Annotated in this window: 47 protein-coding genes and 2 pseudogenes (1 of these 49 running past the window's edge); 21 read left to right on the top strand and 28 right to left on the bottom strand. The window is 68.4% G+C overall.

Annotated elements, in window-relative coordinates:
- Window positions 1–450 carry the 3' portion of a glycosyltransferase family 2 protein gene (locus tag ACZ5Y0_RS32760; protein ID WP_469132294.1) on the top strand. Its footprint begins 666 nt before the window's first position, so 450 of the gene's 1,116 nt are visible here — the last part of the coding sequence; its start codon lies off the left edge, out of view; its stop codon occupies window positions 448–450.
- Between the two features lie 147 nt (window positions 451–597).
- Complete coding sequence (locus ACZ5Y0_RS32755; protein ID WP_469132293.1) at window positions 598–900, top strand: hypothetical protein; 303 nt, start codon at window positions 598–600, stop codon at window positions 898–900.
- A 104-nt stretch (window positions 901–1,004) separates the two neighbouring features.
- On the opposite strand, the gene ACZ5Y0_RS32750 is transcribed toward ACZ5Y0_RS32755, so the two are convergent.
- From ACZ5Y0_RS32750 to ACZ5Y0_RS32730, 5 genes are all read right to left on the bottom strand, one after another.
- Window positions 1,005–1,807, bottom strand: a protein-coding gene (locus ACZ5Y0_RS32750) for an IS5 family transposase (RefSeq protein ID WP_469132292.1) whose coding sequence is annotated in 2 segments (ribosomal slippage) — window positions 1,005–1,468 and window positions 1,468–1,807 — 804 coding nt in all. Because the reading frame shifts where the segments join, the coding sequence is not laid out codon by codon here.
- Window positions 1,808–2,713: 906 nt separating this feature from the next.
- Window positions 2,714–3,151 carry a GNAT family N-acetyltransferase gene (locus tag ACZ5Y0_RS32745; protein WP_469132291.1) on the bottom strand — a complete coding sequence of 146 codons (438 nt, stop codon included), beginning with the start codon at window positions 3,149–3,151 and terminating at the stop codon, window positions 2,714–2,716.
- Between the two features lie 188 nt (window positions 3,152–3,339).
- A complete protein-coding gene (locus tag ACZ5Y0_RS32740) occupies window positions 3,340–4,791 on the bottom strand; it encodes an aldehyde dehydrogenase (RefSeq protein ID WP_469132290.1) in 1,452 nt (483 codons plus the stop codon).
- A 257-nt stretch (window positions 4,792–5,048) separates the two neighbouring features.
- Window positions 5,049–5,930: an SDR family NAD(P)-dependent oxidoreductase gene (locus tag ACZ5Y0_RS32735; RefSeq protein WP_469132289.1), complete on the bottom strand. Its 882-nt coding sequence runs from the start codon at window positions 5,928–5,930 to the stop codon at window positions 5,049–5,051.
- A 238-nt stretch (window positions 5,931–6,168) separates the two neighbouring features.
- Window positions 6,169–7,005 carry an oxidoreductase gene (locus ACZ5Y0_RS32730; RefSeq protein ID WP_469132288.1) on the bottom strand — a complete coding sequence of 279 codons (837 nt, stop codon included), beginning with the start codon at window positions 7,003–7,005 and terminating at the stop codon, window positions 6,169–6,171.
- A gap of 168 nt (window positions 7,006–7,173) precedes the next feature.
- On the opposite strand from ACZ5Y0_RS32730, the gene ACZ5Y0_RS32725 reads away from it, so the two are divergent.
- Complete coding sequence (locus ACZ5Y0_RS32725) at window positions 7,174–7,719, top strand: TetR/AcrR family transcriptional regulator (RefSeq protein ID WP_150157810.1); 546 nt, start codon at window positions 7,174–7,176, stop codon at window positions 7,717–7,719.
- Window positions 7,720–8,386: 667 nt separating this feature from the next.
- Here ACZ5Y0_RS32725 and ACZ5Y0_RS32720 read toward each other — a convergent pair.
- From ACZ5Y0_RS32720 to ACZ5Y0_RS32700, 5 genes are all read right to left on the bottom strand, one after another.
- Window positions 8,387–8,509 carry a hypothetical protein gene (locus tag ACZ5Y0_RS32720; protein WP_469132287.1) on the bottom strand — a complete coding sequence of 41 codons (123 nt, stop codon included), beginning with the start codon at window positions 8,507–8,509 and terminating at the stop codon, window positions 8,387–8,389.
- Window positions 8,510–8,736: 227 nt separating this feature from the next.
- The gene (locus tag ACZ5Y0_RS32715) at window positions 8,737–12,474 is read right to left on the bottom strand and encodes a hypothetical protein (RefSeq protein ID WP_469132286.1); all 3,738 of its coding nucleotides are present in this window, start codon (window positions 12,472–12,474) and stop codon (window positions 8,737–8,739) included.
- A 239-nt stretch (window positions 12,475–12,713) separates the two neighbouring features.
- A complete protein-coding gene (locus ACZ5Y0_RS32710; protein WP_469131987.1) occupies window positions 12,714–13,163 on the bottom strand; it encodes a peptidase inhibitor family I36 protein in 450 nt (149 codons plus the stop codon).
- 552 nt (window positions 13,164–13,715) lie between these two features.
- Complete coding sequence (locus ACZ5Y0_RS32705; RefSeq protein WP_469132285.1) at window positions 13,716–14,006, bottom strand: hypothetical protein; 291 nt, start codon at window positions 14,004–14,006, stop codon at window positions 13,716–13,718.
- A gap of 819 nt (window positions 14,007–14,825) precedes the next feature.
- Window positions 14,826–15,728, bottom strand: coding sequence for a serine/threonine-protein kinase (locus ACZ5Y0_RS32700; protein WP_469132296.1), 903 nt, complete (start codon window positions 15,726–15,728; stop codon window positions 14,826–14,828).
- A 998-nt stretch (window positions 15,729–16,726) separates the two neighbouring features.
- Here ACZ5Y0_RS32700 and ACZ5Y0_RS32695 point away from each other — a divergent pair.
- Both ACZ5Y0_RS32695 and ACZ5Y0_RS32690 read left to right on the top strand, forming a co-directional pair.
- Window positions 16,727–17,830, top strand: coding sequence for a globin domain-containing protein (locus ACZ5Y0_RS32695; RefSeq protein ID WP_469132284.1), 1,104 nt, complete (start codon window positions 16,727–16,729; stop codon window positions 17,828–17,830).
- Window positions 17,827–18,495 carry a pyridoxamine 5'-phosphate oxidase family protein gene (locus tag ACZ5Y0_RS32690; protein WP_469132283.1) on the top strand — a complete coding sequence of 223 codons (669 nt, stop codon included), beginning with the start codon at window positions 17,827–17,829 and terminating at the stop codon, window positions 18,493–18,495. The genes ACZ5Y0_RS32695 and ACZ5Y0_RS32690 overlap by 4 nt, the downstream gene beginning before the upstream one ends.
- 471 nt (window positions 18,496–18,966) lie before the next feature.
- Here the strand turns inward: ACZ5Y0_RS32690 and ACZ5Y0_RS32685 are convergent.
- The 3 genes and pseudogenes from ACZ5Y0_RS32685 to ACZ5Y0_RS32675 all read right to left on the bottom strand — a co-directional run.
- A pseudogene (locus ACZ5Y0_RS32685) lies at window positions 18,967–19,311 on the bottom strand (RNase J family beta-CASP ribonuclease); the annotation flags it as partial.
- A gap of 582 nt (window positions 19,312–19,893) precedes the next feature.
- Window positions 19,894–21,354, bottom strand: coding sequence for an MFS transporter (locus ACZ5Y0_RS32680; RefSeq protein ID WP_469132282.1), 1,461 nt, complete (start codon window positions 21,352–21,354; stop codon window positions 19,894–19,896).
- Window positions 21,355–21,689: 335 nt separating this feature from the next.
- A complete protein-coding gene (locus tag ACZ5Y0_RS32675; RefSeq protein ID WP_469132281.1) occupies window positions 21,690–23,141 on the bottom strand; it encodes an aldehyde dehydrogenase family protein in 1,452 nt (483 codons plus the stop codon).
- Between the two features lie 342 nt (window positions 23,142–23,483).
- Here ACZ5Y0_RS32675 and ACZ5Y0_RS32670 point away from each other — a divergent pair, with 342 nt between their 5' ends.
- Window positions 23,484–23,987 carry a cupin domain-containing protein gene (locus tag ACZ5Y0_RS32670; RefSeq protein ID WP_469132280.1) on the top strand — a complete coding sequence of 168 codons (504 nt, stop codon included), beginning with the start codon at window positions 23,484–23,486 and terminating at the stop codon, window positions 23,985–23,987.
- Window positions 23,988–24,179: 192 nt separating this feature from the next.
- Window positions 24,180–25,043 carry an alpha/beta fold hydrolase gene (locus ACZ5Y0_RS32665; RefSeq protein ID WP_469132279.1) on the top strand — a complete coding sequence of 288 codons (864 nt, stop codon included), beginning with the start codon at window positions 24,180–24,182 and terminating at the stop codon, window positions 25,041–25,043.
- 164 nt (window positions 25,044–25,207) lie between these two features.
- Here the strand turns inward: ACZ5Y0_RS32665 and ACZ5Y0_RS32660 are convergent, their stop codons facing one another.
- From ACZ5Y0_RS32660 to ACZ5Y0_RS32625, 8 genes are all read right to left on the bottom strand, one after another.
- On the bottom strand, window positions 25,208–25,582 hold the full coding sequence (locus ACZ5Y0_RS32660) for a fic family toxin-antitoxin system, toxin component (RefSeq protein ID WP_469132278.1): 375 nt from the start codon (window positions 25,580–25,582) through the stop codon (window positions 25,208–25,210).
- Complete coding sequence (locus ACZ5Y0_RS32655; RefSeq protein WP_469132277.1) at window positions 25,579–25,857, bottom strand: hypothetical protein; 279 nt, start codon at window positions 25,855–25,857, stop codon at window positions 25,579–25,581. The genes ACZ5Y0_RS32660 and ACZ5Y0_RS32655 overlap by 4 nt, the downstream gene beginning before the upstream one ends.
- Before the next feature lie 377 nt (window positions 25,858–26,234).
- Window positions 26,235–26,699, bottom strand: a complete 465-nt coding sequence (locus ACZ5Y0_RS32650; protein WP_469132276.1) for a MarR family winged helix-turn-helix transcriptional regulator — start codon at window positions 26,697–26,699, stop codon at window positions 26,235–26,237.
- A gap of 706 nt (window positions 26,700–27,405) precedes the next feature.
- Entirely contained in the window at window positions 27,406–30,480 is a 3,075-nt protein-coding gene (locus tag ACZ5Y0_RS32645) for a S8 family peptidase (protein WP_469132275.1), read from the bottom strand.
- A gap of 527 nt (window positions 30,481–31,007) precedes the next feature.
- Window positions 31,008–31,745 (bottom strand): alpha/beta fold hydrolase, encoded by a 738-nt coding sequence (locus tag ACZ5Y0_RS32640; RefSeq protein WP_469132274.1) that lies wholly within the window; start codon window positions 31,743–31,745, stop codon window positions 31,008–31,010.
- 589 nt (window positions 31,746–32,334) lie between these two features.
- Window positions 32,335–33,606, bottom strand: a complete 1,272-nt coding sequence (locus ACZ5Y0_RS32635) for an MFS transporter (RefSeq protein ID WP_469132273.1) — start codon at window positions 33,604–33,606, stop codon at window positions 32,335–32,337.
- Between the two features lie 204 nt (window positions 33,607–33,810).
- A complete protein-coding gene (locus ACZ5Y0_RS32630) occupies window positions 33,811–35,292 on the bottom strand; it encodes an NAD-dependent succinate-semialdehyde dehydrogenase (protein WP_469132272.1) in 1,482 nt (493 codons plus the stop codon).
- Window positions 35,293–35,456: 164 nt separating this feature from the next.
- On the bottom strand, window positions 35,457–36,257 hold the full coding sequence (locus ACZ5Y0_RS32625) for an IclR family transcriptional regulator (RefSeq protein WP_469132271.1): 801 nt from the start codon (window positions 36,255–36,257) through the stop codon (window positions 35,457–35,459).
- Window positions 36,258–36,470: 213 nt separating this feature from the next.
- Here ACZ5Y0_RS32625 and fae point away from each other — a divergent pair, with 213 nt between their 5' ends.
- The 9 genes and pseudogenes from fae to ACZ5Y0_RS32580 all read left to right on the top strand — a co-directional run.
- Window positions 36,471–37,010 (top strand): formaldehyde-activating enzyme, encoded by a 540-nt coding sequence (fae, locus tag ACZ5Y0_RS32620; RefSeq protein ID WP_469132270.1) that lies wholly within the window; start codon window positions 36,471–36,473, stop codon window positions 37,008–37,010.
- Window positions 37,007–38,119 carry a mandelate racemase/muconate lactonizing enzyme family protein gene (locus ACZ5Y0_RS32615; RefSeq protein ID WP_469132269.1) on the top strand — a complete coding sequence of 371 codons (1,113 nt, stop codon included), beginning with the start codon at window positions 37,007–37,009 and terminating at the stop codon, window positions 38,117–38,119. The genes fae and ACZ5Y0_RS32615 overlap by 4 nt, the downstream gene beginning before the upstream one ends.
- On the top strand, window positions 38,116–39,636 hold the full coding sequence (locus tag ACZ5Y0_RS32610; RefSeq protein WP_469132268.1) for an aldehyde dehydrogenase: 1,521 nt from the start codon (window positions 38,116–38,118) through the stop codon (window positions 39,634–39,636). Before ACZ5Y0_RS32615 ends, ACZ5Y0_RS32610 begins: the two co-directional genes overlap by 4 nt.
- A gap of 50 nt (window positions 39,637–39,686) precedes the next feature.
- Window positions 39,687–40,625 carry an NAD(P)-dependent oxidoreductase gene (locus ACZ5Y0_RS32605; protein WP_469132267.1) on the top strand — a complete coding sequence of 313 codons (939 nt, stop codon included), beginning with the start codon at window positions 39,687–39,689 and terminating at the stop codon, window positions 40,623–40,625.
- A 34-nt stretch (window positions 40,626–40,659) separates the two neighbouring features.
- On the top strand, window positions 40,660–41,820 hold the full coding sequence (locus ACZ5Y0_RS32600; protein ID WP_469132266.1) for an iron-containing alcohol dehydrogenase family protein: 1,161 nt from the start codon (window positions 40,660–40,662) through the stop codon (window positions 41,818–41,820).
- Between the two features lie 380 nt (window positions 41,821–42,200).
- A complete protein-coding gene (locus ACZ5Y0_RS32595; protein WP_469132265.1) occupies window positions 42,201–42,350 on the top strand; it encodes a hypothetical protein in 150 nt (49 codons plus the stop codon).
- A gap of 580 nt (window positions 42,351–42,930) precedes the next feature.
- On the top strand, window positions 42,931–43,647 hold the full coding sequence (locus tag ACZ5Y0_RS32590) for an SDR family NAD(P)-dependent oxidoreductase (RefSeq protein WP_469132264.1): 717 nt from the start codon (window positions 42,931–42,933) through the stop codon (window positions 43,645–43,647).
- Window positions 43,648–43,730: 83 nt separating this feature from the next.
- Window positions 43,731–44,603 carry an oxidoreductase gene (locus tag ACZ5Y0_RS32585; RefSeq protein WP_469132295.1) on the top strand — a complete coding sequence of 291 codons (873 nt, stop codon included), beginning with the start codon at window positions 43,731–43,733 and terminating at the stop codon, window positions 44,601–44,603.
- Window positions 44,604–45,168: 565 nt separating this feature from the next.
- A pseudogene (locus ACZ5Y0_RS32580) lies at window positions 45,169–45,303 on the top strand (MmyB family transcriptional regulator); the annotation flags it as partial.
- Between the two features lie 207 nt (window positions 45,304–45,510).
- Here ACZ5Y0_RS32580 and ACZ5Y0_RS32575 read toward each other — a convergent pair.
- The 6 genes from ACZ5Y0_RS32575 to ACZ5Y0_RS32550 form a co-directional block, all read right to left on the bottom strand.
- Complete coding sequence (locus ACZ5Y0_RS32575) at window positions 45,511–46,410, bottom strand: alpha/beta hydrolase (protein ID WP_469132263.1); 900 nt, start codon at window positions 46,408–46,410, stop codon at window positions 45,511–45,513.
- Window positions 46,411–46,531: 121 nt separating this feature from the next.
- On the bottom strand, window positions 46,532–47,350 hold the full coding sequence (locus tag ACZ5Y0_RS32570; protein ID WP_469132262.1) for an enoyl-CoA hydratase/isomerase family protein: 819 nt from the start codon (window positions 47,348–47,350) through the stop codon (window positions 46,532–46,534).
- 376 nt (window positions 47,351–47,726) lie between these two features.
- Window positions 47,727–49,004 carry an MFS transporter gene (locus ACZ5Y0_RS32565; RefSeq protein ID WP_469132261.1) on the bottom strand — a complete coding sequence of 426 codons (1,278 nt, stop codon included), beginning with the start codon at window positions 49,002–49,004 and terminating at the stop codon, window positions 47,727–47,729.
- A 270-nt stretch (window positions 49,005–49,274) separates the two neighbouring features.
- Window positions 49,275–49,760 carry a lipocalin-like domain-containing protein gene (locus ACZ5Y0_RS32560; protein ID WP_469132260.1) on the bottom strand — a complete coding sequence of 162 codons (486 nt, stop codon included), beginning with the start codon at window positions 49,758–49,760 and terminating at the stop codon, window positions 49,275–49,277.
- A gap of 63 nt (window positions 49,761–49,823) precedes the next feature.
- Entirely contained in the window at window positions 49,824–51,401 is a 1,578-nt protein-coding gene (locus ACZ5Y0_RS32555; protein ID WP_469132259.1) for an aldehyde dehydrogenase (NADP(+)), read from the bottom strand.
- Window positions 51,398–52,027: a cysteine hydrolase family protein gene (locus ACZ5Y0_RS32550; RefSeq protein ID WP_469132258.1), complete on the bottom strand. Its 630-nt coding sequence runs from the start codon at window positions 52,025–52,027 to the stop codon at window positions 51,398–51,400. The genes ACZ5Y0_RS32555 and ACZ5Y0_RS32550 overlap by 4 nt, the downstream gene beginning before the upstream one ends.
- A gap of 177 nt (window positions 52,028–52,204) precedes the next feature.
- Between ACZ5Y0_RS32550 and ACZ5Y0_RS32545 the strand changes: the two genes are divergently transcribed.
- The 4 genes from ACZ5Y0_RS32545 (at window position 52,205) to ACZ5Y0_RS32530 (ending at window position 55,363) form a co-directional block, all read left to right on the top strand.
- Window positions 52,205–52,795 (top strand): TetR/AcrR family transcriptional regulator, encoded by a 591-nt coding sequence (locus ACZ5Y0_RS32545; protein ID WP_469132257.1) that lies wholly within the window; start codon window positions 52,205–52,207, stop codon window positions 52,793–52,795.
- Window positions 52,796–53,245: 450 nt separating this feature from the next.
- A complete protein-coding gene (locus ACZ5Y0_RS32540; protein ID WP_469132256.1) occupies window positions 53,246–53,740 on the top strand; it encodes an SsgA family sporulation/cell division regulator in 495 nt (164 codons plus the stop codon).
- Window positions 53,741–53,915: 175 nt separating this feature from the next.
- A complete protein-coding gene (locus ACZ5Y0_RS32535) occupies window positions 53,916–54,476 on the top strand; it encodes an NADPH-dependent FMN reductase (RefSeq protein WP_469132255.1) in 561 nt (186 codons plus the stop codon).
- A 743-nt stretch (window positions 54,477–55,219) separates the two neighbouring features.
- Window positions 55,220–55,363 carry a hypothetical protein gene (locus ACZ5Y0_RS32530; protein WP_469132254.1) on the top strand — a complete coding sequence of 48 codons (144 nt, stop codon included), beginning with the start codon at window positions 55,220–55,222 and terminating at the stop codon, window positions 55,361–55,363.
- 200 nt (window positions 55,364–55,563) lie between these two features.
- On the opposite strand, the gene secY is transcribed toward ACZ5Y0_RS32530, so the two are convergent.
- On the bottom strand, window positions 55,564–56,871 hold the full coding sequence (gene secY / locus ACZ5Y0_RS32525) for a preprotein translocase subunit SecY (protein WP_469132253.1): 1,308 nt from the start codon (window positions 56,869–56,871) through the stop codon (window positions 55,564–55,566).
- Between the two features lie 274 nt (window positions 56,872–57,145).
- Here secY and ACZ5Y0_RS32520 point away from each other — a divergent pair, with 274 nt between their 5' ends.
- Window positions 57,146–57,505 carry a hypothetical protein gene (locus tag ACZ5Y0_RS32520; protein WP_469132252.1) on the top strand — a complete coding sequence of 120 codons (360 nt, stop codon included), beginning with the start codon at window positions 57,146–57,148 and terminating at the stop codon, window positions 57,503–57,505.
- Window positions 57,506–57,671: the final 166 nt, after the last annotated feature.

Genomic DNA, 57,671 nt, shown 5'->3' with positions numbered 1-57,671 from the left:
CCCCGCGCCATGCTCGCCGCTGACCGGATCGGCGTCCTGAAGTGGAACTGCGTCCAGATCCGCCGGCGTCACACCCAACATCCCGCAGGCGCGCCGGGCGGCACCCACTTCGACGTCTTCGCCCGGTATGAGGAGACCTTCGCCGCGCTGGTGGAGCGCAGCGCCCTGGACGTCGTGGCTCCCTTCCTCTTCTCCCGCATGATCCGCCACTACCTCTTCCTTCTCCATCTTGAGGGATGCCTCTCCCGTACCGAACGCCCACGGTTCTTCGAACGTGCCAGCGAGCACTATCGCCGGTTCCTCCCTGACGGCTACGAGCGCCCCGACGGCCGCGAGGGTGTCAGGTTCCAACTCGTCGCGAGCGGGATGTACAGCGCCTTCGAGGCCGCCAAACTCCCTCAGCTCGCGCGCGGACTCGTCTCCCGGGGTGCCGCCGTCCGGGGAACCTGACCCGACCGGGCGCTATGACTTCTTCCCCGTGGGCGCCCGCTCCGCCGCCTCGGCCTTCGGTGAGCTCCCGATGTACCGGCTCACCGCGGAGACCCACACCAACAACGGGCCGTCCCAGCGTCGGTAGACGCCTTCGGGAGTGTGCTCATGGATCGATTCGTGGGTCAGGCCCGCCTCGAATGGTGGGCCAATCACGCGACGTGCCTTGAGAAGTACGACATCGACATCACCGTCGCTGTCGACGCGGTCGGAACGTGGCGGGCAACCGGTCGGCATGCCAATGCCCTGGACACGCCCCAGCGCGAGGGTTGGGACTTCCTCATGGAGATGGACCCCTACTTCTCCATTGTGTTTCCCGGCGAGGACAACGGCGGGATCCTGGTGAGAGTCTTCGAGGCAGAGGATGGAACTCTCACGCTCACGGAGGCGCCGGACGGGACGGCTCGGTGAACATCACCTTCAACCTCCCCTGCGTTCTGCGTTCAGCACCGAAGGGCGGGAATCGACTTTGCCGCCCTGCCACCGCCTCCGGCATGTCGCCCCTCACCGATCTTTCAGAATGAAGGTCGGAGACGGCGAAGGCATATGAGGCTGCAGGCCAGTTCGAGCAGGCCCTGGTGCAGATCCGCGCGTCGTTCAATGCGGCGCCGCTTGAACTGGTGCAGCCAGGCGAAGGCGCGCTCGACGACCCAGCGCACCTTTCCCAGTCCGGAGCCGTGGGCGACCCCGCGTCGGGCGATCATCGGCTTGATGCCGCGCTTCCACAGCAGACGGCGGTACTTGTCGAGGTCGTAGCCACGATCGGCATACAGACGCCGGGGCTTGCGGCGCGGGCGTCCTTGCAGGCCCCAAATCGCTGGGACGGCGTCCAGCAGCGGCAGCAACTGGGTGACGTCATGTCGGTTCCCGCTGGTGAGCGTGACAGCGAGCGGAGTGCCCTGGTGGTCGACGATCAGATGGTGTTTGGAGCCGGGACGGGCACGGTCGACGGGTGAGGGACCGACGTGATCCCCCCTTTCAGGGCCCGGACATGCGACCCGTCCACGGCGCAGTCGCCCAAGCCCAGAAGGTCAGCGTGGCGCAGTTCGGCCAGCAGGGCGGCATGCAGACGCGGCCAGACGCCGGCCTCGGTCCAGTCCCGCTGCCGGCGCCAGGCGGTCACCCCGGAGCAGCCCACGGTCTCGGCCGGAACATCGCGCCAAGCGACACCAGTCCGCTGCACGTACATGACGCCTGCCAGGGCCGCCCGGTTCGCAACCCGACGCCGACCCGGGTGGCGACGGCGCCGTTCGGGAGCGGACGGCAACAGCGAAGCCACCCGCTCCCACAGCTCATCCGGAACAAGATCAGCACGCACCCGGGACACCCTGTGCCGATCAAGATGACCGAGCGCAAGACCTACAGCTCACTCAGTCTGAAACGATCAGTAAGTCCTCGTCCGGGATGCCCGCCAGCGCGCGGAAGACCAGGGACCGGAAGAGCGGGTCCGTCTCACCCTTGCGCAGCACTTCGAGGTGGTGCTCCGTAGGCGAGAGCCTCGCTGCCGGCTCAGGGGGCGCGGCTGCGGTCCCTGCGGCGCGACTTCCGGCGGCGCCGCGGAGCGCGCCGGATGTGCACGGCGCCTGGGCGTCGTCCTCCCGTCCGGAGGAAGAGGTCTGGCGCCTGCTGGCTGTGTGAGCTCCTGCCGCGATGCCCTGTCCGCCGACGGCGCCCCCTGGCAGTGGTCGTTGCGCGACCCCGGCGCCTGGTGGGCCGAGCGCGGCTGGCACACGGCGGCCCCCTGCGGGAGGCGGGCGACATGGGCGGCTGGTTGCTCACGGGCACGCGGCGCGAAAATCATCCTGCTGGGGAAACAGAGGAACCTCTGAGCGGCACGAAGAGAGCTGGCTGCTGATGACGGTGGCAGGCCGCGATGACGGTGCGATGTGCCGTCTTCGTCGCAGTGAGCCAGCTGGGGATGTACCGACCCATGCTCTCTTCGGATTTGTTCGGACAGGCTTATCCCTGCGAACCCGCATGCCGGACACGTGGTGGGTACGTGTAGAAGCCGGCGGCTGGGCAGTGGCGCTGCCGCCAGGCTGGCAATCACCGCCGTCCTCTCGCTTTCGGATCAGCGAAGGTGGGCGCCGCAGCCGACTCGAGGACGCGACCACGGTGCCCGCGCCGCTCAGTCCGTAGCGCAGCAGGAAGATGCGCCCCCGTGCCAACCGCCGCTGCGGGCCGTGACTGGTGCTTAACCCGGGTGCAGGGTGGGGCACACGCTTCAGACGGGCTCTGCGGTGGGCCAGGCACGTTCGTCGGGCACTTCGAGGGACGCCGGTGGTGCGCTGACGGCGGAGACGGTCTTACTCCAGCGCGGCCGGTACTGGTCCTTGTAAGCGTGCTGACCCGGGACAGTGCGGCCCAGATCGAGGCACTCGTATCCGGCCGTGGCCAGATCCTGTGCGAGGTGGCGCAGGAGGGCGTGGCCGGGAGCGAGGTCTTTGTAAAAAGGGTCTATGGCCGGCACCACGGAGTAGGCCCGGCGGTGTCGCGTCAGGCAGAGCTGGGCGGCGACGATCTCGTCGTCCACGGCCAGGGTGGCGATGAACGCCATGTTGGCGCCGCAGCGCTCAAGCACGGCCGGCCAGTGGAGTGCGCCGGGGGCATGGGGCGAGCCGGCAGGCGGCGCGTGGCCGGCCCAGCGGCGCGCGGTCCCCAAGGGCCGTACACGGCTTCCAGCCGCAGCCTGAGCCGCAGTTCGCCATAGGCCTTCACGCAGGGGCGCTTCTGCCGCGTGGACATGGTGGTTCTCTGCTGGGACGCGGGGCCCTCCGCAGGACTGCCGCTCGCGGAAAGCCCCGGTGCCGGGACCGCCGGCCGGGATTCGTGACCTCGGCCGGCGATCGGTCAGCGGGTGCGGGTGATGGTCTTGTGCTCGACGTAGCCGGTCAGACCGACCTTGCCGTACTCACGGCCGATGCCGCTGGCCTTGTAGCCGCCGAACGGACCGTCGAAGCTGTTGCCGGCGCCGTTGATGATGACGCCACCGGTGCGCAGCCGCCGGGCGACCGCCAGGGCGCGCTCGGTGTCGGTGCCCCAGACACCGCCGGACAGGCCGTACTCGGAGTCGTTGGCGATGCGGACCGCGTCGTCCTCGTCCTCGTAGGCGATGACCACGAGGACCGGGCCGAAGATCTCCTCCTGGGCGATGCGCATGGAGTTGTCGACGTCGGCGAAGACGGTGGGGGTGACGTAGTTGCCCTTCTCCAGGCCATCGGGGATCTGCGGGCCGCCGGTGACCAGGCGGGCACCCTCCTCGATCCCGATGTTGATGTAGTCGATGACGCGCTGTTGCTGGTCGCGGCGGATCATCGGGCCGATGAAGGTGTCCGGGGCGGCCGGATCGCCGACCTTGAGGGACTCGACCATCGTCTTGACGGCCTCGACGACCTCCTCGTACCGGCTGCGCGGCGCGAGGACACGGGTCTGCAGGATGCACGCCTCGCCGTTGTTGCCGAGCGAGCCGAAGCGCAGGCCCTGCATCACGGTGTCGAGGTCGGCGTCCTCCAGGATGACGGCGGCGGACTTGCCGCCCAGCTCCAGGCCGACGCGCTTGAGGTGGTCACCGGCGATGGAGCCGATGCGGCGGCCGGCGGCGGTGGAGCCGGTGAAGGAGATCTTGTCGATGCCGGGGTGGGATACGAGGTACTCGCTGGTCTCGCGGTCGGCGGGCAGGACGGACAGGACGCCTTCCGGCAGGCCGGCCTCGTGCCACAGGTCGGCGAGGAGCGCCATGCTCAAGGAGTTCTCCGGCGAGACCTTCAGCACGACGGTGTTGCCGGCCAGCAGGGCCGGGACCAGCTTCGCCGTGGCGGCGGAGAACGGCGAGTTCCACGGGATGACCGCGGCCACGACGCCGATCGCCTCGCGGCGCACGATGGTGTCGAAGGTGACCGACTCGTCAGAGGGCTCGATGATCTCCTCCCAGCCGAACTCCTCGGCGGCCTTGAGGTACGCCTTCACCTGGCGGGTCAGGAAGGGCTGACCTGCCTTGGTAAACCAGCCGGCCGAGCCGTTCTCGACGGAGATGGCGTGGGCGACCTCGTCGGCGCGGGCGGCGCGCAGCCCGTCGTAGCGGCGCACGACAGCCTGGCGCTCCTCAGGGGTGGTGTGCGGCCAGGGACCCCGATCGAAGGCCTTGCGGGCGGCGGTGACGGCCGCGTCGACGTCGGCGGGCGCAGCCTGGGCGGCGCTGCCCAGCACGGACTGGTCGTGCGGGGAGTGGACGTCGAGCCGCAGGGAGGGGTCGCTGGGGGCGACCCAGGCGCCGCCGATGTAGAGCTTGTCGCGAACAGTCATGGTTCCGGGTTCTTTCGTGCGGGTGATTGGCGGGACTGGGGTGTCCCTGGGGCACGCCGATGGGAGGGCGCGTGGAGGGTGGTGCCGCTTCGGCGGACAGGGTGTCCGCCGGTGCGGCCGTCGTCTGCGGCGCCACCGGGTCCGTGGTGGCGTGCTCGGGACACGCCGGCCGGTGATGTGCAGAAGTGGGTGGGCCGGACAGCGGTGCGGCCGGGCCGTGTGGGACTGTTGCCGGCCCCGGGTGGGGCGGTCCCGGCTCAGCTCTCGGCGGGGCGGACCATCCGTGCGACGGCGGTGTCGGCGAAGTCGCCGAGCCCGTCGAGGTCGGTGGAGACGCTGACCTCGCGCCACGCGGCGTCCTCGGCCGCGCGGGCCTCGGTGATCTGCGGGGCGAGCCAGGCGGCGTCGGAGCCGAGCAGGAGCCGCACCGGCGGTGCCGGCTCCTCGGTGAGGCGCAGGATCACGGCGGCCATCTTGGCGGGGTCGCCGCGCATCACATCCGGGTTGGCGCTGTAGGTGCGGGCAAAGGCGCCGACGGTCTCCTCGTACTCCTCGTGAATGGCGGGCATCGGCATCGGGGCGGCGGCCCAGGGGGTGCGAATGCCTCCGGGTTCGGCGAGCGTGACACGGATGCCGAGGGGAGCGACCTCGCGGGCGAGGATCTCCGTGAAGCCGCCCAGGGCCCATTTGGACGACTGGTAGGCGCCGAGGCCGGGCTGGTTGCGGCGGCCGCCGATGGTGGAGACGTTGACGATGCTGCCGAAACGGCGCTGGCGCATCACCGGCAGCACCGCCCGCACGGTGTTGACCACGCCGAAGAAGTTCACCTCGATGTTGCGGCGAAACTCGTCCTCCGGCATGTCCTCGATCGAGCCGACGCCGCGGGTGCCGGCGCTGTTCACCAGCACGTCGACGGTGTCGAACTCGGCGACCGCGTACGTGACCGTGTCGCGGGCGGCCGCCGGGTCGGTCACGTCCAGCGCCCGCACGCGCAGCCGGTTACGGTGCCCGTCCGGGACGGTCAGGGCGTCGGCATCCAGATCCGTCGCCACCACGTTGTGGCCGGCGGCGAGAGCCGCCTCGACGACACGGCCGCCGAGCCCGCCTGCGGCCCCGGCTATCAGAAAGGTCTTGGTCATTGCTCGCTGTTCCTGCTACTGGGCGGGGTCCGGTGGACGGGCCCGGTGGACACTGCGCGAAGGCCGCCGGCGGCGGCCGACAGTCGGAGGGCCTGGACCGCGGCCTCGATCGAGCCGATGGTGGAATAGCCGCGCCAGTGGATCGGGGGGCACCTCGTTCGATCAGGCGGGGGGCCCGTTCGTCCGGGTGAACGCCCGTGGGATCGGGCGGACGGCCCGCGTTCGGGGCGGCCGGGGTTCAGGCGGAGAAGTCGGTGGAACGGCTTACCTCGGCCCACTCGTTGGCCTCGGTGAGACGGTCTTCCTCTGAGCGGATGGCGATGCCGAGCGCGTCGCTGCCCAGCAGCAAGCGGCGTGGCGGCTGCGGAGCCTCGACGGCGCCGACGATGGCGCGGGCCATGCGGGCGGGGTCGCCGGGCTCGTTGCCGGCGTACTCGGCGAAACGGCCGAGCCAGGCGCCCACCGTCTCCTCGTAGTCGGGAGCGACGGGACCGGACGGCTCGGCGGCACCCGCGGCCCAACCGGTGCGGACGCCACCCGGCTCGACGATGGTGACCTTCACGCCGAAGGGGGCGACCTCGCTCGCCAGGACCTCGGAGAAGCCCTCGACGGCGAACTTGGCGGTCTGGTAGGCACTCAGACCCGGGGTGCCGCCGACGCGGCCGCCGATGGAGGAGATCTGCACGAAGTGGCCCGACCGCTGGCCGCGCAGCACCGGCAGCGCGGCACGGGTGACGTTGACCACGCCGTAGAGGTTGGCATCGATTTGGGCGCGGAACTCGTTCTCGGGAAAGTCCTCGATCGAGCCGCTGGTGGCGTAGCCGGCGTTGTTGACGACCACGTCGATCGAGCCAAAGCGATCGACCGCGGCGGCTACGACCTCGCGCGCATCGGACGGGGAGGTGACGTCCAGCGCCACGGCCGACAGGCGCTCGGGGTACTCCGCCCGCAGCGAGGCGAGCGCCTCCGGCTTGCGCGAGGTGACCACGACCTGGTCCCCGGCCTCCAGAGCCGCGAGCACCAGGGCCTTGCCCAGCCCTTGTGAACCGCCGGTGATCAGCCAAGTGCGTGACATCGTGCGTTCCTCGTTTCGTCGACCCTTGCACCGCCCAACAGGACAGCAACACCAATGTAGACGTGACAACTAGAAATGCAGCGTGAATGTTGCACTTCTGGTGGGTGTTGCTTCTCACAAGTCTCTGATGATGGTGTTAATGGAGCACAGGGATAGAGTCTGAGGCCCATGAGAGCCGACGCCGCACGCAACCTGAACGCCGTCCTCCACGCGGGGGCCCGGCTCCTCGCAAAGGATCCGGGCACCTCCATGGCGGCCATCGCCGCGGCCGCCGGGGTGGACCGCACCACCGTGCACCGACGCTTCGCCAACCGTGAGGCCCTGCTCAGCGCCGTCTTTCAGGCCAAGCTCGACTCCGCCGAACGCGTTCTGGACGAGGCCCGGCTCACCGAGGCCCCCGTCCCGGTCGCCCTGCACCGCTACCTGGAGGGAATCATCCCCGTCAGCCGCGTGTGGCCCGTCGACACGCGGCGCATGATGCGGAAGGACCCTGAGGCGAACGCCCGCCGGACGGAGCAGAGCAGCCGCCTGGACGCGTTCGTCCAGCGAGCCATCGACGAGGGGTACCTGCGCGTCGACGTCGGCGCGGCCTGGGCGCGTGCGGTCCTGGACGAAATGGTCGACACCGCGGCACACCGGTTCCCCGAGCTGGAGCCGCCGCAGGCGGCCGACCTCGTCGCCCGCACCTTCCTGGAGGGCGTCGGCGCGGCCTGACGCTCCCACCGGCGGTCCTGCGGCCTCACCCTGCGCCCAGATCCGGCTGACCTTCCGCATTTCCGGCACCCGTTGGCAGGCCACCCGTAGCCCCGCCAACCCAAAGGCGCGGGTGTCGCCGAAGAACCTCGACAACGACACCGAGATCGAGGACTCGCTGCCGGTGAAGAGCCCCAAGGCCGTGAGGTGACCGCCGGCGCCTTCGTCCAGGACCTCCTGGGCCTGCCGTAGGCAGCCCGGGGCACCACTCGCCTGGGACTGGACACCTACTACAACACCGTTTTGGCCCTGCGCCAGCACACCATCGCCTTCGCATTCTTGGGAGGCGGGAAGGACGAGGAGCGCATCCTGGCCCTGAAGGCAGTCTGTGGAATCCGGACCTCGCCGGCCTGGAGAAGAATGCGGCCGAAACCGCCTCCCGGCCACGCCAAGGCCAAGGCGGACCTGGCGTCCTGCAAGAAGCTCCGGGACAGGGGCAGCGTCGCCGACCCGGACCGGCTCCGCTCTGACCACGAGCAGAAGCAGCGCGAGTGGCGCCGCAGCGGTTCCCCCTGGCCGCGGTCGCGGGCGCCGTGGGCTTCGGATTGGTGAGCCGCTCAACTCGCGTCCCCTCGGGGAGACCGAGCGGACGGCCATCCACTGGCCGATGCCGTTGCGAACCGACCCGTCACCGTTCCAGTTGGTCCACCAGTGCGAAGGCCTCCGCGGTCCTGGGGTGGGTCCTGCCCAACTGGGTGCGCAGGTTCTGTGCGCCCCGGCGGGCGAACTCGACCGCGGACGAGTCGTTCAACGCGTGCAGTGCACGAGCCTTGAACAGGAGCGCGTACCCGATGTACAGGTGTCCGGGGTCGTAGACAGCCTCCCCCCTTACCCCCCAACGCCCACAAGAAAGTCGATCAAGGTCGAGGTAGAACACGGTTGCCAGCCGGCCGCAGCGCTCGGCAGGACCGGGCGCTGCGGCTGCTCGGCAGTCGTGAGCAGGTCAGACCCGGTCCGTGTCCGACCGGGCCGCGTCAATCACTCGGTGACCGGATTGAAATCCCATACGTCCGCGCTGTAATCAGGGCGGTCTCTGACGGTCACACGTCCGTGCAACTCGGCACCCGTGAGGTACAGAGGTTCGTCATATTCACCAGGGCCGGTGTGGTTGCCCAGCAGGAAACCGTACTGGGCGGGCTGCAGGCACCACAGATAGCTGTCGGCGTTGGCGACGAACTCGGTCATCGTGACCTGGCTGCCGTTGAAGGGCTCTTCCGTGTCGCCGGTCGACGTGACGTACCGCCCGCCGTTGGCCAGATAGAAGCACTCGTCCGAGCCGGTTCGACCCGCGGGGATCGTGGTGAACCGCTCCTCGGGCGCATCGTCGTCCTCGTCCAGGATCACCTCGCCGGTGGCGTCGTCCCCGGTATTGAGAATCCACGGCAGACCGTCCTTCGACCTCAGCAGAACTTCGTTGCGAGTGCCCACCTCACCGGCGTCTTGGAGGAACCAGCGCTGGTTGGGCGCTTGACCGACCTCGTCGTGGGCGAAGAGCGTGCCATTCCTGATGTCGGCCGTGAGGTACTGCTTGGTCTTAAAGTTCTCCAGGCTCCAGGTACCGTCACCCTGATAGTGCGGCTTCCAGAGCTGATCGAGCGCCGGGCTCTTCCAGAGCACTATCTTTCCGTCGGGCTTACCGCCCTCTTGTCCCAGATAATGGTTGTAGAAGTCCGGGTCCTTGGACAGCAGGTTCACATAGCCGGGGTGTTCGGAAGACTCCTTCAGATCGAACTTCAAATTCGAGGCGGGATTCTTGTAATCGAACGGCACGTCACCGATCACATTGCTGCCGTCGATGGGCAATCCCGCCACGTTGACGGTGTGGGCACTCATCACGACGACGTTGTTCCGCGGAAGCGTCGGCACATTCGACGGCGGCGGGGCAACGTCCGGCAGATCAGTAAGGTAGTGCCAGACGGGATAGTGGTCCGAGTCGGTGTAGTCGTCGAGCCGCGCCGTTCCGAAAATGTTGAGACCAATGGCGACCGCATAATCGAGGATGTGGGGAGTGCCCGATCCAGAGGTGGGATGTGTCGGAGTCGACGGGAAACGGGTGAAGTAGCCGTTCCCAATGAGATGAGCCGCCAGATCGTACGGTTCCCGGTTGTAGTCGCCCGCGGCGATCCAGGGCTGTGACTGATCGTGATTGGGGCCCGTGTGTTCCATTGCGTATCTGATGTTGTTCAGCAATTCGGGTGCGTCTTGGCCTTGGTTGTCCGCACGCGCGTGTATGGTGAAGTAACCGACGCCGCCGACGGTGATACCAAGTGCAGGCCGGGAATAACTTATGCCGAGCACCGGATCATAGTCCGCCGGCTCGATGACGTGCAGGTCCTGCGGAGCGACCCGAGTTCTGCTGGCGATGGCGAGGTTGACTCGACCGTCATTGGTTGTTCCGCTGTTCGTATGCAGCCAGTAAATATATCCTGTCGTCCGAGATCCACTGCTCGTGCTGGTGCTGGTGCTGGCACCGGTTCCGGTGCCCAGGAGTCGGTACTCCCGGATCGGGGGGTACGTGCCGTCCGGGTGTCGCCAGACGCTCTGAGGGTGGTCCTCTATGAATTCGAGGCGGGAACCCGTCGGTGGAGTGCCGGCTTCTTGAATGAGTACGATGCGGGCGCCTACAGGTGGCGTATCCTCCATCAGGTAACGCAGATCGTCGTACTTATTGTGCCGCCCTCCGTCCGACAGCGCGCCCTGCATGTTCCAGTTGGCGATCGCGTGCGCCCTTCCGGCGCGGGGGTCGAGTTCGCCGCCGGTGTTGCTCAGGAACAAGGACGGGCGCTTTCCCAGGGCGAGGGGCACCACGCCATGTCCCTGGTAATCCAGCGTCTCCCGGCCGGTCCAGTCCGGGATCGACTGCCCGTCATGGCTCAGTGGCTCGAATTTGTCCGGGGCACCGGTTGTGGAGCCGAACTGGAAGGCGGTACCGGACTGCGCGCCGTACGGCGTGTACGGCTCGAAAGGCCCACCCGGGGTGGTCTGCTTGATGAGGGTGTTGTTGTAGAAGACGTTCTGCGGGCCGGAGGAGCCGGACCACTTGACCGCCTTGGGGCCGGCCGCCCACCAGATGGGGTACCACGTACCCTCGTCGATCTCGCCGCCTTCACCGCCGCAGTTCGTCTGGCAGTTGGCCGAGCGGTGTTCGTATGGGACCTTGACCGTGTTCTGTTCGAACAGGTTGTTGTGTTCCCAGCCTCCGTGCAGGTTCAGGTCGGAGTCGAGGTTGTTGCGGAAGGCGACGTTGCCGCTGGCCGACCACTGGAAGGTGAAGTGGCGCAGGTTGCGGCTGAGGTTGTAGGCCCACAGAGAGTTCCACACACGGCTGCCGCGCAGGTAGCCGTTGCCCCCCTTGCCCTTGTTCCAGGCCCCGTCGAAGCTGTTGCGTTCGATCTGCAGATTGAGGGCGTTCTCGGTGACGATGGGGTGAGAGCCGGTCATGGTGGCCTTGAGCCCGCGCGCCCAGCTGTTGGCGGCCCACTTGTAGACGATGCCGTGCATCGCGTACTCGGGGGCCATGTTGCCGTAATTGTGTACGGCCTGTTCGGCAGTCAGCTGATACGTGCCGCCGCCCAGCTTGGGCAGGCCGTTCATGTCCTGGGTGAAGGCGAAGTTCTCGAACCCGACACCTTCGACGATCTGCAAGGGGGTTACCTTGCTGGCGTACGGCTTTTCACCCAGCGACTCCGAGCCGTCCGAGGTGGAGTCGACCGGCAGGTCCCACTCCAGCGGGCGGTCCAGTGTGACGGTCTTCGCATCGGCGTTGACGCCGGTGACGCGGAACATCTGCTGGCGCATGTGGAGGTCGTCCATCACGCCTTTGTCGGCGACGCCCTGCTGCTCGAAGAACTTGACGCTGTTGGCCGCACCCACCCAGACGTAACCGCCCGAGGTGAACTTCGACATGGTGGCCGTCGATACCAGCTGCACCACGGTGTCGCCCCGACGGGCCGCGTACCCCGCGTCGTAGGACTTGGCGGCCACCTTGACACCAGAGGCCCAGTGCTGGTTGACGGAGCCTTCGAAGATGTCCTTGCGGTTGGCCGCAGCGGCCGCCCAGTCGTCCTTGTACCGATCGGCGACGTCCCGGGTCTGTACCCGGAACATGCCGCGCCCCGGCCACATCCAGCCACCCGTGCCGACGTCGCTGCCGCTGCCGGCCGTCATGCTGTCCTGGTCCCAGCGCCCGTTGACCACCGTGTCGTAGCGGGTGTTGAGATCCGGTCGGAACACCAACTTGGTGCCGCCGTCGGCGGACCCCTGCCCGCGCACGATCAGGAAACTGGCGTCGACGTAGATCTGCCGGGACAGATCGATACGTCCGGACGGCAAGGAGATGAGCGAGAGCCGGTCGTAGCTGGCCGACGGCGAGCACTGGCTCTTGATGTCGTTGATCGCGTTCTGCAGTCCGGTGGTGTCGTCGGACCCGTCATCCGCGGTCACCCCGTACTTAAAGGAGAGTTGTTCCGGAGTGATGCGACAGGAGGCGTCGTCGGTCACCTCACCGCCGCCGGGCAGCGGCGCGCCGCCCCGGTATCCCACGCGTGACCAGTCCGGGAGGCCAGGGGCCGAGGCAGTACGATTTGCGCTACTGAGATCCGGTCCCTCAGCTCCTGGCCCCTCCGTCGGCCCGTCCTCGGCCGCCGCGACGGGTGCCGTCAAGAGAGACGTCGGCGCCGCTGCTGCGGCCTCCGGCAATGACAGTGCGAGCAGCATGCCAGACAGAAGAATGGCTGCTGGTCGAAACCGTTTCACGTGACTTCTTTCTTGTCATCGCGTCGCTCGGCTCCTGGGAGCGACACGAAAATGAGAACTGCCCCCGCTCCTTGGCGGATACCGGGGCATGTGCCGGCCCGGGGCGGTTGCACGACCTCATTCAGGCGCGTGAGGCCTCACTCGCGATTGCCTTCGCCCAGGAGCACGGACTTGGAGGATCAGGTGATCCCAGCGACTTCCTAGCAGTTGTAGAACCTGAGGGAAGAGACCCTGTCATTCAGGTATGCCTGAGGGGTTCCGTAGGAGTAGTCGTGCTTGAGGCCCCAGTTCCAGGACGGAGCGGTGTCGATGAGCGAGGGGTGCAGATCCCCATTGGGGTCGTCGTAGAACTCGATCCCGCACTGGGAGTTGTTCAGCCAGGACGACGTCTGATTATCGGCCGCTTGACCGTTCAGAAAGTGCTTGCCTATCAGGTAGACCATCTGCGAGGGGCTGCCAGTCGGAGGAGGGGTGAGGATGACCTTTGAGCCCGCTCCACCACCATCCTGATAGAGGCAAAGCGCCCATGCCGGGCAGTCAGCGTAAGGAGCGTTCGCCGCCGTGGCGGACGGCGCCGAGAAGAGCAGCGACGTCCCGGCAACCGCAGTGGCGGCCGCGGCAGTCAGGAGCCTAAGTGCTTTGTGATTCATGGGACTGAGCTTTCTGAGTGACTTCAGCATGGAGCAGGCAGGTCGACGACACACCATCTCGGCCGTTCGACCCAGCTCGCGCACAACACGTTCACCTCGACCCGCTTGTTCGGAGCCGAGGCTACGGACTGCACAAAGTGACAACTGGGTAACGGAGTTCATCAACCTGCTTCGAGTCCTCTTTGACTTCGAGCGTGGATGACCAGATGAACCCGAGGCAGCGCCATGTCAGTTGTGGCCAGCTGAACCGAGTCAACCAGAATGTCCTTGATTGGTCAAATGATCCACGCTCCACGACGGGAAAGCGGGTGCCACGGTCAATGTCCTGTCGGCTGACGGCACTTGGGCGCCGTGCTCGCCGGATACCCGCTGCTCTACCCGGGTTCGTATCCCGTGCCAGGGCAGCGCCGGCGAGCGTCCTCGGACGCCTCGAGCCAGGTGCTCGGTCGGCTACCTCTTGCGACTCAACCTGGCGTTCGAACATCTTCCGACGGTCAGAAGTGCTCCGTCGCCGAGGTCGAACTCGTGGTGTTCTCAAAAATCAGGTCGGTGTCAACGGGGCAGCCCTTGTGAGGTCCCCGCGGTACCGGACGTGTCGCAGGTCGAGCCGGATGTGCTGGTCGAGCGTTCGGGAGTGCAGAAGGCGACGTCCGGCAGCCAGCCGCGTCGCAGGAGGGACCGGACCCCTTCGGCGGAGTCGAGGCCGGATACGCGAAGCAACGGGTAGTTGTTGGTCATCCAGTCCCGGGATGCGGCGAAGTCCCGCAGATCGGCGTCCTTGTGGAGGTTGAGGTTGTCCCAGACGAGCAGCATCGGGCCACCGAGCCGGCTGTTGTGCGGCATCAGGAGGTCGCGGCAGTCGAGCCAGGAGACACTCTTGCGGCCGTGGCGCCTACCGTCGTCCCTGCGTGGTCAGTAGACCAGCCGGGGCCAGTGGCCGGGCTTGCGATAGGTCAACGTGGCGACGGAGAACGCTGTCGGTTGCCCATGGGCTCCGCGACCTGGCCAGTGACGTGCCCACTGTCCGGTCGGCAAGGCCGTCAAGTGGCGGTGGTACTCCTGCACGGGTGGCCCGACTCAGTCCTGCCTGGGCGGGGGTGGCGTGGATGAGGGCGTCCAGGAAGTCGCGCGGGGCTCGGACGGCCCGGCCTTCGGCATGGATCGACCAGTTCGGATCATCATCGCGGGCGGTGTCGAAGTCTCCGTTCTCGTCCAGGAGCGCCAGGGCTTCCGCGACGGTCTCGATGGCGGCCGGGTAGTCGGTCACCGGGCTGGCGAAGGTGCCTGGGGCGGGGGCCGGCAGGACCGGTGAGCGGTACGTGGGGTCTTCGGTGACCAGGGGGCCCAGGACTGTGACGGCCAGGGCCCAGGTCGGGTGGCATACGGCACGGTCGGCGCGTCTCCGTGCGGCAGGTCTCCAGGGAGCCCTTCTGTGCGTTGTTGAGCAGGACGAGTTTGCCGTTGTCGGTGCCGATCGATGACTCCTCCAGGAAGTTGACGACCTTGCAGTGGAGATCACCGCCGCCGTACGCCGCGTACTCGCTCTCCACGGGGCGTGGCGGGTTGTCGGCGAGCATGAGCTGGTACCCGTCTGTCAGATCGATGCCTTTGTAGGACACGGGTTTCGGGTCCTTCCTCTGTTGTCCCGCACCCGCGCCTCCGTCACCGCCCGTGGGGCCGCTGCTGGTGGTGGGGGCGCCGGTTCCCTTGTTCTCCTCCTTGCCGCCTCCGTCCGAGAGCAGGGAGCCGATGACTCCCAGCATGACCAGCGTGCCCACGATCGGCGCGGCCACGATCAGCCCCCGTCCGCCTGGGCTTCCGGCGCGCCTCCGGACCAGATGGCTGGTGGGTGACGGGCGGCGGCGTGTGGTTCGCCGGGTAGCCGGGCGTCGCGGTGTGGTGACCTGGCACAGGGGGGCTCAGGTGCCCGGGGTGCGGCACCGGCGACGGAGCACCCGGCGCGGACGGCATGGCCAACCCGGTCGGCGCGTACGGGTCCACCGTGCCGGGCGGCGGAGTCGACGGTGAGACCTCGGTCGGCGTCGGAGCGACGGTGGGCATCGGCCGCGGGGTCCTGGCCGGTTCGGGCAGTCGGAGCCGCTCGGTGATCGAGTCGGCGACCGTCTGCGGCAGCCAGTTCTCACCCTGGTGCAGTGCGGTGGGCGACAGTTCGTGGCACAGCTCGATGATCTCGGTCAGACTCGGCCGGTCGGCGGGGTTGCGGCTCAGGCAGCGGGTCACCATGGGCAGCAGCTCAGCCGGCAGCCGGGACAGGTCGGGGTCCTCATGCACGGTCCGGTAGAGCACCGCGTGCGAGGAGCCTTCGCCGTATGCGGGGGAACCGATCGCGGCGAAAGCCGCGATCTGCCCCAGAGCGAAGACATCGGTGGCGGGGGTGACCGTACCGGCCGACGCCTGCTCAGGCGCCATGAAGGCCGGGGTGCCGACGCTGACGCCGGTGCCGGTCAGCGCAGTCGTGTCGGCCGCGCGGACGATTCCGAAACCGATCACGCGAGGACCGTCGGAGGCCAGAAGTACGTTGGCGGGCTTCAGATCCCGGTGCACGATCCCCGCGCCGTGAATCACGCGGCTCGCTGGGCGTCCGTGAGGGCACGCAGCACCACCGCTGCCTGGCCCTCCGCAAGGTCCGGCACACGACCCTGCGGCTCATCGGCGAGCACTACCGACGCCCCGTGGGAACCCGCCGCTCCTGGCAAGGCCGCGACGTCGGCATCACCGGCATCACCATCGACGGCCATGGACTTCGGTGACGCGGCGTTCTCCGGCGGCAGAGTGTTCCTTCAGCGGCGCGACGGGTTCCCCCCTCCTGAAGGGCTTCTCGCCGCCGACGACCCCCACGAACTACCGAGCATTGGACGGCCGAGGCGGGTGGCGGGCGCCGCCATGCTCGGAGGCCGGCCGGTCTGCTCGGTCAGGGCGTCGATGGCGGCTCGAACTACGGTACGAGCCGGTAGGCGGCGATGGGCAGTCACCGAGCGGTTCCGTTCGTGGTGAGGAACTGACGGATCGCGTCTCGGCGCCGGACCAGATCGGCGCGCAGAAGCGGCGCGAGGAGACGTCGGTCGCGGAGACGCCGGTCGCGGAGCCCGCGATCAAGAACACGGTCGCCCTCTCCCGATCCGGACCAGCCCTGCGCCCTGGGCGGTGACTTCAGAAGAGCCCACCAGCGCGGTCCAAGATCACTGGGCACCAAGAGGCTGCATGCCGACACAAGACATGTGCGCAGTTCTGGGGTGCCTGTCCGGCCGCGCGACGCGGCGTGCACAATGTTGCGTCCCCCGATCATTTCGCAGTTCTCATGAGCTGCCGGAGCTCAAGAGCCCCCTCACGATTGCGAAGCTCTTCTTGACTGCACATTCGTTCGACTTGGCCGCTACGGCGTCTGGCGCGGCCGTTTCCACCCACACGTCGCCTTGTCGCCTTCCCGCCTTCCGTCGCCTTCCGTCGGACGGTGATGCGAGATGATGCCGACACCGCCCACGGCCAGACAAATCATGCTGGTTCGCTCCAGCTTGTCGGTAGTCGCACCACAGGCCACGGAGATGACGGTGTACTTCTACGCTGTTCTCTTCGCCCGCTATCCCGAGGTGCGAAGCCTGTTCCCCGACAACATGGACGTCCAGCGTGACCGGCTGCTGCGTGGTCTGCTGCGTATCATCGACCTCGTCGACGACGTTGACAACCTTGTCAAGTTCTGCTCGCGGCTGGGCCGCGATCACCGCAAGTTCGGGACCATGGACGCCCACTACCCCGCGGTGGGAGAGTGTCTGCTGGCTGCCCTGGAACGCTATGCGGGGCCGGCGTGGAACGACGAGGTCGCCGCCGCCTGGACCAGTTCGTACGCCATGGCGGCCCACGTGATGATCACGGCCGCCGCAGAAGACACTCGCCTACGCCCTGCCACCTGGGAAGCGCAGATCATCCACCATGCCTACCGTGGGCATGGAATCGCCGAGATCACGGTCCGTCCCGATCTGCCCTACCCCTATACGGCCGGGCAGTACGTGAGCATGGAGACCCCCTGGTATCCCCGTGCTTGGCGGCACTACTCTCCCTGCCACCCACCGCGTTCGGACGGTACCCTCACCTTCCACGTGCGGGCTGTGCCCGGTGGCTCGGTCAGCAGCGCGCTGGTGTATCACGGGGCGCCAGGTCACATCGTGCGGCTGGGGCCACCGGAAGGCGACATGACGCTGGCGTCGGCAGGGGACCGCGATCTGCTGTGTGTGGCAGGCGGTACCGGTCTCGCGCCGATCCGCGCGCTGCTGGAAGAAGCAGCCGCTCAGGGGATGCGCAGATATGTCGACCTCTTCGTCGGGGCGCGTACCGGCGAAGAGCTCTACGGTCTCGACGACATGCTGCGTATGGCTCAGCGCCACCACTGGCTAACGGTCCGGGCTTCTGTCTCCCACCAGGAGATTCCCGGCCAACAGGGGACGCTCCCGCAGGTCTTGCGCGAATTCGGGCCGTGGTACCGGCATGCCGCTTTCCTGAGCGGACCACCCGTCATGGTCACTACAGCGGTAGACACACTCGTGCGCCAGGGCACACCGCGGGCTCACATCCACCACGACCCGATCGACACCCCCGTTCTCACCGCCCCCCTCACTCCACCCCTACCTAGTCTGGAGAACGATTACCTGTGACGCGCCACGAAGCCACTCCCTCGCACGGAGAGCGCAGACTCCAGGCCACTCTTGGCACCCAGGAGCGGGCAGACGCCTTCTATGACCGGCAGGTGCACGCACATCTCACCTCGGCCATGCGTGACTTCATTCACCGTCAGTCCATGGTCTTCCTCTCCACCGCGGACGCCCGCGGACACTGTGACGCCACGTTCCGTGCAGGTCCCCCCGGCTTTGTCACCGTTCTGGACGAGCGGACCGTGGTATACCCCGAGTACCGCGGTAACGGCGTCCTCGCCAGCGCAGGCAACATCACCGAAAACCCGCACATAGGTCTGCTGTTCATGGACTTCACCCGAGACCACATCGGACTGCATGTCAATGGCTCCGCCGCGCTCGTGGGTGATCGCGAGTTGCGTGACGCGCATCCCTGGATACCGGCCGACCCTGCCCCAGGGCGTAGACCCGTACTGTGGACTTTGATAGGGGTCCATGAGGCATATGTGCATTGCTCCAAAAACATCCCGCACCTTGAACCCGCGCCCCGCACCCCTTCTGCCCGGGTACGCACACGCCTCAAGGATGCCGACTACTTCGTCGAGAGCCCCGCTCCTCCACTCGCTGCCGCCGAGCCCAGCCACGGAAGATCCCTGGAGCATGACCTTCTGGGACGGTGTGATCACTGATCTCGATGCGGACCGCTACGCCACCGCCGCACCATCCGCGACACCTGTGGAGGTTCCCGGCGGGACGTGACGCCAACGGGGCCTCTCCGCTGCGAGTCTCATGGGTCGGCCCATGAAGCCGGTCGCACCGAGACCGCAGGAATACGGAGGGCTCCGACAACCGCTGTCACGCCAACGCAAGATGGACGGTCGACCGGTGGCGGACGAAGTCGCAGCCGCCCGGCACGAGGCTCTGGCCATACGGCCGTCTGGCAGATCGCCGAAGTGAACCCGATCGATCCGGCGGCTCTCGTCAGCGGCGCCCGACTCCAGGGCCAACGACGTCTACTGGTGGGTCGCGTCAGAGTTCACGTTCGAGGTCAGATCACGACGGGCACCGCGGTGGTGGGTGCCGAGGAAGAGGTAGCGGCGCCTGACTGTCGGTCCTCTCCGGGATGGTGTGCCGGTTGCCCCGGCGACGCAGGTACTCGCGGTCACGACCAGGTTCGGCGGGACCTTGAAGTGGCCCGGGTCGCGGGCGATGGCGTCGCGGACCATGGAGCGGCCCACGAACGCGACCTTGCGACCGTGCTGGTGGGGGGGGCGTCCAGAACGTGCTCGATGCGGTGCACGTGACTGGCGAAGCTGGAGACGATGACGCGGCGCGGTGCGCATCACCTGCTCGATCGCAGGGTTCAGTTCACGTTCGGAGGTGGTGAAGCCGGGGACCTGGGCGTTGGTGGAGTCCGTGTGGAACAGGTCCGCATCCTCCTCACCGAGGCGGGCGAAGGCACGCAGATCGGCGATCCGGTCTTCCAGGGGAGACTGGTCCATTTGTGTCGACACGCGTCAAATCCGCATCCCGCAGCGGGCCATCCTGCATCTTCTCGGTGGCTGGGTGCCCAGCGACTGGGGTTCGGTGTGGTGGCCGATGGGCCCCTCCCCCACCTGGACCGCGTGCCCGGCAGCACGCTGTGCGGCGAGAGTCCGGGTCGGGCCTGCGAGGAGCAGACCGCCCGAGTCGGCCGGGGTCGACCGGTCGAGGCCGGGGCCCGTCGTCACCGGATCCGTCCCCAGCCCGCACGACCTTCCCTCCATCGATCCAGCGCGTGCCCCACCGAGTCGCGATGGCGTCGACCAGGAATTGCCGTGGTCCCGCACGACGAGGGCGAGAACCGCCCCCACAGCTCGCCTCTCCTCTCCGGTCACACCGCAGCAGCAGTCGCCTTCACCACGGCCGGCGTACGCGCTTCCGGCAGCCGTGGCGACGGTCGAGCGGGAGTCCGGCGCCACTACGCCAGCGACGGCGCCACCGGCCCGGAGGGAGAGGCTTGAGGCGCTCTCAAACAAATGGGGGCCCGGAGCCGTTCCGCCTCCGAAATTCCGCGGAGCCCGTGCTGGTCCGTGTGAGGCGCACTTTCACGACGCGCGTGTCTTTGGCGCCGGTGCCGCTTCGGCCGGACGCGAGGATCGGGGGGCGAACACACGGGTACCACTGTTTCGGCTGGGCCGGGGCATCAGCAGGACGGCGAGGACCGCGATGAGGAGGGCTCCACCGAGCATGCCGAAGCCGTGGGTGTAGCCGGATTCCCGAGGCAGGCCCGACGGGGCGAGGTCGGTGGTGACGACGCTGGTCATCAGGGCGGCGCCGATGGAGCCGCCCACGGTGCGGATGTTGGTGTTCATGCCACTGGCGACACCGGTCTGGTCGGGCGGCACGGCACCGACGATGAGGCTGGACATCGCGGCGAAGGCGAGACCGAACCCCCCACCCAAGAGCCCCGTGGCTATGTAGAGTTCCCACTTCTCACTGTGCGCGAAGATCAGCACGGCCACGGCGAGGAGGCTGATCAGGAGACCGCACGCGATCACGGCTCGGCCGCCGATCCGTGCGGCCATCCCGCCGCTGGCCATGCCGCTGAGGAACATCATGACGGTGAGCGGAAGCAGGATCAGCCCCGACTGGGTGACGCTGGCACCGAAGCCGTAGCCGGAGGAACGGGGGGTCTGGACGAACTGCGGCACGAAGGCGAAGAGCGCGTACATGCTGACGCCCATGAGCAGCCCGACCAGGTTGTTGGTCCACACCGCCGGAAGCCGCATCATCTGCATGTCCACCAGCGGAGCCGCGGACCGCTTCTCCACATGGACCCAGGAAGCTGCGATGACGACGGCGCATACGAGGAGGCCGATGGTTTTCCCGGAGGCCCAGCCCCAGCCCGGTGCTCTGCTGAGTGCCACGAGCAGTGCCACCAGCCATGCCGACAGCAGCAGGGCGGGTAGCGGGCTGACGCGCCCGGGGGTGCGCAGTGAGGATGTGGGGATCACCAGGTGGGCGGCGACCGCGGCGACGGCGGTGAGGGCCATGGGGATCCAGAACAGCCAGTGATAGTCCAGGGTGTTGACGATCGGCCCCGCGAGCACCACCCCGGTACCGGCCCCGACCGCCGTCAGGGAGGCGATGGCCCCGACCGCCCCGGAGACCTTCTCCGGTGGGAACTCGTCCCGCAGCACTCCGAAGGCCAGGGGGAGGACCCCGCCCCCGATGCCCTGGATGACCCGGGCGGCTATCAGCACTGCGACGTTCCAGGCCAGCGCTGCCAGCAGGGCGCCCAGGGAGAGGGCCACCAGGGCGGCCACGAAAACGGGCTTCTTGCCGAGGATGTCGCCGACCCGTCCCATGATCGGGGTGAAGATCGATGCGGACAGAAGGTAGGCGGTCAGCACCCACGTCACCGTGGAGCGGCTGGTGTGCAGTTCTTCCTGCACGGTGACCAGCACCGGGGTGAGCAGCGACTGTAGGAGGGAAAAGGCCAGGATGCCCACGGCGAGTACGGCGAAGACGAACTGGTGACGGGTTCGTGAGGGGGGCTGGGGCATGAAACGTTCTCCGAGCTGGTGGTGGGAGCGGCTGACAGTTCTCGGTCGAGACGGTGAGCCACCCCGGCGGTGCCGGAACCGGCCCTGGCACGGCACGGCCCTTCACGGATGCGGCAGCGAGGTGGCGCGAATCTGTGCCGCCTTGCGCGAGATTCTTCGCACCCGACGCGGATGCGGTGCCGGCGCGCAGGTCCGGCGAAGGAGTGCACGCGGTTTCACTGAGTGGAGCGGGGAGCATCCGCGCGTTCCCGGCGTCGCCTGCGGAGCCGGGTGAGACCGGCCGGTCTCCTGTACCCGCATGATCGGCAGTGCGGGACAGGAGGGCCGTGGCAGGGTCAGACGCTGATGGCCTTCGTCTCGAGGTATTCCTCGAAGCCGGCGCGACCGTTCTCCCTGCCGTTCCCGGACTGCTTGTACCCGCCCCAGGGAGCCATGAAGTTGTACTGCCCGCCGTTGATGATGACCTGGCCGGCCCGAATCTGCCGGGCCAGGGCCAGTGCGTGGTCGTCGTCGCCGGCGATCGCGGCACTGAGGCCGTAGACGGTGTCGTTGGTGATGGCCACGGCCTGATCGTCGCCGGTGTAGGGGATGACAGTGAGGACGGGCCCGAAGATCTCCTCACGAGCGATGGTGGAATCTGGATCCACGTCGGCGAAGATCGTGGGCTTGACGTAGGCACCGGTTTCCAGGCCTTCCGGCCTGTCCGGGCCCCCGACCACGAGCGTGGCGCCGTCGGCGATGCCCTTCTCGATGTACTCGTTCACCCGTCGGCGCTGGGCTTCGGAGGCCAAGGGGCCCAGGTCGGTCTCCTCACGAGTGGGATCGCCCGTCGTGTATCCGGCGGCGGCTTCACGCAGCTTCTCCACCACCTGGTCGTGCGCGTCGGCCGGAACCAGCATCCGCGTCCAGGCGCCGCAGGCCTGACCACCGTTGACCCAGGCATTGGCGAGGCCCTGACTGACGGCTTCGTCCAGGTCGGCCTCGGGCAGGACGACGAGCGCGGCCTTGCCTCCGAGTTCCAGGGACACCCGCTTGACGGTGTCGGCGGCGACGGCGGCGACGCGCTTGCCCGCCGTGGTGGAGCCGGTGAAGGACACCATGTCGATGCCACTGTGGCGGGCGATCGCCTCACCCACGACGGCTCCTGCGCCGTGCACCAGGTTGAAGACACCGGCCGGAACGCCGGCTTCTGCGGTGACCTCGGCGAATATCTGAGCCGACAGCGGCGACACCTCGGACGGCTTGAGGACGACGGTGTTGCCCGCCAGCAGAGCGGGGACCACCTTGTTGACGACCTGTTGCAGGGGGAAGTTCCACGGCGTGATCGCTCCCACGACCCCGATCGGCTCACGCACGATGGTGGAGTTGCCCACCTCCTCCGACCACACGTATTGCTCGGCCACGGTGATGGCCGCCGCTATGGCCGCGGCGGGGAAGCCCGCGTGCGCCAGCCGGGAGAACGAGATCGGCGCGCCGATCTCCGCCGTGATGACGGCGGCGAGTTCCTCCTGCCGGGTCTGCAGACCCTCGGCCACCCGGCGCATGAGAGCGATCCGGTGCGCAAGGTCGGTCGTCGACCAGTCGGCGAAGGCCGCCGCCGCCGCACCGACCGCACGGTCGACATCCTCCGCTGTGCCCGCGGGGACCGAGGCGATCACCTCGCCCGTGGCCGGGTTGACCACGTCAAGGCCGGGGCCGGCCACGGGAACTGAGTACCCGTCGATCCAGTGTGCGGGGACGGGGAGATGGGTCTGGGCCGAACTGCTTCCTGATGCCGTAGGCGACATGGACAGGCCTCTCTGCGTGCGGACTGAGGGGTGGTTGCAGACGATCAACGCTCACTTACTTGCTTCAGCAAGCATCTAATCAAAATATTAATTGCCGAGTCAATCACTTAGGCGGATCAATCTCTCGTTCAGCGCCGCGTGCCAGAACGATGAGAATCACCCCAAGGTCCGCGAAACATCCAACAACTGCGCCCCACTTGCCCCTTGACAGCCCGCCGGGCATGCGCATTACTTGCTGAGTCAAGCAATGATCCGTCCGGTGGCTCAGGCGTCACCCCGCCATTTCTGCCGCCATACGTGTCCGTCCGCAGCAGGCGGAGCGTGTAAGAGAGGACCATCACCTTGTCAGAGACAGGATCGAAGACGTACGGCAGTGACGCGATGTACGTTCCCGAGAGCGACGGCACGGTCAAGTGGGTCGTCGGGGACGAGTACAACATCAAGCTCAGCGGTGAGCAGTCACACGGGACACTCAGTTTCGTCGTCGCCACTGTCCCGCCCGGCAACGGCCCCGTCGCGCACATGCATGAGAACAGCGACGAAGCGTTCTACCTCATCGAGGGTGAACTGGAGTTTCTGAACGGTGAGACGATCCTCACCGCGAAGGCCGGCGACTTCATCTATGTGCCTCGTGGCACACGGCACCGCTTCAAGAACCGGAGCCCTCGCCACACCAAGATGGTCTTCCTGTTCACGCCCGCGGGGCCGGAGGACTTCTTCCTCCGGTACGGTGACGACCCGCTGCCGGGCCACGAGCCGGAACTGTGGACCGCCGAGCGCTTCACACCGCAGATGCTGGAATTCTCCCGCAAGCTCGGCACCGTACAAGCGCCCGAGCAGGACTAGCCGCACACACCGCGAGCCGGCGGTTCCTCCTCACCGTTCCCGGGCGGTCGAGCGAGGTCATGGACACCGGACGAATCGGCAACACACCTGCCGCGGACGACTGCGGCAGCAGGTCACGTCATACAGCCCTGCCCCTTTCGCAGCCGGACGCACTGCGCGAGATCGACAGCAATCAGAACGGATGAATCCCACATGGCCAACACGCCTGAAGGTTTCGAGCACGCGTACGCCGATGTCAACGGCACTCAGCTGCATTACGTCATCGGCGGAGAAGGGGAGCCCCTCGTTCTCATGACCGGCTACCCGCGCACCTGGTACTACTACCAGCGGGTCATGCCCAAACTCGCCGAGCACTTCCGCGTCATCGTGGTCGACATCCGCGGCATGGGCGACTCGGCGAAGCCCGAGTCCGGGTACGACAAGAAGAACATGGCCAAGGACATCTACGAGCTGATCCGCTCCCTCGGCTATGAGCAGGCGTACATCGAGGGCGAGGACATCGGCGGCATGGTCGCCTGGAGCCTGGCCATCAACCACCCCGAGGTGGTCAAGAAGCTGATCATCGCCGACGGTGTCCACCCCAACCCGGGCATGCACAGCTTCTCGATGATCCAGCCCCCCGAGGCGCGAGAGGTGATCTTCCCGTTCTGGTGGGTCATGGGTCAGATTCCGGACCTTCCCCACAAGCTGTTCGCCGGCAAGGCGCGCGAGATCATCGACTGGAACATCAAGAACATCGGCGGCGACCACCCCGAGGTGTTCACCGAGGACGTCCGCTCCATGGCCGCCGCCGGCTACGACACCGCCGAGTCCATCATCGCCACCAACAAGTGGTTCGACACCTTCTACCAGGACATCATCGACTTCGGCACCTACCCGAAGCTCTCCATGCCGCTGGTCTACTTCAGCGGCTATCTGCTGCCGGTCTCGAAGGCCATGGTGGATCCGATGGTGGACGACGTCACGTACGTCGAGTTCCCGGAGGCCGGGCACTTCCTGGCGGAGGAGCGTCCCGAGGAGTTCGTGGCAGAGGTGCTGAAGGTCTTCGGCGCCTGACACACTCTCAACAGGCAGCCATGTACCCCCGGAGGCGCCGGTCACGAGCGACGTGACCGGCGCCTCCGGGGCGAACTGCCCTCCCCCTGATCACACGGGCCGGTCAAGGCTCCGGATGAGCCGAACGGCCCCGTCCTTCGCGGATGTCGCGTCCGCACCGGGAATCAGGTGACGGTCCAGGCGCGTAGCTGCCGGGCGATTCCGGCGACTCCAAGCGCGCCTGAGGCAGCGTCGCGGACAAGGGCGAGGGCCGCCTTGGGCGGGTAACTCCATCTCCGGAACAGAAAGGCCTCGCTCGCGTGCCAGGCGAAGGCCTCGTTGGAGTGTCGCAGACAGGGCAGCCTGGCCAGTGTCTGCAACAGCGCGGCTGCCTTGAGGTGCAGGCATCCGTAGATGTCCCGCTTCATGGCCTTGGCGTTCACCCGGGCTGCGGCGTGGAGCGGTCCGTCGTCGTCGACTTGGGGATCCCCGTCGAGGATCTCGGCGGCGTGCAGCAGGAACGTGACGTCGATCGGGTGCAGCGGTTCCTGGTCGGTCACGCGGCGTGGCCCCGCTCGTGCTGGTCGATTTCCCGCTTGGCCTCACGCTCGGCCGCCCGCTGCTCCGGGCTGGGATCGGTGCTGCCCGGTTCGGCGGCGAAGGCGGCGCCGCTGCGGGCTATGGACGCCTTGAAGCCGGCCAGGAACCGCTGCTCCACGGCGGTCGCACGGTCGTAGGCGGCAGAGAGGATGTACTCCTGCATGCTGGCGTCCGCCTGCCTGGCGGCCGCCGCGATGGCTTCCCGCTGCGTGGGGTCGGGCGAGCGCGGACTCATTGCCCTGGTGTCCGGCATGGTAACGAGGGATCAGTGGTGTCGTCCTGGGCTCCCACCGTAGCTCCTCCTTCTCAGGCGTCCGGGTCGAACGGGATCCCGGCAGGCTTGGACTGGGTGAGGGCCTACGCGAAGTCCCCGCCCTGGATCTTGATGGAGGCCGCGCCGAAGCTCCCAGGTTCGGCTTCACGGCGCTTTCCGAAAGAGGTCCGCCCTTGCAGCCCCGTGGGCTCATCGTCAAGCTGACATCGATCGCGGCCGCCGGCGTGGTGACGCTCGGGTGCTTCCTGCACATCTTTTGACACGCCGGAGGTCGCGGACGCCTTCCCGAAGGTCGCCCGGCGCGGGAACCCGCGCCGGATCGAGGCTCGGCGCGCGCGTCACGTAGCGATGTTGCTCAAGGCGACTGCGAGCTTCTTCAGGTCCAGTCCTGTGAGGTGATCCAGGAAATGGCGGCGCACGGCGGCCAAGTTGGTCGGCCACGCCTTCTCGACACGGGCAAAGCCTTCATCGGTGAGGATGGCGTGGTAACCGCGAGCGTCTTCGGTCGACCTGACGCGCCGAATCAGCCCTTGGGCCTCCAGCCGGCTTGCCAAGCGCGTAATGCCGCTGAGCGACATGTCGATGGCGGCAGCGAGATCGCTCATGCGCAGCCGCCTGTCCGGAGCCTCGGAGAGATGCGCCATGGCCAGGTACTCGATGAGCGAGAGCCGTTGCTCACGGATCATGTCGGCGTCGATCGCGCGAGGCAGTGTGTAGATGACACGGCTGAGCGATCGAACGACGGCTTCTTCGTCCGGGTTGAGCGGCTTCGGCGCTTCCGGCTGCGGTACGACGCGTGACATGACCCCTACTTTACTTGCTTCGTAAAAAATCTTTGCCGGACACGGCTGACTCGGGCCGGCTCCTGGACAATATTGCTGAGCGAAGTAAGGCCACGGTCCACTGTCCGGCGCCATCACCGCCCGGGCCGTCGCGGGGCGATCCGATCGAGGACGGCACCACGCACGGCGTACCGCGGTAGAAGGCCTGGTTCGCCGCATTCGGACACGCTGACCCCGGTATGGCTCCTCGTGGAGACTTCGAATGTGCCGAGCTGTTCCAGGAGGACGACATCCATGGATGTTTCCGATGAAAGCGCGACTTCACCTTGCGTGCCGCGCAAGACCACACACGCGAGCTTGCCAGACCGTAACTTGTTTGTTCAACTATATGCTTGGTGGTGTCTGCCGCTTCTGTCGGCGGAAGCGGCAGACACCATCCTTCACCGGCCTGCGCATGCACCTGACCGCCGGATACCTCCAGGTCCAGGTGACAGCGCAACCTGGGGTAATGGGTGAGTCGCGGCTCAACGGCCCCCCGTCCGTTGAGCCGCATCACTTTTCGTCGCGGTCCGGCGGCGCGACGACCGTCGTCGAGGTTCCCATCGTGGGCGGCTCCGCGTCCTGGCCACTCCGGCCTCGCCTGGTTGCGATGAAGGCCGGGCCCCGGCAGACGTGCCGGGGCCCGGCCTTCATGGACTCTACCCCTCCGCGATCAGGGCGCCGCGAGTCACTTCGTCAGATAGGCGTCGATGATGGTCTCGTCGACCGTGTTGCCTTGTCGGTCAACGGCCTTGGCCTTGAAGGAGACACTGCCCCCGGCCTTGGGGTTGGCAACCTGGACGCTGCCGTTGTGCACGCGCAGTTCCCGCCAGTGTTCTCCCCGGTCATAGGAGGCCCACACGGTCAAGGACCCGAGGTTCCGCCCCTCGGCGGAGCCCTTCACGGTCACAGGCACGCGCACCTTCACCCCCGCCTTGCTCGTGTTCTCAAGAGAGAGAGCGGGAGTGAAGCGCACGACGGAAGTGGGGATCTCCGCCCGTCCCGGAGCGTACTCGGAGGCGAACGTCCAGCTCGTGGTCAGGCTCGTCGATACGTCCGCCACCGCCCCACGGTCGACCGTCACCGTGACCCGGTAGTCGGCGCGCTCGTTGTCGGCGATGTAGAACAGGTCCATCGGGTAGATGCTCGTCCTGACCAGTTCGCCGTTGCGGTAGACGGAAGTGCGCGAACTCTCGACAGGCGACTGGTTGTCACTGCTGTTTCCTCTGCGATCCGAGAACAGCGGAAGGTTGCCGTCCAGTGCCTCGTCTGCGCGGAAGAGACCAGCACCACCGTTCGGGAGGTCCGGCCCGAAAACACCGACGTTGAATTCCTGCTTGTAGAAATGTCCGGGCCGGAACGTGCGCGCGGGCGCGCCGTAGGCGGTTTCGTAGGCGCCTTCCGCGTCGATCTGCTTGAAGGTCATCCACCACGAGGTGTCGGCCGACAGCAGGTGGAGGGTGCCGTGGTACGGCAGGGGGTGCTCCGCGCCATAGCCGGAACCGCCTTGCACGGGTGTCGGCGTGACGAAACCGGACTTGTTCCCGGCCGGGGCCCCCAGCGACTGTTCGACCTCCGCGTACTCCCGGGGCCTGGTGTGGTGGGTGAACCCCGTCAAGTACCTGTCGCCCTCCGGCAGGTACACCAGGTGGTACTCGTCCTCACCCGTGGCACCGGTGGAGAACGACAGTGAGAGTTGCTGGCTCAGCTTGTCTCCGGGGTAGCCCTTCGGGCCGAGGTGAGCCGTGCGGAAGTCCTCGAAGGAAGCGGTCATGTACGAGAAACCGGCCATGGTCCCGTCAGGGAGATCGTTCGCGACGCCGTAGTGCCCCCATGTCTGGTACGCGGAACGATCCGGGACAGTGACGTCGATGGGCTCGGCGGTCCGGGCGTCGACGGTCACCGTGATGTCCTCGGTGACCTCGAGGCTGGGCTGGTTGATCCAGTCCACGCCGCGGGTGGTGGCTCCCTGCGGCTCCGACCGGATCAAGCTGTTGAGAAAGTAGCGGCCCTTGGGAAGGCGTACCGAGTCTCTCGCCGCGGAGAGATCGGTGGACAATCCCCTGTCGGGTCCGGTCAGACCTGCCAGGGTCGCGGCCCAGGCCGCGGCCGGCTTGCCTGTGCGGTCGAGGGTCTTGAGCGTGACCGTGTAGTGCTCCGACTCCCGCTCCACTGCCATCGCGGTGCCGACGCTCTGTCCCCCTCCGGTGGCTGTGATCCGTCCGGTGAAGGCTCCGGTGGCATCGCCGGTCCGCGTGTCCACGGTCACCTTCACCGTCTCTTGTCCGTGGGCCGGGACAGTGACGTGATCGTCCACGGTGAACATGCCGCGGGGAGCGGGTTCTCCGTCCGGGCCGGTGGCGTCCACCGTCAGCTTCAGGGTGACGGGAGCGTCTCCGGTGTTGCGGTAGGTGAGGTTCTTGGCAAGCGGTTGATCATCGGTGTGCGGCCACTGGGCGATACCGAACGAGAGCGACACCTCACGAGCGAAGAGGCTCTGCTTGATCGCCTTGTGCAGGTCGACCCGGCCCGATCCCTGCTGGAACGCCGAGTACTGTCCCGCAGTCGTCGAACCGACCAGGGCGGCCTTGAGGTCACCGCCGTCCCAGTCGGGGTGCTGCTGGGCCAGGACGGCTGCGGCACCGGCGACGTGGGGGCTGGCCATGGAGGTGCCGCTGAGTGCCACATAGCCCTCGGCGACATGATGGCCGTATCCCTCCAGGCGGCTGCCCTTGGCGGAGGCGGCTCCGATGTCCACTCCGGGCGCCGTCAGGTCGGGCTTGATGGCTCCGTCACCGTTGCGCGGGCCGACGCTGGAGAAGGCGGCAAGGTGGTCCTGCTTGTCGACCGCGCCGACGGTGAGGGCGGCGTCCGCGCTTCCGGGCGTGGTGACGGAGCCTGGTCCCTGGTCTCCGGTGTTGCCGGCGGCAATGACGAAAAGGGTCTCGCTCTCGGCCGACAATGTGTTGACGGCCGCCTCCATCGGATCGGTCTCCTGACCGTTGTAGTGCCCGAGGCTGAGGTTGGCGACGTCCGCCTTCTCACTGACGGCCCATTCCATCCCGGCGATCACCTGCGACATGGTCCCGCTGCCGGTGTCGTTGAGGACCTTGGCGCTGAGGATGCGGGCTCCGGGAGCCACTCCCTTGTACGTGCCGTCGGACTTGGCGCCGGTGCCCGCCGCGATGGAAGCGACATGCGTGCCGTGACCGTACAGGTCCCTCGTGTCCGGCGCATCGGAGAAGTTGCGCTCAGCGACCACTTGGCCGGCGAGATCTGGATGGGTGGCATCGACACCGCTGTCGAGGACGGCAATGCGTGAGCCGGTCCCGTCGAAGCCCGCCGCCCAGGCATCCGGGCCGCCGATCTGCGGCACGCTCCTGTCCAAGTCGGCCTGGACGACGGCGTCGAGCCACACCGATGCGATACCGGCCGCGACGGTGCGGTCGGTGGCGCGAGCCGGTCCGTCGGTGATCTCGGACCACAGCCGCGCACTGCCACTCGCGGGCGTGGTGATGGCGTCGGCGTTGATGCTGGACAAGGTGCGGTGCAGCTGTGTCTCAGGGACGGAGCGCAGTGCCGTCCGGACGACCGGACGGGCCGACTCGTACATCACGATGAGCCGTAGTCCGTCCTTCGCGTGGACGGGTTCGCTCAACGTGGTCACATCGAACAGCCGGCGATCCAGACGGCCGCCGGCGATCAAAGACCGTGCGTCCTCGGGTACGGCGTAGGTGTGTCCGCCGGTGGTCTCCACCCGCACGGGTATGCCTTCCCGCCCTTTCGCAGGGCGCAGGGACACTACGTCGCCTTCAGCATCGACCGAGATCCGGTCACCGGTGATCAGCTGGATCCACCGGTGAGCCGGGCCGTCGGGCGATCGGCCCGGGACCCGAGATGCAGGATCCCAGCTAGAAGCGGAAGCCGCCGTTTGAGTCGCCGCATCAGGGTCGGCACGTACCTCGGCCACCGCCGACGGGGTTCCGGCGGCGAGCACCATACTCATCCCGATCACCGAACTGAGCATCGCGCTCATGGACTTGAGTTTCACATTTCCCTCTCGCTCTGCCACCTTGCGTCAACTCATGGGTCGCATGGTCGACTTGGTGGTGCGACTTCCTGCACCTCACGTCTATAGCAGTGGTTAGTTGCCGAATCAAGCACATGTGGCTCATGCACCCGTCATTGCCCTGGAGAGCTCAACGTCCACCAAGCCGGAGAGACAGATGCCGCGATGTCGCAGCAGGAAGGAAGGCTCGCTCACGTCGTATCGGCCGCGTCCGACCTGATTCAGCGGACGATGTCCTGGGCGGCTTGTTCGATGATCCGGGCGACGACGTCGGGCTGTGAGACGGTGACGGCGTGGGACGCCTTGATCTCGACGGTGTGAGCGTGGGCGCGTTCAGCCATGAAGCGCTGGGCCGCCGGGGGAATGTTGTGGTCATCGGTGGCGACGAGGCTGTAGGAGGGGATCACCTTCCAGGCGGCGGCGGACGCTCGGGCTTCGAGAGCCGAGGCGGCCACCGGGCGCTGGGTGACCGCCATCAGGCCGGTGATGCCGGTGGGGGCGTCAGCGGCGAACTGGTCGTGGAACTTGTCGGGCTTGATGTAGAGATCGGTTCCGGTGCCGCCGTCAGGCAGGGGGAAGGGGACAGCGTCCAGGACGGGGCCCAGGGTGCTGCCCGGGTACATGTTGGACAGTTCCAGTGCGCTCTCACCCTGGTCGGGGATGAAGGCGGCGATGTAGACCAGGGCTTTGACCTTGGACGAGCCGGATGCGGCTGCACTGATGACGGCGCCGCCGTAGGAGTGTCCGGCCAGCACGACAGGGCCCTGCACGTGTTCGAGGACGCTGCGTACATAGTCGGCGTCGCCGGCCAGGTCACGCAGCGGATTGGCGACCGCCAAGACGGGATGGCCGCCCCGACGCAGGCGCTCGATCACACCGTTCCAGCTGGATGAGTCCGCGAAGGCACCGTGCACCAGCACCACCGTCGGCTTGCTCTGAGAGATGTTCTGGCCAGTCATCACTGCACTCCTCAACGCTCGGGGATCGAACGGTCAGGCCCTCGACGGGGCCGGGCCTCCTGCTCCGCAAACACTAGCGCCCGATTAACTTGTGCACAAGTTAATCTCCCACGATGGTTTTCGTGCCGACCGCAGACCGCCGCCCGCTCAACCAGGGCCTCGCATGCGAGGCGGCCACACCGCCTCGCTCGCGACAAGGGCTGGTGACCCTCGGGACATCGGCTACCGACCGCCGGGCGCGGGTCGCCACCGTCACTGCGCCAGGCACCCGGTCGGAGGAGGCGCTGCCCCTGATGAGGAAGGGGCAGGCCCGATTGGAGATGAGCCACGGCGCCGACGAGGCGGCCGAGTCGCGCGCGTCGCTCGACACCATCCTCCACACCGGGTTCGACCCCTGGACAGACTCACTCGAAGCCGGGCAGCGCGATCCTCGCGGGTACCGCCACCGACACGGCGCCCCACATCCGAGGGCGGCACGCGGACCGATTCCGAGGATCCGTAGGTGCAGCGCTCGGCAAGGCCGGGCCGCGGTCTTGTAACCGCCGGCGAGGAAGCCGAGTCCTCCGGGCCGTTCGCAGGCCCGTGAGGGTCAGCCCTGCCCCTCAGCTCGCGCGACACGAGCCGCCGTGGCCAGGTCCATGTCCGTCGTCTCGGGTGCGAGCCACTGGGACACCAGGCCACCCAAGGCGAGGACACCGGCACCGATCAGAAGGACGAACTCCGCACCGAAGCGGTCCAGGCCCATCGGCAGCAGGAAGGTCCCGATGGCGGCGCCCACCCGGCTCATGGCGGTGGCGAAGCCCACGCCGGTGGTCCGCAACGACGTGGGGAACACCTCCAAGGGGTAGATCGCGGTCAGCGCGCTGGAGGCGGCGTTGAGGAAGATGAAGAACAGGAATCCGCCGACGACGACAGGCGTGGAGGACGGCCACACCGCAACCAGGGCGAGACAGCCCGCGGTGATCCAGAACGGTGGGATCAGCAGCCGGCGGCGCCCGATGCGGTCCACGACCAGGCAGCCCGCCGTCACACCGGCGACGGCCGTGAAGGAGTACACGAGCAAGGCGGCGACGGCGTTGTCCCCCATGTCCAGGGCCTCGAACACCGGGGTCCAGAAGGTGCCGATGGCGAAGTACGGCAGGACGAGCGCCGCCCAGAAGACACTGGCGAAAACGGTGCTGCGCAGGTGACGTCGGCTGAACAGTGCCCGGAAACCCTCTCCTTGCGGCTGTGCGGACTCCTCGATCTCGGCGTCGACATCGACTTCGATGCCGTACTTCCCGATCAGTGCCTCGGCCTCCTCCCTGCGTCCTCTGCTGAGCAGCCAGCGGGCCGACTCCGGGACGCCGCCGCGCAGGGCCACGCACACCATGGCGATCACCGCACTGCTGGCGAGCGACCAACGCCAGCCTCCGTCGACGTCCGCGAAGAGGGCACCGACGACGGTGGCCAACGCGTAGCCGACGTACCAGCTGATCTCCAGACTGGCGAGGAGCCGGCCACGACCCTTGCGGGGTGCGTACTCCGACAGCAGCGGGGCGCCGATCGCGTACTCGCCGCCGATGGCCACGCCCATCACCAGGCGGATGAGGAAGAGCTGGAGTCCGTCGGCGACGAAGAACTGCAGGACCGATCCGATCAGGAAGATCAGCATGTCGAAAAGGAAGACGGGGCGTCGCCCGAACCGGTCCGCGAGCCGACCGAGGAGCGGGCCGCCGATGAAGATGCCGATGAGCGGAGAGGCGCCCACCAGCCCCTGCATGAAGGTGGAGAGGTGCAGATCGGTGGTGAGGGCGGCCATGGCCATCCCGATGCCGCCGATGATGTACCCGTCGATGCCCTGCCCTATCTGGGTGGCCAACTTCAGCTTCATGTGAAGGCGGCGGCGCTCACGGTGGTCCGCGGCAGCAGGCGGGGGGTCGCTCGGGTGGTGCCTGGTCGCAGGCGTCATTGCCATGTGCGGTCCTTTTCTGGTGGGTCCGCGGGCAGCGCGGACTGAACGGAGGTCCGTGTCGAAGGGAGCTGAGCGGCAGGCGGGAGTAAGGGTGCGGAGAGGAGTGGTCGTTCAGAGGGCCGTCGGCCAGTCGACGGCGATGTACTGCGTCTCGAGGAACGCCTCGATACCCTCGCGGCCGCCTTCACGGCCGAGCCCCGACTGCTTGACGCCGCCGAAGGGCGCGGCCGGGTCGGACAGCAGGCCCCGGTTGAGGCCGACCATGCCGACCTCCAGACGCTCGGCGATGCGCAGGGCGCGTGCCAGATCGCGTGAGTAGACGTAGGAGGCCAGACCGTGGACCGTCGCGTTGGCCTGGATGATCATCTCCTCCTCGTCGGTGAAGGTGGTCAGCGGCGCCACCGGGCCGAAGACCTCCTCATGGAGGATGGCGGCGTCGCCGGGGACGTCGGTCAGGACCATGGCGGCGTGGAAGTGACCCGGCCCGTCCGGGACTTCGCCGCGTGCGACGATCCGCGCGCCGCGGGCCACAGCGTCGTCGACCAGGGAGCGGATCGTGTCGACGGCGGCCCGGTCGATCATCGGGCCGAGCTCGACGCCCGGCCCCAGTCCCGGCCCGGTACGGACGGCAGCCATGGCGGCACCGAACTTCTCGGTGAACTCGGCGGCGACGGAGGCGTGGACGTAGAACCGGTTGGCGGCGACACAGACCTCGCCCCCGCCGCGCATCTTGGCGTCCATGGCGCCGCGGACGGCGGCGTCGACATCGGCGTCCTCGCATACCACGAAGGGAGCGTTGCCGCCGAGTTCCATGGTCACGTTGACGACGTTCTCGGCGGCCTGCCGGAGCAGGACCTTGCCGGTGGCGGTAGAGCCGGTGAACGAAAACTTCCGCACCCGTTCGTCGCCGAGCCAGACGGAGACGACCTCGGGGGCGCGGTCGGTGGGCAGGATGTTGAGCAGGCCGTCGGGCAGGCCCGCCGCCGTGAGGAGCGTGGCGACCGCGAGGGCGGTCAGCGGGGTTTCCGGTGCCGGCTTGAGGAGGACGGGGCAGCCGGCGGCCAGTGCAGGTGCGATCTTGCGGGTGGCCATGGCGGCCGGGAAGTTCCACGGGGTGACGAACGCGGTGACTCCGACGGGGTGTTTGCGCACGACGTGGCGGTAACCGCCCGCCGGAGCGTCACCGAAGGAGGAACCGATACGGACGGCCTCCTCGGCGAACCAGCGGAAGAACTCGGCCGCGTAGCCGACCTCGGCGGCCGCGTCCCGGTATGCCTTGCCGTTCTCCAGGACGATGAGGCGGGCAAGGGTGTCGGTGTGCTCCCGCATCAGTGTGTACGCGCCGTGCAGGATCTCCGAGCGGCGCCTGGCGGGCGTCGCCCGCCAGGCCGCGGCCGCGTCCTGGGCCGCCTCGACGGCGGCACCCGCGTCGGCCGGTCCCGCTGCCGACACCTCACGGATCAGCTCCCCGGTGGCGGGGTCGAACACGGGATACGTCCGGCCGTCCTCGGCGGCGCGCCATTGCCCGCCCACCAGGACATCGCCTTCGGCGAGCGGGGCCTTGGCGAGTGAGTCGATGCCGACGAAGGTCATGAGCTGCTCTTTTCTCCGTTCCGGACGAGGGTCCGTCCGGTTCGCGGCGAATTTACGAGCGCGTCATACGGCCGACAAGGCTGCTTCCCGTATCGCAACGGGGGTTGCTGTGAGGGCAACTCGGTCGCGGGTGGCGATGGTGGGTCGAGCCGCGCGCCGCGGGGTCACGTCAGCTGCGCCCTGCGCAGCGGTGTCCGGCGAGGCTCCCAGCCGAGAAGTGAGGAGACGCGGCCGGCAGCGGCGGAGGTGGCGCGGCCGGCCTCCTCCAGGCGTTCCCCCAGTCGGGCCTTGGGTGCCGAGATGTTGAGGGCGGCGACGACCCGGCCGCGGAAGTCGCGGATCGGAGCGGAGACGCCGACGAGGCCCGGCTCGAACTCCTCGCTCACCCGCGCGTAGCCGCGTCTCTTGGCCTCCTGGATCAGCGCCCACAGGTCGGGCACCGGCATCTCCGCTGCCGTGCCGAAGCGGACGTACAGCTCGTCGGGGGTGGCGTCGGCCAGCAGGACCCGTCCGGCCGACGTCTGCCAGGCGGGCACCCCTCGCCCTTCCCAGCCGTGCACGCGGAAGGAATGGCCGGAGACGGACAGAAGGGTGAGCACTTCACGGTCGCTGAGCACGCACAGGTGACTGGTTTCCTCCAGATCCGCCGACAGCGCGTGCATGACCGGCTCGGCCATGCGTACGAGGCGGCTCTCCGAGGTCCGTGCGACAAGGGAGAACAGCCGCCAGCCGAGGCGGTACTCCAGGGTGTCGGGGTCGCGCTCGACGATCCCCTCCGCGGCGAGCGCTTTCAGGGCCCGTGAGATCTGCGTCTTCTCGCGTCCGACCAGTTGGGAGATGCGTACGACTCCGAGGCCGCCGGCGTTCTGCGCCTCGTCGGAGGCGAGGGCCTCCAGCAGGTCGATGTCGCGCCGCAGGCCGTGGCCGCGCTGCGAGCCCGGTGCGGACGAGGGGGTCTGCGTCACGCACCTCATCCTAAGCTCATGTCCGCGGAATGGAACCGCAGGTCAGAGCCCTGGTTGCCAGCAGAGCAACCGGCATTTCGATTCTCGCCGGAGCCTTGCAGGAGGGTGTCGACCGACCTAGATTCGCCGCATCGAGCCGGATGAACTGCATGGATCGCGGCGTTCGTCCCGTCCCCGGTAGGCCCCCCCCGCTTCCAAAGGTCCAGGAGCTTCATGTCCTCCCCCATTGCCCCGACCGCGCTCATCGGCGAGTCCTTCGTCGGTGAGGGTGTCAATGCAGCGCACACGAACGTCGTCATCGGCCGCAAAGGTGGCCCGGTCGAGACGGCGTGGGCGACCGCGCTGGCCACGCCCAGCGTCGGTCACGTCCCGTTCATGACGGTCGTCCGCCCGTCGGTGCCGGTCAAGCCCTTGACGTTGTTCGTCAACAAGGCCGCGGCCGGCGGCGAGCTGCACCAGCGGGCCACCTGGGGTTCGGCGCAGGCAGGTCTGGCCCAAGGCGTGCTGGATGCCGTTGCGGAGGGTCTGCTGCCCGCGCAGGAGGCGGACGATCTGCTGATCATCGCCGCCGTGTGGGTCAACCCGGAGGTCGACGACCTCGATGTCTCCTTCCGTAACCAGCGTGCCGCCGCCTACGGCGCCGTCCGCGCCGCCGTCACGGGTACGCCGACCATCCGGGAGGTCCGCGAGGCCGCCCAGTACGGGCCCGCGAACCCGTTCTACTCGCCCTCCGCGGAGGTACTCGCCCGATGAAGATCACCGACATCAGCCTGGACCGGCTGCGCCTGGAACTGGACCCGCCGTTCCGTGCCGCCTGGGACCCCGAGCCGCGCCGTCACTTCGACGCCACGATCGTCCGCGTCCACACCGACGAGGGAATCACCGGCATCGGCTCGGGTGATGTGATGGACGGATTCGAGACGTACAAGCACCTGTTCGTCGGTGAGGACCCGCTCGACATCACCCGGCACGTCAGGGCGATCGAGACCGCCAACTTCCACGGGGCCTATTACTGGCCTCTGGAAGCCGCGCTGTGGGACGTCATCGGCAAGGTGCACGGCCGCCCGGTGTCGGAGCTGTTCGGCAACGCGACGCGCAGACTGCCTGCGTACGCGTCCTCCGGGGAACTCAAGTCCCCGCAGGAGCGGGTCGCGACGGCGCTGAAGGTGCGCGAGGCCGGCTTCCGCGCCATGAAGATCCGCATCGACCGGGACCGGGTCGACGAGGGCATCGCCGCGGTGCGTGCCGTGCGCGAGGAACTGGGCGACGACTTCGAGATCATGGTCGACCTGAACCAGTCCTGGCGGATGGCCGGCGACACGGCGAACGCCTCCGACCTCGTCAAGACCCGCAGGACCGTCGCACGCCTCGCCGAACTCGACGTCTTCTGGGTCGAGGAACCGCTTCCCTACGCGGACCTGGCCGGCTTCAAGCGGCTGCGCGCCGAGAACCCGGGCGTGCGCATCGCCGCCGGCGAGATGCACCACTCCCCTACCGAACTGCTGCGCTACCTGGAAGAGGATGCTCTCGACATCTACCAGCCGGACGTGGTGCTCGCGATCGGGATGCACCGCGCGCGCACCCTGGCCGAACTGGCACAGCTGAAACACCGGCACTTCACCCCGCACAGCTGGACCAACGGCATCGGCGTCCTCGCCAATCTGCACGTGTGCGCGGGCGTCGGCGGCGGGCCCTACTTCGAGTACCCCTATGACCCGCCCGGCTGGACGCCCGAGCGCCGCGACTTCATGCTCGCCGAGCCGGTGCGTGTCCATGCCGACGGCCACCTCGAAGTGCCGGACAAACCGGGCCTCGGAATCGAACTCGACGAGGACGCGATCGACCGCTGGAGAATCAAGTGACGTATGACGTGAGTGAGTTGCTGGCACGCACCCACGACGAATGGCAGACCGCGGCCGGCAGACTGTCCTTCGAGACCCGGCTCTTCATCGACGGCTCCTTCACCGACGCCACCTCGGGCGACAGCTTCCCGAGTATCTCCCCGCGCGACGGTACCGTTCTCTGCCAGGTGCAGGCGGCCGGCGTCGAGGACGTGGACCGGGCGGTGCGCTGCGCACGCGCGGCCTTCGAGGACGGCCGCTGGCGTGACCTCGCCCCCAGGGAGCGCAAGCGCGTCCTGCTGCGCTGGGCCGAACTGATCCTCGCCGACGCCGAGGAACTGGCCCTGCTCGACACCCTGGAGATGGGCAAGCCCATCACGGAGTCGGTGCGCATCGACGTGGTCAAGACCGCCGAGACCATCGCCTGGTACGCGGAGGCGATCGACAAGACGTACGACGAGGTCGCGCCGACGCCCGGCGACGCCCTGGCCCTGATCACCCGGGAACCGCTGGGTGTGGTGGCGGCGGTCGTACCCTGGAACTACGCGCTGCTGATCGCCGGCTGGAAGCTGGGGCCGGCGCTGGCGACCGGCAACAGCGTGGTCCTCAAGCCCGCTGAGCAGACGTCCCTGGCAGCTCTGCGGCTCGCCGCGCTCGGTACGCGGGCGGGGCTGCCGGACGGGGTCCTCAACGTCGTGCCCGGCCGGGGCGAGGTCGCCGGACAGGCTCTCGGAAGGCACCACGAGGTCGACAAGATCGCCTTCACGGGATCGGCCGAGGTCGCCCGCCTGTTCCAGGTGTACGCCGGCGAGTCCAACGGCAAGCAGGTCGCGGTCGAGGCCGGCGGCAAGTCCCCGCAGCTCGTCCTGGCCGACGCCGACATCAAGGCCGCCGCGTCCGCCGTCGCCTGGGGCATTTTCTACAACGCCGGCCAGACCTGCAACGCGGGATCGCGGGTCGTCGTGCACGCGTCCGTCAAGGAGCGACTCCTCGACGCGGTACGCCGGATCACGGCCGAGACCTTCCGTGTCGGTGATCCGCTCGACCCCGCCACGGTGATGGGGCCCGTGGTCGACGAGGCACAACTCGGCAAGATCCTGGGGTATGTGAAGCGAGGTGAGCAGGACGGCGCGAGGGTCCTGCTCGGCGGCCGCCGCATCCTGTCCGACTCCGGTGGCACGTTCGTCGAGCCGACCGTGCTCGACGGAGTCGCCAACAGGTCCGTGGTCGGCCAGGAGGAGATCTTCGGGCCCGTCCTCGCCGTGATCTCGTTCGACGGAGACGTCGACGAAGGCATACGCCTCGCCAACGAGAGCGACTTCGGCCTCGTCGCCTCCGTCTGGACCCGGGACGTCACCCTCGCGCACCGCACCGCGCGGCGGCTGCGCGCCGGAACGGTCTGGATCAACACCTTCGACGCGAGCGACGTCATCACACCGTTCGGCGGGTTCAAGGCCACCGGCGCGGGTCGTGACAAGTCGCTGCACGCGCTGGACGCCTATACCGCGCTGAAGACCACCTGGATCAATCTGGCCTGAACGGCGACCACTTCCCCTGACTCACCTCTAGAGCCGTAGCGAGGACAACGATGAGGATCGGTTTCATCGGCCTGGGCAACATGGGCCGCCACATGGCCCGTCACCTGATAAACGCGGGACACCTGGTCACTGTGCACGACGCTCGCCCCGAAGCCGCCGCGGAGCACCTTGAACTGGGGGCTCGCTGGGCGAAGGATCCGGCGGACTGCGCACGCGATGCCGAAGTGCTGATCACCATGTTGCCCGATCCGCGAATCGTCGAGGACGTGCTGTTGCGCGGCGGTGCGGCCCGGGCGCTGCCCGAGGGCGCGTTGTGGCTCGACATGTCCACTTCCACCCCGGCCGCCGCCGCGCGGGTCGCGGCCGAGGTGCTGGACCGGCGGGGAGTGCGCCGCCTGGACGCCCCGGTCAGCGGGATGGCCCGCGGCGCCGAGGCGGGCATGCTGCAGATCTTCGTCGGCGGGACGGAGGACGACTTCCGCATGTGCCTGCCCGTGCTCGAAGTCATGGGCGACCCCGACAAGGTGCTGCACGTCGGTCCCCTGGGTGCCGGCTACACCGTCAAGCTGATGATCAACCTCCTCTGGTTCAGCCACCTCGTCGCCACCTCCGAGGTGCTCGCCATGGGCGTCAAGGCAGGCGTGGACCTCGGAGTGCTGCGCAACTCGCTGCTCGCCAGCCCGGCGGCGTCGAACTTCCTGGAGAACGACATTCTCTGCGTGCTCGCCGACGGCGACTACGACGACTCGTTCGCCATGATGCTCGCCTGCAAGGACCTGGGACTGGCCGTCGACCTCGGCCGCGACCTGGGCGTGTCCACCGAACTGTCCGCGCTGGTCGAGCAGATCTACCGCCGCTCCAAGGCCCAGCACGGCGACCTGGCCGGCGAGATGAGCCCGGTGCGCCTGTACGAGGCTCTGGCCGGGCGCGAGTTCCGGCTCCCCGACCCCACCTCCGCTCCGGACGACGCCGCTCTCAGCGCCGTCTGAGCCGTCCCTTCGCCTCTCCGAGGAGCTGCACACCATGGGCGCGTCCCTCCCCAGTCAGCTGACCGTCGATCCGACCTGCCGCATCGAGTTCGGACCCGGCCGCGTCGACCACCTTCCCGGCCTCATCGCCTCCCTCGGCATGGACCGCGCCTTCCTGGTCACCGACCGCGGTCTGCGCGCCGTCGGCATCGTCGACCAGGTCCTCAAGGTTCTCGACGCGGCCGGGGTGGAGCACGCCGTGTACGAGGGCGTCGGTGCCAACCCCTCCACCACCAACGTCGACGAGGGCGCGACACGTGCGCGGGCCTTCGGGCCGGCGGTCGTCATAGCGCTCGGCGGGGGCTCGGTTCTCGACGCCGCGAAGGGCATCTCACTGCTGGTCGGCAACACCGACGCGCAGGCCGCCGACGCCGACAGTCTGTGGGACGCGCTCGACGGGCTGCCGCTGATCGCCGTGCCCACCACCTCGGGAACGGGCGCGGAGACCAACGGCTTCGGCGTCATCGAGGACACCACCGCCCGCCGCAAGATCTACATCGGCCATCCGTCGGTCAGACCCCGGATCGCCCTCCTCGATCCGGTCCTCACGCTCGGTCTGCCCGCATCGATCACCGCTGCGACCGGCATCGACGCGCTGGTCCACGGCATCGAGTCGCTCGCCTCGCGCGGCGCCAACCCCGTGTCGGCGGCCTTCGCCGCGCAGGCCGTCGCCCTGGTCGGACGCTGGTTGCCGATCGCCCACCACGACGGGTCCGACCTGGAGGCCCGCTCGCACCTGATGCTGGGCGCCCACCTGGCCGGGCAAGCCCTCACCCTTTCCGGTCTCGGTCTCGTCCACGGCATCGGCCACTCCCTCACGGCCCACACCGGCACGTCCCACGGCGTCGCTCTGGCGGCCGTTCTGGAGGAAGTACTGGAGTTCAGTGCTCCGGCAGCGTCGGACGCGTACGAGCAGGCAGGCCGGGCCCTTCGCCTGTCCCCGCCCGCCGACGGCGACTGGGGACGGATCACTGTGGGCGCGGTCCGGGAGATCAGCGGCGCCCTCGGCATCAAGCGGCCCCTGCGCGAACTGGGCGTGAGCCGCGACATGATGACACCCATCGCCCGAGGCGCCCTCGCCGACGCGGTGACCCGCAACGCGCCGCTCCAGCCGACCGAGGAGCAAGTGAGGGACATCCTCGACAAGGTCTTCTAGCCACGGACGCCGGGCTCGGGCACGGGGTGCTGCGACGGCTCCGGTCCGGGCGGTGTCCTGACCATGGCGTGCGGTGGCCCCGGCACGGGTTCGCCCGCCGGGCAGCCGGGCCAGGCCGGCCGGCTGCCCGGCGGGCTCACGCCTTCAAGCCTCCGGTGTGCGCAGCCATCTCAGCGCGGCGGACTTTGCTTGATCAGTCGGCGAGTCGCGGTCGGCGCCGGGACGTGACCATCCGGGGTCGTGGACATGTAGCACTTACGGCTCCGCGCGCTCACCTCACCCCCTCGGGCCGGGCTATCTGCACCAACGGTTCACCAGCCCCTCTGTGCAGCCTCGAGACGGCCGTCGACAACCTCGTCGCGGCCGGACGCGTACCGCGCGTGCCGCCGCACATCCTGTACTTCGCCATCCCCGACCCCGCGCTCGCCCTGGCGCGGGACCCGATCGCCGACCGGCTGAACCCGACGGCCGCTCCGGTGGCGCAACAGCACAGGAACGGCATCGCCGACATGCTCTCCGCCTCGTTCTGAACGGTCCGCTCCGACCGGAACGGGGTACACCCCGCTTGATCTCCGGCCGGTGCGTATGGCCGCCTCAGCGACCCTCCGACCACGCAGGACACGGTCCGAGTCCGCAGGGTGACGGTGTCGAGGACCGCGTGATCCGCGGGCGGCCCCACCTTGCACCGCCCCGCCGACGGCTCACCCGGCACCTCACGCGCCGATCTGTCCGGCCGCCACGAGGATCACCCGGATCGGCCCGACGGCCGAGACGTCCGCACGGCCACCGCCCCAGACGTCAGCCGCCGGGGACGTCAGCCGCCGGGAGGTGTCGTCACCTGCCGCGGCGGGGCCGTCGTCGCACCCCGCGCGGCCGGGGCGTGACCAGCACGCACGCCGGACCTTCCCTTCTCACCCAGGTGACCGCGGGTCCATCGCGAGGTGCGCCCATGACTCATGTGCTCCCACCTGATAGGCCGAGCCTCCCGACGCAGGCAGGGGGAGTCGCACGTCCGTTACACCGATTCTCGGCCGCTGGAATTTTGTCGACCGGTCGTCTAGTTTAGGGAGCAGACGCAAGACACCGCTCGATCCCCTTGGAGAGACAACCATGAGCACCTCCGGACAGAAGAAGGTCGCCATCATCACCGGTGCGTCGCAGGGCATCGGCGCCGGCCTGGTCGACGCCTACCGCAAGCTCGGCTACGCGGTCGTCGCCACATCCCGTGGCATCGCTCCCTCCCAGGACCCGGACGTCGTCACCGTTCAGGGCGACATCGCCGATCCGGCCACCGGCGAGCGCGTGGCACGTGCCGCGATCGAACGCTTCGGCCGCATCGACACCCTGGTCAACAACGCCGGCATCTTCGTGGCCAAGCCCTTCACGGACTACACGCCCGAGGACTACGCCGCAGTCACCGGTGTGAACCTGGACGGCTTCTTCCGCATCACCCAGCTCGCGGTCGAGCAGATGCTCCGTCAGGGCAGCGGCCACGTCGTGCAGATCACCACCAGCCTGGTCGATCACGCCAACTCCTCCGTCACCTCGGTTCTCGCCTCACTGACCAAGGGCGGTCTGCAGTCGGCGACCAAGGCCCTGGCCATCGAGTACGCCACCCGCGGCATCCGCAGCAACGCCGTGGCCCTCGGCATCATCAAGACGCCGATGCACCTGGAAGAGCACCACTCCACCTTCGCCGCGCTGCATCCGGTCGGCCGGATGGGAGAGGTCAGCGACATCGTCGACGCGGTCGTCTACCTGGAGAACGCCCCCTTCGTCACGGGCGAGATCCTGCACGTCGACGGTGGTCAGAGCGCCGGTCACTGATCTCCGACTCCCCCGCACACAGGGGTGGGCCGCGGGCTCCACGCGTTTTCACGTGGAGCCCGCCCCCTCCCATGACAGGAGCAATCATGAGCAGAACCTTTCTCATCACGGGCGTCAGTACCGGCCTGGGGCGTGCTTTCGCCCGAGAGGCGCTGGCAGCCGGTCACCGGGTCGTCGGAACCGTGCGACAGGCGCACCAACTAGCCGAGTTCACCGACCTGGCCCCGGGCCGCGCCGTGGGGATGCTCCTCGACGTGACCGACGAGCACGCCGTCGACGCGGTGGTCCAGAGGATCGAGGAGGAGACGGGACCCATCGACGTACTCGTCAGCAACGCCGGTTACGGGGTCGAGGGGACCGTCGAGGAGTCGTCACTGGCCGATCTGCGCCGGCAGTTCGACGTCAACGTGTTCGGGACCGTGGCGGTCGTCAAGGCCGTCCTTCCCCATATGCGGCGCCGGCGCAGCGGCCACATCGTCACGCTGTCGTCCATGGCGGGGCTCACTGCGCTGCCCGGTGTCGCCTTCTACGGCGCCAGCAAATTCGCCGTCGAAGGGTTCTCCGCCTCCTTGGCACAGGAGGTGGCTCCGTTCGGCATCCATGTCACCTCACTCGCCCTCGGATCGTTCCGCACGGACTGGGCCGGACGCTCCATGGTGCGTGTCCCTCGCACCATCTCCGACTACGACACCGTGTTCGATCCCATCCGGGCCGCCCGCAGGGGCAAGGACGGCAAGCAGGTGGGTGACCCGGAGCGCGCCGCCAAGGCCCTGATGACGGTCCTGGAGGCGGAAGATCCGCCCGTGCACCTTCTGCTCGGCAGCGACGCGCTGCACCTCGTCCAGAAGGGCCGCCGACAGCTCCAGGAGGACATGGACGCCTGGGCCTATCTGACGGCCTCCACCGACTTCCCGGCCGATGAGCCGTCCGCAGCAACCGGCCCCGGTGCGACCTGACCGAGAGGATCGGGCGCCCGCGTCCATGTCGCGCCGCCCGCCTGGGAGGTCGTCGTGGCGGCGGTGACCCGGGCCCACCGCGCAGCGGGGCGGCCGCCTGCCTTGCGGACCTGCCGGCAGCGTGTCGCACGGCCTCCGGCGGACACGGTCGCCCGCGGCGCCCACGCCCACGGGAGGCCGCGGATGACGTGCCGCCCCGCGGCGCCGCGTACCTGCGGTGTCCTGGAAACCGGCACAACAACGCCATGGCGGCGCAGCGGACGGCCTGAGGCCACACCGGTCCGACGTATGCGGCCGAAACGGATGTGCTGAGACATAGGTGCTGTCCGCGGTCGCGGTGACGCACTCGGCGCCGTCGCCCGCTCGGGCCCGGGCGATCGCGCTTCCGCGGCTGACGCACCACCGGCCGCGACCCCGTCGGGGGCGTTGTCAGACCCGCGAGGCTCACCGATCAGGCCCCAACTCCGGTCGTAGCTCCGGACCGAAGTGCCGCCGACCTCCGGTCGCTGCCCACTCCCCCGGCGCAGCGGTCGTGGGACGTGAGTAGACCTCGTCGCGGCCGGATCATCCGGTCGTGGGCGAGCTGACCCTCGCCTGGGACACTCTCACCTCGACCACCAGCGGCGAGCAGCAACTCGTCGTCTGGTCCGCCGAGACCGGCACCCCGTCCCACGACGAGCTGTTCATGCTGGCTTCGTGAAGCGGGGTGCCGGACCGGCAGCGCACTGATTCCAGTACGCGCGACCCACCGCCCGAGTGATCCCCGAACGATCAGTCCTCATGCGGGCAGTTGCTGCCACCGAGGTCCGCGGGGCGTCGACCACACGGACGAGGCACCGCCGCGACAGTGCCGCCCAGTGGACGAGATGGGCAACGGCGGCCGGCATCCGCACGGGAAGAGAGCCGTTCAGGACACATGCTTCCCGAACCATTCGACGGCCGCCGCGCGGGCTGAGTCGAACTCCTCGAGGTAGGGCGCGAAGTGCCCGCCCGGGATCAGTTCGAGCCGCTTGGGTTCGAGAGCGCGCTCGTAGGCCGCGAGCGCGATGTCGGTGGGGGTCATGGTGTCGTGAGTGCCGACGATCATCAGCAGGGGTGTCGGAGACACCTTGTCGATGTATACCCCGGGCTCGTACATACGGCTGTTCCGGCTCGACCGGAGAGTCAGCTTGTTCTCCCACTGGACGTCCGAGTCGTACGGCCGCAGGTAGAAGTCGACGACATCGGGGTCGCGGTAGAGGGCGGGGACATCGGGGTCCTTGCTGACGATGGTGACCGTCGCCGGTGCGCTGCCTCGCAGCTGGGCGCGCTCGTCCTCGTCGTAGCGCCGCTCGACCGCCGCCTGGTGCTCGGGGAGAGCACGGCGCTGTCCGATCTGCAATCCGCTGATCATGGGAACCTGCGCCACGACGGCCCGCAGCCGGCGATCTGTCGCGCCGAGGACCAGCGCATGGCCACCGGCGAAGCTCGTACCCCACAGGCCGATGCGCCGCTCGTCGACCTCGGGACGCGACTCGAGGTAGGAGATCGCGCGGCGCCAGTCGGCGATCTGCTGCCACGGGTTCACGTCGTGCCTCGGCGTACCGCTGCTGGCTCCGAAGGTGCGGTGATCGTGGGCGAGCACGACGTAACCCGCTTCGGCGAAGGCCCTGGCGAAAGGTTCGAGCCCTTGATCCTTGATCCCACCGAGGCCGATGGTCATGGTGATGGCCGGCAATGGCTCCTCGGCACCATCGGGTATGAACAGCCATCCCCCCAGGGTCGCGCCCTCGGCCGGTATCTCCACGTCACTTCGCGTGAACGTCACGCCCTCTGCCCTTCCGCGTCAGCCAGCACTGCGGGGCCCTCGGGTACTGCTGGACGGTCGCCGCGGGCCCCCTCATGGCGGCGACCGTGATCCAGCCGGACGGGCCTCGGCCCGCCGCCGTTCACTCGGCCAGGCGGCGGCCGAGGTCGAGCTCCACCCCGTCGGGGCGCTGGAGTCCGCGCTCGAAGAGGGAGCGGACGCGGTGAGCGTTCTCGGGACGTCCGGAGGTCTGGAAGAAGGCCTGCAGACTCGCGCCGTACGACTCCTCCGTCGGCAGGGACTCCACGTCCACCAAGGACTTGATCCGGGCGACGGCCACCTTGTCGAAGCCTGCGATGCGCCTGGCGAAGCCGTCCACGAACTGCTCGAGTTCGCCGCCGGGCACCACACGGTTCACATAGCCGTACGCGGCAGCGAGGTCGGCGGGGAAGTCGTCGCCGCCGAGCAGGATCTCCAGGGCCCGGCCCCGGCCCACGAGGCGGGGGAGGCGGCCGGTGGGATTGCCGCCGGGGACCGCTCCGACGCCCACCTCGAACTGTCCGAGGACGGCGCCCGGTCCGGCGAAACGGATGTCCGTCGCGAGGACGAACTCACTGCCCGCCCCGCGAGCACGGCCGCCGATCTCGGTGATGGTGGCAGCCGGAACCCTCGCGAGCCGGTACAGGTTGTCGGCGAAGGGGTGCAGTCCGGAAGGCGCGGGCTGCATGGCTGCGACCCGGGCGCGGTCGGACTGCATGTCCCAGTGCGCCATGAAGAAGTCCGGGTTGGCACTGCGGAAGACGACGGCCGTCAGCTCGGGTGCCTGCTCGATACGGGTGATCAACGCGGCGAGCTGCTCGATGGTGTCGGGGTCGATCAGGTTGATCTCCCCGTTGGAGAAGGTCACCCGCCAGTAGGAAGGACTGATCTCCTCGACCGTGAACTGGTGCTGGGCACTCATGTGGATCTCCTGATGGTCGCGCGGGCGAGTTGTGCCGAGGGGCCGGTGATGAGGGGCAGGTGGTTGCAAGCGGACACCGGTGATGAGCGCCGAGCCGGGCAGGACAGCTGCTCCCGCGTCGCGATCAGCGGACGCCTGAGCTGAAACCCGAATTCCAATCTAGCACCTGGATGGAAAGAGAGTCTCAGGGTGGGCAGGCGTCCCCAGCATGAGCCCGTGCCAGTCGCCGGACACGCTTCGTTCCATCGCCCGCGTCCCGGACTTGACCGGCCATCGCTGGAGTCCGCGGGCTCGGACGCTTGGAAGTTCCGTAAGGCAGCCGCTGCTGCATACGCGCGAGGAGCGCCCGTCCCGCGGTCACGTCGGGGTGTCGGCGTCACCGGCCACCGACCCGAGCCGTGCCGCTGTCGGTCACGGCTTCCCGGCCGGACGCGGCCTCGGCGGGCCGACCGGCCGGGCCGTGGCCGGTTCGCTGCGTGTGCCAGGAGAGGGCGATCGCCGCGAGCAGGAGGAAGCCCAGGCCCGTCGCCACCACACCGGCCCAGCCGAACGTGGAGAAGGCCGCCGCCGCGACGGAGGATCCGGCGGCACCTCCGGCGAACACCGAGAACATGTAGACGGTGTTGAGGCGAGCCCGGATGGCCGGCTGTGCGGCGAAGATGCGGGCTTGATTGGCCACCTGACTGCTGGTCGTACCGAAGCCGAGCAGATTGCAACCGACGGCCAGGAGGACCAGTGACCGGTCTGCCACCGCGAACAGGACGAACGCGAACGCCGCCGAAGTGAGCGCCAGGACATTGACCCGCAACGGCCCCCATCGGTCGGCCAGTCGCCCCGAGTACCGCGCGGCCAGGGCACCCGGGACGCTGAAGAGACCGAACAGCCCGATCACGGCGGGTCCCAGTCCGAGCGGGGGCGCGGTCAGGTGGAAGGCCAGAGAGGACCAGAAGGCGGAGAAGGCCGCGAAGACGGTCGCACCCAACGCCGCCGAGACGCGCAGCGACGCGTGCTGGGTGATCAACGGGGGCAGGGAGCCCAGCAGGCGGGCGTACCTCACCTTGTGCCTGGCGAGTGCCGGCGGGTCAGCCGGCATGTAGCGCGGCAGCACCAGGAGAAGGGCGCCGGTGGCCAGGGCCGCGACGGCGTACCCGGCTCGCCAGGTTCCCGTCGCCTCGGCGATGAGCCCGGCGGCGGTGCGTGACAGCAGGGCCCCCAGGGTGAGCCCCGTGCCGACCGCGGCAAGGACGCGCCCCGCGTTGCCGGCGGACGCCATGGACACGACGGTCGGCATGATGACCTGCGGCAGTACCGTGCTGGTGGAGAGCACGAGGGCCGCCAGACTCAAGAGGGCGACCGAGGGAGCGAGCGCACCCGCGAGGAGGCCCACGGTGGTGATCACCAACAGCACGGTGGACAACCGGCGGAGCCTGGCTCCGTCGGCGAGCGGCACGACGGTGACGATGCCCAGCGCGTAGCCGATCTGCCCCGCGGTGGCCACCAGCCCGGCGGTGGAAGCCGAGGTGTGGAAGCTGTGGGCGATCTCGTCGAGGAGCGGCTGGGCGAAGTAGATGTTGGAGACGGTGATTGCGGTCGCCGTGGCGAAGACCGGGATGGTCCCCCGTTTGACGCCTGGGCGGGTGGCTGCGCTGGTCATTGTTTCCTCATGAGCACGGTTCAGGGTGGGCGGGTGGAGGCGTCGTGGCCCTGCGGGACGCCGACACGGCCTCATGCGGAGGCGACGGCACCGGGCGACGCGACGGCCGGGGCCAGGACCACCGGGGCCGGAGCCGTGGTCCCGGCCGGGACCGGAGTGTCCGATCAGCACTGCGGCCGCGCGGGCCGGCGCCGGCTCGTTTTGAGGAGGACGGCGGCGGCCGGGGGCCGGCCAGGACGCTCACCGGAGGACCCTCGAGTGGACTGCTCGTCAGACGAGCCGGTTCCAGGTCAGCTCGGCCGTACGTTCGGCCCCCCAGATCCGTGTGGGGGTGCTGACGCCGAGGCGCAGGAACGAGCCGGCGAACTGCACCGTGCGCACCTGGGTCCGTCCGATCCAGTTGGGGAAAAGACTCGTGGTGACGTGGTGTTCCACAGTGTGCCGATCGACCACCTCGAACGGCCCGCCGTAGGCCACGTATGCGGCGGCCGCCCCGGCGAGCTCGTCGGGCGTCGCCTCCTCCAGCCGTGGCGTGCTCAGAGGGCGCCGGTCGCCGCGTCCCAGCTGGGCGGACATGTACCCCTCCGGGGTGTAGACGATCAAGCCGTACGGGGTGCGGCCGAGAGGGTGGATGACCTCCCCGTCGGCGCCGTGGGCCGTGTACGAGACGAGCTGCCACGCGCCGAGCAAGTTCATGCGGACGTCGTCACGCGCCTGACGCTCGTCGTCTTCGGCGGCCGGGTTCCTTGCGGTCATGGAGTACTCCTGTTCTCACGGAGGGGCGGGCCCCGCCCCGGGCGGGCGGGACCCGTGTCGGGGTCAGCGTCGGGTGAGTTCTCCGTCGACCAGACGCCAGAGGTCGAGGGGGTTGTCCTCGCGCAACGACAGCGGCAGGAGGTCGTCGGGGAAGTTCTGGTAGGTGACCGGACGGATGAAACGGTCGATCGCTCCCATGCCGACCGAGGTGAAACGGCTGTCGGAGGTGGCCGGGAAGGGGCCGCCGTGGGTGGAGGCGTAGGAAACCTCCTGGGGGATCGAGAAGGCGTTGAACACGATCCGTCCGGTACGGCGTTCCAAAACCGGCAGGAGTTGTTCGGCGACGGGACGGTCGGCGGTGTCGGCGTGGAGGGTGGCCGAGAGCTGTCCGCGGAAAGCCCGGGCCGCTTCGAGCAGTTCCTCCGTGTCGGCGACCCTCACCAGCAGGAGCGTGGGGCCGAAGACCTCCTCGCGCAGGGTGGGTTCGGCGAGCAGCTGCTGTCCTGTGACCTCGAGCAGGAGGGCCTGGCCGTCCGCCTCGCCGGCCGGGGCGGCTCCCTGGCCGAGCAGGGTGGCGCCGTTGTCCTGGTGGCGCTGGGCGTTGTGCGTGTAGGCGTCGTGGATGCCGGGGGTGAGCATGGGGCGTGCGGCCCACTTCTCCACCTCGGCGACGGCCGCGTCGCGCAGTTCGGCGTAACCGGGTCCGTCGACGGCGAGGAGGACGGCGGGCTTGAGGCAGGCCTGGCCGACGTTGTACATGCCTCGCTGCACCAGGCCGGTGCCGATCTCGGCGCCGCGGGCGGCGAGGGCGGCGGGCAGGACGAAGGTCGGGTTGACGCTGGTCATCTCGGTGAACACCGGGATGGGGTCGGGGCGTTGCTGGGCCCGGCGGTAGAGCGCCATGCCGCCGGCCTCCGAGCCGGTGAAGGTGACCGCCCTGACGAGCGGGTGGTCCACGAGCGCTTCGCCGATCTCGTTGCCGGGGCCGCGCACCAGGGAGAACACGCCGGCGTGCAGGCCGGATTCGGCGACGGCGTCCTGAATGATGCGGCCCTCGATCTCGGCGGCCCCCGGGTGGGCGTTGTGGGCCTTGAGGACGACGGGACAGCCGGCGGCCAGGGCGGAGGCGGTGTCACCGCCCGCGACCGAGTAGGAGATCGGGAAGTTGCTGGCGCCGAAGATCACCACGGGGCCGAGGGCCACCTTCTGCAGCCGGTGGTCCTGGCGCGGAGTCGGCAGGCGATCCGGTTGCGCGGGGTCGATGGCCGCCTGGAGAAAGCGTCCTTGGCGCACGACGGCGGCGAACTTGCGGAAAACGCCGGCGCTACGCACGACCTCACCCTCGAACTGCGCGGCGGGCAGCCCGGTCTCCAGTGAGGTCCGCGCCGCGAGTTCCTCCTTGGCCGCCTCGAGCTTGTCCGCGATGAGTTCGAGGAACGCCGCTCGCTCTTCCAGTCCGGTGCGGCTGTAGGTGTCGTACGCCTCGTCCGCGAGGCGCAGGGCGCGGTCCACCTCGGCGGGTCCGCCGAAGGCGAACTCCGGCTCGATCAGCTCTCCGGTGGCGGGGTTGAACGCCTTCATCGTGCCCGCGGTGGCGGGCACCCGGTCTCCGCCGATGAGCAGGTCTCCGGTCAGTGTCATGCGCTTGCTCCCTTGAACGCGGCGATGAGCTCGTCGGTGGTGGTGATGGCGTGGGCGTAGGTCGGCCCGTTCAACTCGTGGGCGGCGTGCATCATTTCGGGCAGGAAGGCGGCGGTGGCGTCGCGTACCAGCGTCACGTGGTAGCCGAGTTCCATGGCGAAGCGGCCGGTGGACTCGATGCAGGTGTTCGCCAGCAGGCCGATGAGCACGACATGCGTGACGCCGTGCTGCTTGAGCTGGAAGTCCAGGTCCGTGTTGGCGAAACCGCTCTGCGCCCAGTGCTCCGCGACGACGACCTCGCCGGGCCGCGGCTGGAAGTCGGGGTGGAACTCTCCGCCCCAGGTCCCGCGGGCGAAACTGTGCCGTTCCATGATGCCGAGCTGGGTGGGGTTGGGGTGCTCCCAGGTCTCGTAGTCGCCCTCTTCCCAGCGGCGGTGCGGGACGAAGACCAGGCGCGTGCCGGTCTCGCGTGCGGTGGTGACGACGGCGCGGAGGTGATCGAGCAGGCCGATCTTCTCCGCCAGGGGTTCAAGGCGCGGCCAGATCTTGCCGCCCTCGGACAGGAAGTCGTTGAAGGGATCGACCAGCAGTACGGCCGTGTGGCGTGGGTCATAGGTCCGGGTCATGGCGTCCAATCCGCTCCTGGATTACTTACATCATCCTGTTTGAGGATTACGCTCATCATCCTCAAAGTCAATCGACCGCACCTTCAATCCGGTCATCAAGGGCATAGGTGTATGATGTGGGTCATCCAGTTGCGCAGTTCCCGCACTGCGCCGCCCCACACGAAAGGCAGGGTCGTCATGGGTCACTCGCAGGCGGAGAAGGCGGCGACCCGCGAACGGGTGCTGCGTATCGCGTCGCGCAGGATCCGCGAGGACGGCGTCGATCGCCCCGGCGTGGCGGAACTCATGAACGAGGCCGGCCTGACGCACGGCGGCTTCTACAAGCACTTCGACTCCCGGGACGACCTGATCAACCAGGCCGCCGCGTTCGCCCTGGCCGAGGGAACGGCCAAGATGGAGCGCTCGGCACGCCGGAACGAGCAGAACGCGCGAGCCGGCCTCATCGACGCCTACCTGGCCAAGCAGCACCGGGACGGACCGGCCACCGGATGCGCCCTGGTCACGCTGGGCGCCGCCGCCGCACGCGGTGAACGGGACGTCAAGCAGGCCTACGAGAAGCAGGTCCGCACCTACCTGGACCTGATCGCAGGTCTGGACGACGACAGCGCAGACGCGGAAACCGAGGCCATGCTGACACTCAGCGCGCTGGTCGGCGCCGTGCTCATCTCCCGGGCGGTGGCCGACAAGACGTTCTCCGACGAGGTACTGGATACCGTCGCCGAGCAACTCGTGCGCCGCACCGCCAGCGACGTCTCAGCCGACGCCTGACGAAGGCATCCGAGGGCTCGCACCCGCGAGGCCGGCCCCCGGGGCGCACGACCGCCGCCCCGAAGTGCCTTCCGACCGTCCACGCGGGCGCGTGATCGGTGCTCCCCCTTCAGGGCCGGGTCGGCGCAGACACACCTCCCCTTCATGGCCGGGTCGGCGCGGACGCGGGACCACCTGCGGCCGGGTGGGCTTCCGCGGCCGAGTTCGGTTCGTGCCGCCGCCGTCCGGCACCCCCTCCACATGCGGCGCTCTCCCCGGCGACCACACGGTGAGTGCCCCCATGCCCCTCCCCCGCCTGCTGGACCTGTCGGCCCTGACGCGCAGGAATCAAGTCGACCTGTTCGCGATGGCGCCTGCGGATTCGCCGGACAGGCCCCCGAGGCATCAGCGCGGGCTTCGCGCGTCAGGCGCATCCGCGCGGCACCGCGACGAAGGCGAGACGAGCGCGCCATGAGCCATCACGCCCCTCCCGGTCTCGGACCGGCTCCCGCACCGGAACCCGACGTGGCCTGCCGGTGCGAGGGATCCGCGATCCTGGAAGGGCTGGTCACCGTGCCGGTCACCATCGCTTTCCGCTACACCGCCGCAGATCCCTACGCGGTGCGGATGTGGGTGGAGACGGGTGTGACACCGCCGGTGGAATGGGTGTTCGCCAGACAGCTGCTGACGGAAGGCCTGTCCAGGTCGGCCGGACTCGCGGATGTGCAGATGCGTCCCGTACCTCGCAGACCACGACGCCTGGGGGCCGGCCGGGGCGCCGTCCGGATCCGGGTGAGTTCACCAGGAGGGACCACCGCCCTGACGGTACAGGCCGTCTCTCTGCGCACGTTCCTCGACCGGACCCTGGAGAGGGTCGGGGCCGGCGCCGAGAGCACCGAGCCGCACCTCGACGACGCCCTGGCCTCCTGGCTGGGCATGGAACGACGGGACGACGGGGTGGTGTGACCCGTCCCGGCCGTGACGATCGAGCACCTGACTCGGACGCACGGAATGCCCCTCCGCACGCAGGGCGGCCACCTTCTCGAGCTTTACTTGACTGAGCAAATCACTCTGGTAACTTACTTGTCGCAGCAACTACATCTCGTGCGGTTCTCGGGATGACCTTCAAGAAGGGCTCAGCATGACCAAGATCGGCATTATCCTCGGCAGCACCCGTCCCGGCCGTAACGGCGAGGCTGTGGCCCGCTGGGTGCTCGATGTCGCTACCAAGCGCGGCGACGCCGAGTACGAGCTCGTCGACCTGCTCGACTACAAGCTTCCGCACCTCGACGAGGCACTTCCGCCGTCGATGGGCCAGTACTCCCAGCCGCACACCCAGGAGTGGGCGCGCAAGATCGCTTCCTTCGACGGCTTCGTCATGGTGACGCCCGAGTACAACCACTCGACGTCCGGCGTGCTGAAGAACGCGATCGACTACCTCTTCGCCGAGTGGAACAACAAGGCCGTCGGCTTCGTCAGCTACGGCGCCATGGGCGGCGCCCGGGCGGTGGAGCACCTGCGCCTCGTCGCCGGCGAACTCCAGATGGCCGACGTACGCGCCCAGGTCGGCCTCTCGCTGTTCCACGACTTCGAGAACTTCAGCGTCCTCAAGCCCGGCGACCACCAGGTCGACGCCCTGGGCGCCACCCTGGACCAGGTCCTGGCCTGGAGCAAGGCCCTCGCCCCGCTGCGTGCCGCCTGACGGCTCCATCGAACCTGCGAGTGCCGGAGCCCAGGGGCAGGCGGACTCTTTTCCGCTCACATCCGGGTTGGGAGGGCCGTCTCACAGAGGACGGCCCTCCCGCGGTGCGGGAACGGACCGTCGACAGCCGTTCACCCCGGGAGGCTGGGCACGCCCGCTCCGCTCGTAGGTCACGGCCGGGCATGCCTTGACCGGCGGTGAGATGCCGTCGGCTCACTTGCCGGCGGGTGCAACGTCCGGACCGTCACGCCACCCGCCCCCTGCGCCGGCAGCGTGCCGCCCGCCCCGCCGCCAGGTCCCAGACGGCCGGGATGGGATTCCGACGCAGCGCGATCGCTCGGGCAGGACGGCGCCCGCGAGCTTGCCACCGCCGCAGCGCCCGCTCCGGCAGGGCCGGGCATCAACGCTGCACACCGCCGTGACCACAGCCGTGGGCCGCATCAGCCAGCCCGCCCCTCCTGGGCGAACGCCTGCACACCCGACGCGGCCACCTCAGCCGTTCGACTTCATCGACAAGAGACCACCGGGTACATCGCCGCTGTCATCCTCAGCGTTCTCCTCGCCCTTGCCTCTCTCGCCGCGGGCGCACCGAAGGCAAGCTCAAGGGCAGTGTGCCGGAGAAACTCATGGCCAAGGGCCTCAGCGCCGGTCTCGTCCGGCTCATCGGCATGTCCGAGATGGCCGCGGGGACAGGACTCATCGCGGGTATCTGGTAGCAGCCGCTGGGCATCGCCGCCGCCGGCATGCTTGCCGTCACGCTCGGTGCGATCGGGTATCACGTGTGGGACGACTACGCGGACGCCGCGTCACGTGGTGCCACGACCGCCCCGGTTCTGTTCTCCCTCGTGGCCGAGGCGGCGGGCGTCACCCTGGCAGCCTCGCAGTGACCCTCTCGCATTCGCGGGCCTGACAGCCGTCACTCGAGCCCTTCACGAAGCCGGAGCTGTTCCGGAAGGGGCGTACGCCATCGCGCGTGCGTCCCTTTCGCGCGCACGGGAGGCTGCGAGGTGTGCGCAGGCGACTATAGGTGACCGGTCGGCTATTCAGGCGTCGCCTCGCGTCCGCAGACGTCGCCGGGCGCCCCCGCCTAACGCAGAAATCCCTCATAGCGGTGCTGCTCGATCTTGCTGCTGATCTGCTTGACGGTCTCCAGCCCGACACTCACGATGATCAGGATGCTGGTCCCCGTCAGCTGATTGGAACTGCCGAAGTTTCCGAGTGCCACCGTGGGCACGAGTGCGATCAATCCGAGGTAGATCGATCCCGGCCAGGTGAGCCTGTTGAGTACATAACCCAGGTACCCCGCCGTGGCCTTACCGGCACGGATGCCCGGAATAAAACCTCCGGCCTGCTTGATGTTTCCCGCGATCTCTTCCGGGTTGAACGTGATCGACACGTAGAAGAAGGCGAAGAAGACGATCAGGAGGAAGTAGACCGCGACATAATAGGGATGATTTCCTCTGGTGAGATTGTTGTTGATCCACGCCGACCACCCAGAACCCGACCCGGCGAACTGCGCGACCAGAGCAGGAATGTAGAGAAGCGAGGAGGCAAAAATGACCGGAATCACACCGGCCTGGTTGACCTTCACCGGAATGTAGGTGGAAGTGCCTCCGTACGCCTTACGGCCGATCATCCGCTTCGCATACTGAACGGGAATGCGACGTTGCGCCTGCTCCACGAAGACGACCAGGCCCACCATGGCGAACCCCACCAGCAGGACGACGACGAAGGCGAGCCAGCCTCCGGCGAGAGTGCTCTCCTGCTTGACGGCCCACAGCGCCCCGGGGAGCGTGGAGGCGATGGACAGGAAGATCAGCATGGACATCCCGTTGCCGACTCCACGCTCCGTGATGAGCTCTCCCAGCCACATGACGCAGGCCGTGCCGGCCGTGATCGTCACGACCATGACCACGGTGGCGAAGACGGAACGGTCCGACACGATCTGCGAGGCTTCCCTGCAATTGGGGAACAAGGCGCCGCTCCGGGCGGTCGCCACGAGACCCGTGCCCTGCAGAACGGCGAGCGCGACGGTGAGATACCGGCTGTACTGAGTAATTTTCGCCTGCCCGGACGAACCCTCCTTCTTCAGCGCCTCCAGTCTCGGGATCACCACCGTGAGCAACTGGATGATGATACTTGCCGTGATGTAGGGAAGGATACCCAACGCGAAAATGGTGATCTGCAGGAGCGCGCCGCCGCTGAAGAGGTTGACCAGCCCAAGAATTCCACCCGAACCAGAAACGGAATCGACGCAGGCTTGGACCTTCTGATAATTCACCCCGGGGATCGGCACATGGGAGCCGATCCGGAACAGCACGATGATGCCGAGAGTGAAAACCAACCTCTTACGCAACTCAGGAGTCTTGAACACATGCGTGAGTGTATTGAGCACGACAGTTCCTCTTTTGCAGACCAGTTATAGACGGAAGGCATGCGCAAGGCCCGGCATGCGCAGCCGGTGGATGCCGGCCCGCGGCTCCTTGAGCCCATGCTGCACGAAAGAGGCACAACCGGCCCGTCCTGGTGACCACCAGGGGCGATGGTGGGCCGTACCCGAGCCTGGTGGTGAGGCCGCCGCGCAGCCCACGTCCGAGGTGATCACACGCCGACGCCCTGGCGATCGGTGATCCAGGGCCCTGAGCACGAAGGGCAGAGGACGTGTCACGGTGCTCGGGGCCAGTCCCCCACTGGCACAGGCCCGTCGGCCCAGTGCGCGCGGAGCATGCGGCTTCCAGTTCTTCACCGCCGGCGGACGGCTCGTCCAGGCGTTCGCCGGCGAGCAACGGCGGAGTGGGGACCATGGGAACCCCGGTGCGGGAGACCGCCCGGCCGTCATCGTCGACGAAACCTACCTGGAAGCCACGGCCGTCGCCGCGCGTGCCGCGCAGCGCCGAGGGGCCGGACGGCCGGGCGCGGTGACGGTCGCCCCACTGCTGGAGCGCCGCCAGCACCACCCGCAGTTCACGGCCGGATTCCGGCTCGCCCCGCCCTCGCTTCTCGGGGAAGGGGCGATGGCCCGTTCATGATGGGCAGGGCGCCCGGCATGTCCTGCGGCCGGTCGCCCCTGGGACGCCTCCCGCCTTCCCGGGGCGATTGGGCTAGCGCAGTGACCGGAACGCCGTGCGGATCTCCCGGGACAGCAGCTCCGGCTGCTCCCAGGCGGCGAAGTGGCCGCCCTTGTCGACCTCGTTC

The organism is Streptomyces sp. NPDC033216 (assembly GCF_055577115.1).
This window is presented reverse-complemented; position numbering and strand designations above follow the sequence as displayed.

Bases quoted from the DNA above. Each gene is read 5' to 3' on its own strand.
- ACZ5Y0_RS32755 (WP_469132293.1), top strand. From the start codon at position 598: ATGGATCGATTCGTGGGTCAGGCCCGCCTCGAATGGTGGGCCAATCAC.
- ACZ5Y0_RS32740 (WP_469132290.1), bottom strand. From the start codon at position 4,791: ATGACTGTTCGCGACAAGCTCTACATCGGCGGCGCCTGGGTCGCCCCC.
- ACZ5Y0_RS32735 (WP_469132289.1), bottom strand. From the start codon at position 5,930: ATGACCAAGACCTTTCTGATAGCCGGGGCCGCAGGCGGGCTCGGCGGC.
- ACZ5Y0_RS32730 (WP_469132288.1), bottom strand. From the start codon at position 7,005: ATGTCACGCACTTGGCTGATCACCGGCGGTTCACAAGGGCTGGGCAAG.
- ACZ5Y0_RS32725 (WP_150157810.1), top strand. From the start codon at position 7,174: ATGAGAGCCGACGCCGCACGCAACCTGAACGCCGTCCTCCACGCGGGG.
- ACZ5Y0_RS32715 (WP_469132286.1), bottom strand. From the start codon at position 12,474: ATGCTGCTCGCACTGTCATTGCCGGAGGCCGCAGCAGCGGCGCCGACG.
- ACZ5Y0_RS32710 (WP_469131987.1), bottom strand. From the start codon at position 13,163: ATGAATCACAAAGCACTTAGGCTCCTGACTGCCGCGGCCGCCACTGCG.
- ACZ5Y0_RS32705 (WP_469132285.1), bottom strand. From the start codon at position 14,006: ATGCCGCACAACAGCCGGCTCGGTGGCCCGATGCTGCTCGTCTGGGAC.
- ACZ5Y0_RS32695 (WP_469132284.1), top strand. From the start codon at position 16,727: ATGACGGTGTACTTCTACGCTGTTCTCTTCGCCCGCTATCCCGAGGTG.
- ACZ5Y0_RS32680 (WP_469132282.1), bottom strand. From the start codon at position 21,354: ATGCCCCAGCCCCCCTCACGAACCCGTCACCAGTTCGTCTTCGCCGTA.
- ACZ5Y0_RS32675 (WP_469132281.1), bottom strand. From the start codon at position 23,141: ATGTCGCCTACGGCATCAGGAAGCAGTTCGGCCCAGACCCATCTCCCC.
- ACZ5Y0_RS32665 (WP_469132279.1), top strand. From the start codon at position 24,180: ATGGCCAACACGCCTGAAGGTTTCGAGCACGCGTACGCCGATGTCAAC.
- ACZ5Y0_RS32655 (WP_469132277.1), bottom strand. From the start codon at position 25,857: ATGAGTCCGCGCTCGCCCGACCCCACGCAGCGGGAAGCCATCGCGGCG.
- ACZ5Y0_RS32650 (WP_469132276.1), bottom strand. From the start codon at position 26,699: ATGTCACGCGTCGTACCGCAGCCGGAAGCGCCGAAGCCGCTCAACCCG.
- ACZ5Y0_RS32640 (WP_469132274.1), bottom strand. From the start codon at position 31,745: ATGACTGGCCAGAACATCTCTCAGAGCAAGCCGACGGTGGTGCTGGTG.
- ACZ5Y0_RS32630 (WP_469132272.1), bottom strand. From the start codon at position 35,292: ATGACCTTCGTCGGCATCGACTCACTCGCCAAGGCCCCGCTCGCCGAA.
- fae (WP_469132270.1), top strand. From the start codon at position 36,471: ATGTCCTCCCCCATTGCCCCGACCGCGCTCATCGGCGAGTCCTTCGTC.
- ACZ5Y0_RS32615 (WP_469132269.1), top strand. From the start codon at position 37,007: ATGAAGATCACCGACATCAGCCTGGACCGGCTGCGCCTGGAACTGGAC.
- ACZ5Y0_RS32605 (WP_469132267.1), top strand. From the start codon at position 39,687: ATGAGGATCGGTTTCATCGGCCTGGGCAACATGGGCCGCCACATGGCC.
- ACZ5Y0_RS32600 (WP_469132266.1), top strand. From the start codon at position 40,660: ATGGGCGCGTCCCTCCCCAGTCAGCTGACCGTCGATCCGACCTGCCGC.
- ACZ5Y0_RS32590 (WP_469132264.1), top strand. From the start codon at position 42,931: ATGAGCACCTCCGGACAGAAGAAGGTCGCCATCATCACCGGTGCGTCG.
- ACZ5Y0_RS32570 (WP_469132262.1), bottom strand. From the start codon at position 47,350: ATGAGTGCCCAGCACCAGTTCACGGTCGAGGAGATCAGTCCTTCCTAC.
- ACZ5Y0_RS32565 (WP_469132261.1), bottom strand. From the start codon at position 49,004: ATGACCAGCGCAGCCACCCGCCCAGGCGTCAAACGGGGGACCATCCCG.
- ACZ5Y0_RS32560 (WP_469132260.1), bottom strand. From the start codon at position 49,760: ATGACCGCAAGGAACCCGGCCGCCGAAGACGACGAGCGTCAGGCGCGT.
- ACZ5Y0_RS32555 (WP_469132259.1), bottom strand. From the start codon at position 51,401: ATGACACTGACCGGAGACCTGCTCATCGGCGGAGACCGGGTGCCCGCC.
- ACZ5Y0_RS32550 (WP_469132258.1), bottom strand. From the start codon at position 52,027: ATGACCCGGACCTATGACCCACGCCACACGGCCGTACTGCTGGTCGAT.
- ACZ5Y0_RS32545 (WP_469132257.1), top strand. From the start codon at position 52,205: ATGGGTCACTCGCAGGCGGAGAAGGCGGCGACCCGCGAACGGGTGCTG.
- ACZ5Y0_RS32540 (WP_469132256.1), top strand. From the start codon at position 53,246: ATGAGCCATCACGCCCCTCCCGGTCTCGGACCGGCTCCCGCACCGGAA.
- ACZ5Y0_RS32535 (WP_469132255.1), top strand. From the start codon at position 53,916: ATGACCAAGATCGGCATTATCCTCGGCAGCACCCGTCCCGGCCGTAAC.
- ACZ5Y0_RS32530 (WP_469132254.1), top strand. From the start codon at position 55,220: ATGCTTGCCGTCACGCTCGGTGCGATCGGGTATCACGTGTGGGACGAC.